Origin of the sequence: Shewanella sp. NKUCC06_TVS, assembly GCF_019345515.1 — a bacterium.
GTDB classification, from domain to species: domain Bacteria; phylum Pseudomonadota; class Gammaproteobacteria; order Enterobacterales; family Shewanellaceae; genus Shewanella; species Shewanella oncorhynchi.
In genome coordinates, this window is sequence record NZ_JAHKQX010000003.1 from 1 (window position 1) to 57,671 (window position 57,671).

At 46.0% G+C, this 57,671-nt stretch carries 49 protein-coding genes and 8 tRNA genes; 34 read left to right on the forward strand and 23 right to left on the reverse strand.

The genetic code is table 11. From position 1 onward, the window contains the following. The 6 genes from KO531_RS03895 to astE all read right to left on the reverse strand — a co-directional run. A partial coding sequence (locus KO531_RS03895; protein ID WP_251068841.1) for an IS4 family transposase occupies positions 1–754 on the reverse strand: 754 nt, incomplete at its 3' end. A gap of 155 nt (positions 755–909) precedes the next feature. After that, positions 910–1,992 carry a quinolinate synthase NadA gene (gene nadA / locus KO531_RS03900; protein WP_028759980.1) on the reverse strand — a complete coding sequence of 361 codons (1,083 nt, stop codon included), beginning with the start codon at positions 1,990–1,992 and terminating at the stop codon, positions 910–912. A 132-nt stretch (positions 1,993–2,124) separates the two neighbouring features. Then, positions 2,125–3,747, reverse strand: coding sequence for a dihydrolipoyllysine-residue acetyltransferase (locus tag KO531_RS03905; protein ID WP_219250442.1), 1,623 nt, complete (start codon positions 3,745–3,747; stop codon positions 2,125–2,127). Positions 3,748–3,756: 9 nt separating this feature from the next. Further along, entirely contained in the window at positions 3,757–4,734 is a 978-nt protein-coding gene (locus tag KO531_RS03910) for an alpha-ketoacid dehydrogenase subunit beta (protein WP_219250443.1), read from the reverse strand. A 3-nt stretch (positions 4,735–4,737) separates the two neighbouring features. After that, complete coding sequence (locus tag KO531_RS03915; RefSeq protein ID WP_113939702.1) at positions 4,738–5,916, reverse strand: thiamine pyrophosphate-dependent dehydrogenase E1 component subunit alpha; 1,179 nt, start codon at positions 5,914–5,916, stop codon at positions 4,738–4,740. A gap of 162 nt (positions 5,917–6,078) precedes the next feature. After that, on the reverse strand, positions 6,079–7,113 hold the full coding sequence (gene astE, locus KO531_RS03920) for a succinylglutamate desuccinylase (protein WP_071939818.1): 1,035 nt from the start codon (positions 7,111–7,113) through the stop codon (positions 6,079–6,081). 342 nt (positions 7,114–7,455) lie between these two features. Between astE and msrA the strand changes: the two genes are divergently transcribed. Continuing rightward, positions 7,456–7,935, forward strand: a complete 480-nt coding sequence (msrA, locus tag KO531_RS03925; RefSeq protein WP_012587710.1) for a peptide-methionine (S)-S-oxide reductase MsrA — start codon at positions 7,456–7,458, stop codon at positions 7,933–7,935. 111 nt (positions 7,936–8,046) lie between these two features. Here msrA and pgm read toward each other — a convergent pair whose 3' ends face one another. Both pgm and seqA read right to left on the reverse strand, forming a co-directional pair. Further along, positions 8,047–9,699 carry a phosphoglucomutase (alpha-D-glucose-1,6-bisphosphate-dependent) gene (gene pgm / locus KO531_RS03930; RefSeq protein ID WP_219250444.1) on the reverse strand — a complete coding sequence of 551 codons (1,653 nt, stop codon included), beginning with the start codon at positions 9,697–9,699 and terminating at the stop codon, positions 8,047–8,049. A gap of 73 nt (positions 9,700–9,772) precedes the next feature. After that, entirely contained in the window at positions 9,773–10,315 is a 543-nt protein-coding gene (gene seqA / locus KO531_RS03935) for a replication initiation negative regulator SeqA (RefSeq protein WP_219250445.1), read from the reverse strand. A gap of 298 nt (positions 10,316–10,613) precedes the next feature. On the opposite strand from seqA, the gene KO531_RS03940 reads away from it, so the two are divergent. From KO531_RS03940 to efp, 6 genes are all read left to right on the forward strand, one after another. After that, positions 10,614–11,390: an alpha/beta fold hydrolase gene (locus tag KO531_RS03940; protein WP_219250446.1), complete on the forward strand. Its 777-nt coding sequence runs from the start codon at positions 10,614–10,616 to the stop codon at positions 11,388–11,390. Between the two features lie 101 nt (positions 11,391–11,491). After that, complete coding sequence (locus KO531_RS03945) at positions 11,492–11,713, forward strand: DUF2788 domain-containing protein (RefSeq protein ID WP_006081578.1); 222 nt, start codon at positions 11,492–11,494, stop codon at positions 11,711–11,713. Positions 11,714–11,723: 10 nt separating this feature from the next. Next, entirely contained in the window at positions 11,724–11,996 is a 273-nt protein-coding gene (ybfE, locus tag KO531_RS03950) for a LexA regulated protein (protein ID WP_006081577.1), read from the forward strand. 54 nt (positions 11,997–12,050) lie between these two features. After that, positions 12,051–12,578, forward strand: a complete 528-nt coding sequence (gene fldA, locus KO531_RS03955) for a flavodoxin FldA (protein ID WP_006081576.1) — start codon at positions 12,051–12,053, stop codon at positions 12,576–12,578. A 96-nt stretch (positions 12,579–12,674) separates the two neighbouring features. Further along, positions 12,675–13,856 carry an elongation factor P maturation arginine rhamnosyltransferase EarP gene (gene earP, locus KO531_RS03960; protein WP_219250447.1) on the forward strand — a complete coding sequence of 394 codons (1,182 nt, stop codon included), beginning with the start codon at positions 12,675–12,677 and terminating at the stop codon, positions 13,854–13,856. A 45-nt stretch (positions 13,857–13,901) separates the two neighbouring features. Then, complete coding sequence (gene efp / locus KO531_RS03965; RefSeq protein WP_105252465.1) at positions 13,902–14,462, forward strand: elongation factor P; 561 nt, start codon at positions 13,902–13,904, stop codon at positions 14,460–14,462. A 146-nt stretch (positions 14,463–14,608) separates the two neighbouring features. Here the strand turns inward: efp and KO531_RS03970 are convergent, their stop codons facing one another. After that, a complete protein-coding gene (locus tag KO531_RS03970) occupies positions 14,609–15,943 on the reverse strand; it encodes a glutamine synthetase family protein (RefSeq protein WP_219250448.1) in 1,335 nt (444 codons plus the stop codon). Positions 15,944–16,228: 285 nt separating this feature from the next. Next, complete coding sequence (locus KO531_RS03975) at positions 16,229–17,611, reverse strand: Na+/H+ antiporter NhaC family protein (RefSeq protein ID WP_028759992.1); 1,383 nt, start codon at positions 17,609–17,611, stop codon at positions 16,229–16,231. A 754-nt stretch (positions 17,612–18,365) separates the two neighbouring features. Between KO531_RS03975 and KO531_RS03980 the strand changes: the two genes are divergently transcribed. The 3 genes from KO531_RS03980 (at position 18,366) to KO531_RS03990 (ending at position 21,752) form a co-directional block, all read left to right on the forward strand. Beyond that, positions 18,366–19,580: a pyridoxal phosphate-dependent aminotransferase gene (locus tag KO531_RS03980; protein ID WP_105252462.1), complete on the forward strand. Its 1,215-nt coding sequence runs from the start codon at positions 18,366–18,368 to the stop codon at positions 19,578–19,580. A gap of 209 nt (positions 19,581–19,789) precedes the next feature. Further along, entirely contained in the window at positions 19,790–20,377 is a 588-nt protein-coding gene (gene yfbR / locus KO531_RS03985; protein ID WP_219250449.1) for a 5'-deoxynucleotidase, read from the forward strand. Positions 20,378–20,402: 25 nt separating this feature from the next. After that, a complete protein-coding gene (locus KO531_RS03990) occupies positions 20,403–21,752 on the forward strand; it encodes an anti-phage deoxyguanosine triphosphatase (protein WP_219250450.1) in 1,350 nt (449 codons plus the stop codon). A 185-nt stretch (positions 21,753–21,937) separates the two neighbouring features. On the opposite strand, the gene KO531_RS03995 is transcribed toward KO531_RS03990, so the two are convergent. The 4 genes from KO531_RS03995 to zwf are packed head-to-tail and all read right to left on the reverse strand — an operon-like array spanning position 21,938 to position 26,631. Next, positions 21,938–22,579, reverse strand: a complete 642-nt coding sequence (locus KO531_RS03995) for a bifunctional 4-hydroxy-2-oxoglutarate aldolase/2-dehydro-3-deoxy-phosphogluconate aldolase (RefSeq protein WP_028759995.1) — start codon at positions 22,577–22,579, stop codon at positions 21,938–21,940. A 20-nt stretch (positions 22,580–22,599) separates the two neighbouring features. Continuing rightward, on the reverse strand, positions 22,600–24,426 hold the full coding sequence (edd, locus tag KO531_RS04000) for a phosphogluconate dehydratase (RefSeq protein WP_219250556.1): 1,827 nt from the start codon (positions 24,424–24,426) through the stop codon (positions 22,600–22,602). A gap of 24 nt (positions 24,427–24,450) precedes the next feature. After that, positions 24,451–25,149: a 6-phosphogluconolactonase gene (gene pgl / locus KO531_RS04005; protein WP_105252460.1), complete on the reverse strand. Its 699-nt coding sequence runs from the start codon at positions 25,147–25,149 to the stop codon at positions 24,451–24,453. 9 nt (positions 25,150–25,158) lie between these two features. Further along, complete coding sequence (zwf, locus tag KO531_RS04010) at positions 25,159–26,631, reverse strand: glucose-6-phosphate dehydrogenase (RefSeq protein ID WP_028759998.1); 1,473 nt, start codon at positions 26,629–26,631, stop codon at positions 25,159–25,161. 312 nt (positions 26,632–26,943) lie between these two features. Here zwf and KO531_RS04015 point away from each other — a divergent pair, with 312 nt between their 5' ends. After that, positions 26,944–27,798, forward strand: a complete 855-nt coding sequence (locus KO531_RS04015) for a MurR/RpiR family transcriptional regulator (protein WP_006081563.1) — start codon at positions 26,944–26,946, stop codon at positions 27,796–27,798. Between the two features lie 187 nt (positions 27,799–27,985). Then, positions 27,986–29,425, forward strand: a complete 1,440-nt coding sequence (gene pyk, locus KO531_RS04020; protein WP_105252459.1) for a pyruvate kinase — start codon at positions 27,986–27,988, stop codon at positions 29,423–29,425. Positions 29,426–29,668: 243 nt separating this feature from the next. On the opposite strand, the gene KO531_RS04025 is transcribed toward pyk, so the two are convergent. After that, positions 29,669–31,948, reverse strand: a complete 2,280-nt coding sequence (locus KO531_RS04025) for an acyl-CoA dehydrogenase (protein WP_028760000.1) — start codon at positions 31,946–31,948, stop codon at positions 29,669–29,671. A gap of 16 nt (positions 31,949–31,964) precedes the next feature. Beyond that, positions 31,965–32,603, reverse strand: a complete 639-nt coding sequence (locus KO531_RS04030) for a TetR/AcrR family transcriptional regulator (RefSeq protein WP_028760001.1) — start codon at positions 32,601–32,603, stop codon at positions 31,965–31,967. Between the two features lie 220 nt (positions 32,604–32,823). Between KO531_RS04030 and KO531_RS04035 the strand changes: the two genes are divergently transcribed. Beyond that, complete coding sequence (locus KO531_RS04035; RefSeq protein ID WP_219250451.1) at positions 32,824–34,689, forward strand: M2 family metallopeptidase; 1,866 nt, start codon at positions 32,824–32,826, stop codon at positions 34,687–34,689. Positions 34,690–34,773: 84 nt separating this feature from the next. Here KO531_RS04035 and smrA read toward each other — a convergent pair whose 3' ends face one another. Beyond that, the gene (gene smrA / locus KO531_RS04040; RefSeq protein ID WP_198573474.1) at positions 34,774–35,364 is read right to left on the reverse strand and encodes a DNA endonuclease SmrA; all 591 of its coding nucleotides are present in this window, start codon (positions 35,362–35,364) and stop codon (positions 34,774–34,776) included. Positions 35,365–35,482: 118 nt separating this feature from the next. Here smrA and KO531_RS04045 point away from each other — a divergent pair, with 118 nt between their 5' ends. Both KO531_RS04045 and KO531_RS04050 read left to right on the forward strand, forming a co-directional pair. Then, complete coding sequence (locus KO531_RS04045; RefSeq protein ID WP_028760004.1) at positions 35,483–36,058, forward strand: DUF4440 domain-containing protein; 576 nt, start codon at positions 35,483–35,485, stop codon at positions 36,056–36,058. Positions 36,059–36,162: 104 nt separating this feature from the next. Continuing rightward, positions 36,163–36,678, forward strand: a complete 516-nt coding sequence (locus KO531_RS04050; RefSeq protein WP_219250452.1) for a YchJ family protein — start codon at positions 36,163–36,165, stop codon at positions 36,676–36,678. Between the two features lie 152 nt (positions 36,679–36,830). On the opposite strand, the gene KO531_RS04055 is transcribed toward KO531_RS04050, so the two are convergent. The 3 genes from KO531_RS04055 to KO531_RS04065 all read right to left on the reverse strand — a co-directional run bounded on the left by KO531_RS04055 (position 36,831) and on the right by KO531_RS04065 (position 40,244). Next, positions 36,831–39,014 carry a GGDEF domain-containing phosphodiesterase gene (locus tag KO531_RS04055; protein ID WP_173244961.1) on the reverse strand — a complete coding sequence of 728 codons (2,184 nt, stop codon included), beginning with the start codon at positions 39,012–39,014 and terminating at the stop codon, positions 36,831–36,833. Between the two features lie 245 nt (positions 39,015–39,259). Further along, positions 39,260–39,547, reverse strand: a complete 288-nt coding sequence (locus KO531_RS04060) for a DUF406 family protein (protein WP_219250453.1) — start codon at positions 39,545–39,547, stop codon at positions 39,260–39,262. 208 nt (positions 39,548–39,755) lie between these two features. Continuing rightward, complete coding sequence (locus KO531_RS04065) at positions 39,756–40,244, reverse strand: VC2046/SO_2500 family protein (RefSeq protein ID WP_131524165.1); 489 nt, start codon at positions 40,242–40,244, stop codon at positions 39,756–39,758. 125 nt (positions 40,245–40,369) lie between these two features. Here KO531_RS04065 and KO531_RS04070 point away from each other — a divergent pair. The 4 genes from KO531_RS04070 to KO531_RS04085 all read left to right on the forward strand — a co-directional run bounded on the left by KO531_RS04070 (position 40,370) and on the right by KO531_RS04085 (position 42,210). Continuing rightward, a tRNA-Tyr gene (locus KO531_RS04070) sits at positions 40,370–40,454 on the forward strand. 71 nt (positions 40,455–40,525) lie between these two features. Next, positions 40,526–40,610 (forward strand) — tRNA-Tyr (locus tag KO531_RS04075). A 142-nt stretch (positions 40,611–40,752) separates the two neighbouring features. Further along, positions 40,753–40,837, forward strand: a tRNA-Tyr gene (locus KO531_RS04080). A 227-nt stretch (positions 40,838–41,064) separates the two neighbouring features. Next, the gene (locus tag KO531_RS04085; protein ID WP_173244964.1) at positions 41,065–42,210 is read left to right on the forward strand and encodes a PLP-dependent cysteine synthase family protein; all 1,146 of its coding nucleotides are present in this window, start codon (positions 41,065–41,067) and stop codon (positions 42,208–42,210) included. A gap of 98 nt (positions 42,211–42,308) precedes the next feature. Here KO531_RS04085 and queE read toward each other — a convergent pair whose 3' ends face one another. Then, a complete protein-coding gene (gene queE, locus KO531_RS04090) occupies positions 42,309–42,977 on the reverse strand; it encodes a 7-carboxy-7-deazaguanine synthase QueE (protein ID WP_173244967.1) in 669 nt (222 codons plus the stop codon). 171 nt (positions 42,978–43,148) lie between these two features. Between queE and queC the strand changes: the two genes are divergently transcribed. Next, the gene (queC, locus tag KO531_RS04095) at positions 43,149–43,871 is read left to right on the forward strand and encodes a 7-cyano-7-deazaguanine synthase QueC (RefSeq protein WP_105252449.1); all 723 of its coding nucleotides are present in this window, start codon (positions 43,149–43,151) and stop codon (positions 43,869–43,871) included. Next, complete coding sequence (gene rrtA, locus KO531_RS04100) at positions 43,868–44,464, forward strand: rhombosortase (RefSeq protein WP_219250454.1); 597 nt, start codon at positions 43,868–43,870, stop codon at positions 44,462–44,464. The genes queC and rrtA overlap by 4 nt, the downstream gene beginning before the upstream one ends. A gap of 76 nt (positions 44,465–44,540) precedes the next feature. On the opposite strand, the gene uvrB is transcribed toward rrtA, so the two are convergent. Continuing rightward, a complete protein-coding gene (uvrB, locus tag KO531_RS04105) occupies positions 44,541–46,547 on the reverse strand; it encodes an excinuclease ABC subunit UvrB (protein WP_219250455.1) in 2,007 nt (668 codons plus the stop codon). Between the two features lie 305 nt (positions 46,548–46,852). Continuing rightward, complete coding sequence (locus tag KO531_RS04110; RefSeq protein WP_158497640.1) at positions 46,853–47,005, reverse strand: hypothetical protein; 153 nt, start codon at positions 47,003–47,005, stop codon at positions 46,853–46,855. Positions 47,006–47,615: 610 nt separating this feature from the next. On the opposite strand from KO531_RS04110, the gene KO531_RS04115 reads away from it, so the two are divergent. From KO531_RS04115 to nth, 13 genes are all read left to right on the forward strand, one after another. Beyond that, positions 47,616–47,691, forward strand: a tRNA-Asn gene (locus KO531_RS04115). Positions 47,692–47,748: 57 nt separating this feature from the next. Beyond that, positions 47,749–47,824 (forward strand) — tRNA-Asn (locus tag KO531_RS04120). 32 nt (positions 47,825–47,856) lie between these two features. Next, positions 47,857–47,932, forward strand: a tRNA-Asn gene (locus tag KO531_RS04125). 43 nt (positions 47,933–47,975) lie between these two features. Then, positions 47,976–48,051 (forward strand) — tRNA-Asn (locus tag KO531_RS04130). A gap of 50 nt (positions 48,052–48,101) precedes the next feature. Further along, a tRNA-Asn gene (locus KO531_RS04135) sits at positions 48,102–48,177 on the forward strand. A 210-nt stretch (positions 48,178–48,387) separates the two neighbouring features. After that, positions 48,388–50,292 (forward strand): GGDEF domain-containing protein, encoded by a 1,905-nt coding sequence (locus KO531_RS04140; RefSeq protein ID WP_219250456.1) that lies wholly within the window; start codon positions 48,388–48,390, stop codon positions 50,290–50,292. Between the two features lie 125 nt (positions 50,293–50,417). Next, positions 50,418–50,996, forward strand: a complete 579-nt coding sequence (gene rsxA / locus KO531_RS04145; protein WP_006081543.1) for an electron transport complex subunit RsxA — start codon at positions 50,418–50,420, stop codon at positions 50,994–50,996. Position 50,997: 1 nt separating this feature from the next. Next, positions 50,998–51,597: an electron transport complex subunit RsxB gene (gene rsxB / locus KO531_RS04150; RefSeq protein ID WP_063884360.1), complete on the forward strand. Its 600-nt coding sequence runs from the start codon at positions 50,998–51,000 to the stop codon at positions 51,595–51,597. Next, positions 51,591–54,164 (forward strand): electron transport complex subunit RsxC, encoded by a 2,574-nt coding sequence (rsxC, locus tag KO531_RS04155; protein ID WP_219250457.1) that lies wholly within the window; start codon positions 51,591–51,593, stop codon positions 54,162–54,164. The genes rsxB and rsxC overlap by 7 nt, the downstream gene beginning before the upstream one ends. Positions 54,165–54,190: 26 nt before the next feature. Then, positions 54,191–55,240: an electron transport complex subunit RsxD gene (gene rsxD / locus KO531_RS04160; RefSeq protein ID WP_219250458.1), complete on the forward strand. Its 1,050-nt coding sequence runs from the start codon at positions 54,191–54,193 to the stop codon at positions 55,238–55,240. A 73-nt stretch (positions 55,241–55,313) separates the two neighbouring features. After that, the gene (rsxG, locus tag KO531_RS04165; RefSeq protein WP_219250459.1) at positions 55,314–55,952 is read left to right on the forward strand and encodes an electron transport complex subunit RsxG; all 639 of its coding nucleotides are present in this window, start codon (positions 55,314–55,316) and stop codon (positions 55,950–55,952) included. Next, entirely contained in the window at positions 55,945–56,643 is a 699-nt protein-coding gene (locus KO531_RS04170; RefSeq protein ID WP_006081538.1) for an electron transport complex subunit E, read from the forward strand. Before rsxG ends, KO531_RS04170 begins: the two co-directional genes overlap by 8 nt. Positions 56,644–56,847: 204 nt before the next feature. Continuing rightward, positions 56,848–57,489, forward strand: coding sequence for an endonuclease III (gene nth / locus KO531_RS04175; RefSeq protein ID WP_168825144.1), 642 nt, complete (start codon positions 56,848–56,850; stop codon positions 57,487–57,489). Positions 57,490–57,671: the final 182 nt, after the last annotated feature.

The following is a 57,671-nucleotide window of genomic DNA, read 5'->3' on the forward strand; positions in this document are numbered from 1 at the left end:
GACCGCCTTTTTGTTGCACCTGTACCATCCGCTCACCGGCACTTTGCAGCGTCTCACTAAACGCATAGAGTTTGTGCTGGTCTTCTTCAATACAGCGGCTTTGCATCGAGCTCACAATAAACCGTTGTTGTGTGTCGGTTTTAAAGCGCAGGTATTCGATGATATCGGCTTCACGGTCACAAACCGAAATCACCTTCTGCATCTGTGGTCCCAAGCGAGTCGCCATCGCTGCTGAAGCCCGTTGCCATTTGTAACTTTCTTTCTGTTCATAATCACGTTTGGCACGTTGTTTTTTCTGGCCATAGGCTTCGCGGTCGCGTGCCCAGCGATGCTGCTCAATCAGTCCAACGACTTGCTGCGCCTTGGGTGCAAACAATAAAACCGTGTGCGCTTCCAGCCCGCTGGAATGTTTGTGGGACGTGGTATGTCCAAGTTCTTCCACGACACTTGGGTGGGTGAACTCCAACGACGTGGTGTCTTCCAGCGCCAGTAGGCAGTCAAATGGTTCGCAGGCTTGCACTGTGGCAGCAAAACCTGCCTCAGCAATCGCTGCCGGACTGATATGCTCGTTACGGACAAAGCGATAAGCGGCTTCAATGTCTGCACTGGATGAAAGAGATTGCACGATAGATTGTCCTGTATGAGCTGCAAGTTGAGCCGCCAACTGTACAAGCCGTTTGGTCCTTCGTACATCCCCTAATTTTGCGCGCTGAAAAATGCTCTGTGCCCAGAGTGATGGTTCACTTAAAAACATGGCATGTGGTATCTGAAACAAAAGGTCAGGATCAGATCAGGTTAATTAAAAATGGTTCAAAAAAATCCCCCGGGGCAAACCGAGGGATTTGTGTAGAAGAGACAGACGCTATGGTAGGGATTTTTATTAGGCTGAAGAGAAGCTAAATAATGCGCTTAGGCATTACCCTTCACTTTCATATTCAGTGTCTTGGCAAAATCCAGCATACGTGTCAGTGGGATCAGCGCTTTAACTCTTAAGTCTTCATCCACAAAAATCTCATGGGTGGTTTTATCGCTGTCGGCGAGTGACGCTTCAATTGCCTGCAAACCGTTCATCGCCATCCAAGGACAGTGGGCACAGCTCTTACAGGTTGCGCCATTTCCGCCCGTTGGCGCTTCAATTAAAATTTTACCTGGCGCCGCCTGCTGCATTTTATAAAAAATGCCGCGATCGGTTGCCACGATAAAACGCTCATTTGGCATGGTCTGCGCTGCTTTAATCAGTTGACTGGTCGAGCCAACTGCATCGGCCATCGCCACCACACTGGCTGGCGACTCAGGATGCACAAGAATAGCCGCATCTGGGTAAACGCTTTTCATATCGCGCAGCGCATTAGATTTAAACTCGTCGTGAACGATACAATCGCCCTGCCACATCAACATGTCGGCGCCCGTCTGCTTGGCAATATAGCTGCCTAAATGACGATCGGGTCCCCAAATGATTTTTTTGCCTTCGCTGTCTAAGTGCTCAACGATTTCAAGGGCAATGCTCGATGTCACCACCCAATCGGCGCGCGCTTTAACCGCAGCCGAGGTATTGGCGTAAACCACCACAGTATGATCTGGGTGCGCGTCGCAGAAAGCGCTGAACTTATCGATTGGGCAACCTAAGTCCAATGAACAAGTGGCTTCTAAGGTCGGCATTAAAATGGTTTTTTCTGGGCTTAAAATCTTAGCGGTTTCGCCCATAAACTTGACCCCAGCAACGATTAAGGTTTTTGCTGGGTGATCGCGGCCAAAGCGCGCCATTTCTAAGGAGTCTGAAACGCAGCCGCCAGTCTCTTCGGCAAGGGCTTGGATTTCAGGATCGGTATAATAGTGGGCAACCAGAACGGCATCTTTTTCAATGAGCAGTTGTTTGATCCGCGCCTTATAATCGGCTTTTTGCGCATCGGACAAAGGCACTGGTTTAGGCGGAAACGGGTAATCAATGGTTTCTATTGTTGGAGCAAATGGGCTGGGGGCTAACTGACTCATAACACATCCATCAGGATAACTACGTCCGGGAATTATACGTAATCGGGATCAAAAGATTAACCCATTTGTGCAAAGCAAATAAAAAAGGACGCTTTTAGCGTCCTTTTAATGTCAGTTATTCGTGCCAGTGGCTTAGCGCATCGCTAATAACATCTCTTGAGGTTGCTCAAGATACTGTTTCCACAGATTACAGAAGCGAGCAATCGTACCGCCATCGATCACTCTATGGTCACCTGACCAGCTCACTTGCATGATTTGGCGAGCTTCGACTTCCCCTTTCGCGTTAAAGCGCGGTAGGGTTTGCAACTTACCTAAGGCCACAATCGCCACCTCAGGTTTGTTGATAATAGGCGTCGCCACTGTGCCACCTAAGGCGCCAATGTTAGAAATAGATATAGTGCCGTCTTTCAGATCCGCTGGCGCCACGCGGCCGCTGCGGGCTGCTTGGGTCAGGCGGGTGATTTCTGCCGCCACTTCTAAAATGCTCTTGTCCTGAACATCTTTGATGTTGGGTACCAAGAGACCGACTTTAGAATCCACCGCCATGCCGATATTGTGACGTGCCTTGTAAGTTAGTTCAGTGCAATCAGCATTCACTTGACTGTTCATCACAGGGAACTGACCTAACGCGAGCGACATTGACTTCATGAAGAAAGGCATCATGGTCAGCTTCACTTCATCAGACGAATACTTCACTTTCATGCTTTCACGCAGTGCAACTAAGTCTGTTAAATCAAACTCTTCGCAATAGGTAAAGTGCGGAATGCTCGATACAGATTCCACCATCATGCGTGCCATCACAGCTTTTACGCCGCGAATCGGCTCAACCGTGTCAGCGCGTTGAGTCACTGTAGATGTTGGAACTTGGGTTTGAGATGTTTGAGTCGCTTGAACTGACGCCTCTTTTACCTGAGTCGCACTTGATGCAGAAACATTGCTCGCGCCTTGTTGGAAGCGAGTGATGTCTTCCTTATACACACGGCCGTGCTTTCCTGTGCCAGATACTTGGCTCAAATCGATATCTAACGACCGCGCCATACGACGAACCGCAGGGCTCGCTAAGGCTTTACCTTGACGAGCAGGTTCTGCATTCACAATCTGGACTGCTGGAGCCGCATTGGCCACAGTATCTGTATTTATTGTCGCCGTAGGTGCAGAAGCCGTCTGTTCAACTTCAATGGCAAATAAAGGCGCATGTACTTTAGCTAGCTGACCTTTGCGATAATGCAGTTTGGCAATTTTACCCGCTTTAATGGCAGGAATTTGCACCAGCGCTTTATCTGTCATCACGTCGGCAATCGGTTGATCTTCCTCAACCCAATCACCTTCACTCACTAACCATTCAACTAGCTCACATTCAACGATGCCTTCGCCGATATCTGGGAGTAAAAACTCTTCAATACTGACTGATGAATGGGATGACGTGGTCGCATTTGTGACTGCCACTGGCTCAGTCACTTTTGCAGTCGTCGCAGCAGGTTCAGCCATAACAGATTCGCCTGCGATTTCAACGGCATCTTCAATTTTTACGGCATAGAGCGGCGCATGCACTTTCGCAATATCGCCCTTCGCATAATACAGCTTAGTGACCACGCCCGCAAAAGGCGCGGGAATTTGCACTAAGGCTTTGTCTGTCATGACATCGGCAATCGGCTGATCTTCAACGACAGTGTCGCCTTCTTTCACCAGCCATTCAACGAGTTCACATTCAACAACGCCTTCACCAATGTCCGGCAAAATAAAATCTTTAATCATACCGGACTCCTAGAAGGTCACTGATGCTTTGATGGCTTCAAACGTTTTGAATGCATCGGGCATATATTCTTTTTCATGGACGAGTGGATACGGGGTATCTAAACCACAAACGCGGCTAATGGGCGACTCTAGATACAAGAAGCATTCTTGCTGAATCGTCGCCGCTATCTCACCAGCAAAACCACCGGTTAATGGCGCTTCATGGTTAACCAGTAAACGTCCGGTCTTTTTGACTGAATCGGCAACGGTATCGATATCCCAGGGTGACAAGGTGCGTAAATCGATAACTTCACAGGAGATCCCTTCTTTAGCGGCCATGTCGGCGGCTTTTTCAAGGATTTCCATTTGCGCGCCCCACGCCACTAAGGTGATGTCTTTACCTTCGCGAACCACTTCAGCCTTACCCAGTTCAATTTCATAATCGCCCGCTGGCACTTCGCCAACCGATGCACGATATAAACGCTTAGGCTCAAAGAAGATCACCGGATTTTTGTCACGGATTGACGCCAACAGCAGGCCTTTGGCTTGCTCAGGGTTGCGTGGTACCACCACTTTTAACCCCGGCGTCTGGGTAAAATAGGCTTCAGGTGATTGTGAGTGATAATGTCCGCCCGCGATGCCGCCGCCATAGGGCGTACGGAACACTAATCCACCGACATCGAACTCATTACCACTACGGTAACGGAACTTAGCCGACTCGTTGACGATTTGATCGAACGCCGGAAAGATATAATCGGCGAATTGGATTTCAGCCACGGCGGTCATGCCATTTGAGGCTAAACCATTGGCAAAACCGGCAATACCTTGCTCTGTCAACGGCGTATTAAAGCAGCGAGCGCGACCGAATTTTTCTTGAAGACCGGAGGTGGCGCGAAATACCCCGCCAAAGTGGCCCACATCTTCACCAAAAACCACCATGCGTTCATCGGCTTGCATGGCAATCGACAAGGCCTCATTGACGGCCTGTAACATATTCATTTCAGCCACGGCTTATAGTCTCCCTGCACTTTTTGGATAGGCTTGCGGATATTTCTTGATATGTTCTTTAAGCTCGGCGAGTTGCTTTTTCAGCACTGGCGTCGGCTTGTCGTACACATCTTCAATAATTTCATCCAGCATAGGCACAGGAATTTTTTCAGCCACTTTTACCGCAGCCAATACTTCTTCACGATATTTTTCATGCAGTTTCACATCATCCGCTTCAGCCAACCAACCTTTGTTGATAAGCCATAATTTGAAGCGTTTAACCGGATCGTGTTGCTGCCACTTGGCTTCTTCATCTTTCGAGCGATAACCTGAGGGATCGTCTGAAGAAGAGTGTGCGCCGAGACGGTAAGTCATGGCTTCAATCAGCACAGGCGCATTATGCTCAATCGCATAGGCACGGGCTTGCTGGGTTGCCGCTAACACGGCCAACATGTCATTGCCGTCTACACGAATGGTGTGCATGCCATAACCCACACCGCGGCTGGCAATACCGTTTCCAGCAAACTGCTCTTCAGTGGGGGTAGAAATCGCGTAGCCATTGTTACGACAGAAGAAAATCACTGGGCATTTCAGTACCGCGGCCATGTTTAGGCCAGCATGAAAATCCCCTTCCGATGCAGCGCCTTCGCCAAAATAACAAACCGCGACTTTGCGCTTACCTTGCATTTTTAAGCTGTAGCCCACACCAGTCGCCTGCGGGATTTGCGTGGCTAACGGTGACGAAATCGTTTGATAATGCAATGCCGCACTGCCGTAATGGATTGGCATTTGGCGACCTTTACCAAGATCTTTCTCGTTACTGAACATCTGATTCATAAACTGTTCAGTGGTAAAGCCGCGATAACGCAGCGCCGCATGCTCACGATATTGTGCGAGGATCACATCTTCTTGATCGAGTGCGGCCACACTGCCGACAATCGCCGCTTCTTCACCCGTACAGGTCATGTAGAAGCTGATGCGTCCTTGACGCTGGGCGCCAAGCATACGTTCATCAAGTACCCGAGTGAATACACAGGTATCGTAAATTTTAGTGGCTAAGGTTTCATCTATCACAGGCAAAACCGCGGTTTCATAAGTGGTGCCGTCGGCTTGTAGAATTCGAAGGATAGGAATGTGTAGCGATGCCTTATCCAAGAAGCCGACACGGTGCACTGTATCAGTGTTGAGTGTTGCTTTGCTCATATTGTGCTCTTGTTATCTCATTACGCACCAAAGCGTTTTGATGCGTCTGTTTATACGAATATGCCCGACGAACATTACGTTAACGTAAACTACCTATCAACCATTGGCATAGCTCAAACCACAAGTTATCCCTGCCTCGCATGTATATATTGCTTTACAAGCCTAACGCACATCCGCATTCACCGCAGGGATCAGGCAAATCACAGTGCGATTGCCAATAGGCACTTTGGCATTAGGGAACACGACAGACTCAAACTCATGTTCCACTTTAATTTCTTGCCCACCTTCCCGCGCTAATACAAAACCTTTCGGGAAAGATCTGAAGTTTTCGACATCGGTTGCGAAGGTAAATTCAAAATCATCGAAATGTTTATTGATGACGCGGCACACTTGATACAAGTTAACCTTATCGGCATCAAATGCATCTAACTCCAACGGCTTAGCGGTGATCAAGCGCATAAACATTTCATGGGTCGCAATAAAACGCGTCATGTCGTTCTGCCCCATGGGATACACTTTGCCAAGCTCAATGGTAAAGGCATCGGCGCCGTAGCGTTCGGAGGAAAAATAGCTAAAGGTCGTGGTCGGTTCGTGGTGAAAAAGTACCGTATCGACGCCGCTTGCGGCTAAAAACATGATTTGCTCGCCGCTAAAGGCACGCCCTGGACGATAGGGATAAATAGCGAACTTTTCATGCTTCGAGGCGCGCATCGCCGTGTGCAGATCATAATGAATGCGCTGACGACCATCGGCAACCGCGGTATAAAAACGGTCGACATAGGCTTCGAGTTTTTTGGCGCGCACTCGCTCAGGATTGACTAATCCCGGAGGATTGGAATGCTCACCACTAAAGAGACGATTCATGTTCTCATCGATAATCCGCGTGCCGTTATTAATCGCTAATGGATTACCAATTAGGAATAAAGTGCGCTGTTTAGCGATGATCTTTTGCTGTAAAAGCTGCTTAATTAAGCCATTGCAGAGTTCAATGGGCGCGGTCTCGTTACCGTGAACACCGCAAGAAAGGACAACATCTTTTCCTTCATTCTGGGCGGGCTCAAAAACGATAACGCCGGTATCCCACACTTCAACTTGGGTATGGTCGCCTAAGCTAAATGAAAACTCGCCATCGAACTGTTCAGGATGGGCTAAGGTGAGCGCTAAAAAATCCTTTGAATCTAACAGAGCTTGTAACACAGAATTCTCCTTATAATGGTGTGTAACAGTAACGGCGCAATAGCATCAGTGCAGATAGCAATAACCACTCAAGCATTCATCTCACCGCGGTTAGGCTGACTCGCACCTTAAAAAGCGGCTTCAATACTAACACATGTTTTTAATGCTGTTCTCAGACATTTATCGCCATAGGACCCAGTTTTGAACGGAATAAGATCAACGCGGCGCTTTGCTATGCCGAGTGTAAATTTCCCATGCCTTTATCGAAAAATCGTCCAGCATAAATATTCCTGCTAGAGGCTTGCTTTTGCGCGCGAGTTTTATCACAATCCTTAGCCATCTAGACTTCTATTGGATTTAATTATGGCGTTAGCAACCTTTGGTGCCGGCTGTTTCTGGGGCGTAGAGTATTTTTTTAGACAAGTGAATGGCGTATCGAATGCCACCTGCGGTTACATGGGCGGCAATAATAGCGCGACCACCTATGAAGAAGTCAAAAAAGGCAAAACGGGCCACGCCGAAGTGGTACAAGTGGAATTTGACCCTGCCCTGGTCAGTTATGAAGACTTGCTCGAGGTATTTTGGAAAAACCACAATCCAACCAGTCTGAACATGCAAGGCGGAGATATAGGCACTCAATACCGCAGCACGATTTTCTTCCATGACAGTGAACAAAAAGCCGCGGCAGAAGCCTCAAAATTAGCTTTTGCCCGCTCAGGTCGTTGGGGATTACGCCATATCGTGACTGAAATTGTGCCATTGCAACAGTTCCATGTGGCAGAGGAATATCATCAAAATTACATCGATAAGAATAACTTACCGAGTTGTCATATCGAGTACTAAATACGGTCAAATCAGCATGAGTTTAATACTCATAGCTTAAATAGACATAAACAAAAACGCACTCAAAACTGAATGCGTTTGTTTTTAATACTTTATAAACCTACTGCTGCGTTAAGCGTTCAGCGCCTTATCAATTAATGCCTGCGCATCTTTGATGATTTCAGCTAAATGCTGCTCACTGATAAAACTTTCGCCGTAGATTTTAAATAACGCTTCCGTGCCCGATGGACGTGCCGCAAACCACCCATTAGCTGTGGTAACTTTGATGCCGCCAATTGCCGCATTATTGCCTGGCGCATGGGTTAACACGTTTTCGATTGTCTCACCTGCAAGCACAGTGGCATTTAAGGTATCGGCATTGAGCAAAGCAAACTTGGCTTTGTTTTCAAGGCTGATTGGGCTATCGATACGCTTATAGAAACTTTGGCCAAATTGTTTTACTAGCTCTTGATGGCGTTGACCTGGGGTTTTACCTGTCACCGCAAGGATCTCTGCCGCAAGTAACCCTAAAATGAAGCCGTCTTTATCTGTGCACCATGTACTGCCATCACGGCGTAAAAATGCCGCGCCAGCACTCTCTTCACCGCCAAAGGCGATTGTGGCTTCGGCTAAACCGTCGACAAACCACTTAAAGCCCACTGGCACTTCGAGTAACTTTTTGCAGTGGAAAGCACAGATTTTATCGATAAGCGCACTCGATACTAAGGTTTTACCTATGGCTAAGGTATCGCTCCAATCTGGTCTGTGTGTCAGTAAATAATCGATAGCGACCGCAAGATAATGATTCGGATCCATCAAACCCGTACCAGGGCAAACGATGCCGTGACGGTCATAGTCAGGATCATTACCAAGGCATAAATCAAAGGATTCTTTATGGGCGAGTAAACCTGCCATCGCATAGGGAGACGAGCAATCCATGCGGATTTTGCCGTCTTTATCCAGCGGCATAAAGCTAAAGCTTGGATCAACCTTATCATTGACTAAGGTGATATCGAGCCCATAACGCGCAGCAATCGGTGCCCAGTAGAAAATCCCTGAACCACCGAGTGGGTCAACACCGATACGCAGCTTAGCGTTGGCAATCGCCTTCATGTCGATAACATTCTCTAAATCAGCCACATAGGGCGTGATCAAATCAATGGCGTTGACATAGCCTGATGCCAGCGCTTCGGCATACGCTAATTTTTGCACGCCAGCTAACACATGGCGCAAGTAATCATTGGCCCGCGACTCAATCCAAGCCGTGATATTACCTTCGGCCGGTCCGCCATGGGGTGGATTGTATTTGATCCCGCCATCTTGAGGCGGATTGTGGGAAGGCGTAATGATCAAACCATCAGAAAGAGGCGCACCTGTGATATTTGCTTCGCGATTGGCGCAAATCACCCCATGGGACACCACTGGCGTTGGCGTAAATCCGTCGTTCTGCTGGATGTGCACTGTGACTTTATTTGCCGCCAGCACTTCAATGGCCGACAAATAGGCCGCATAGGATAACGCATGGGTGTCAATCCCAAGGATCAGCGGCCCATCGATATTTGCCGATTGACGGTAGTCAACCACAGCTTGGGTAATCGCCCAAATGTGTTGTTGGTTAAAACTGCCATTGAAGGCGCAGCCTCTGTGCCCAGAAGTGCCAAAGGTGACGCGTTGTTGTACGTCATCCATATTTGGCGTGATGCTGTAATAATGGCTCATCAGTTTTGGAATATTGACCAGATCCGTCTGATTAGCGATTTGTCCTGCCCTTTGATGTATTGCCACCTATGGCTCTCCTGCACTCAATTACAATTAGAAAAAGTAGAAAAATGTCGTACTAACTTGGCTCATCCGCGGATTAAACGCGCTCGGCGATGCCCGCTGCTACTGTCGCATCACAACCAAATTGCACTAAAACTTCCGATAAAATAGTGCGTTTCTTGGCGGTATTGTTGTTACTCGTTACCCAGAAACCACTTGCACCAATTTCTTTTGGGTTAGCCGAAGCACTCGCTTCGAGCAGTTGCTCCTTAGAGCGAGCAAAATACAAACGATCGCGCCCTTGGATCTGCAAAATTTGTGAGAATTGCTCTGGGGCTAATTGATACAAACTTTCGAGCAAAAACAGAAAACGACCTACTGCGCCTTTTTGCTGCGATAACTGATGTTCATCGACTAAGCGACTAAAATCATTCACTGCTGGCACTGTTTGCGCCGCGACGGGCTGAATAGGTTCAGCTTCAAGGCTCGGTTGGCTAATCGCCAAAGGCTGGGGTTGTTCGACCGCATCGACGGACAGGCCGAGTAATCGACGAAGAATGTCAGAGGCGCTCTCACCAATACGTTCTGTTTTGCTGGCAATATGACGATAGAGCTCTTCATCTACTTCGATATATTTCATAACCTTAATTATCCTTTGTTATTCGACAGGCTTAACCGAAAAAAGTGTACCACAGCGATCGGGGCAGATCATTGCGATCTGTTACCAGTGTATCTATCTCTATCAATCTGATAAAGCGCCATTATTCTAAAAGTGCGGGAAATAGCACAGCAAACTAGCAGTTAATCGACAATTGCCGAAAAAGCACACAAGTTACTGGCCGCACCCACCATAGAAATGGCAACTGACTTGTCAAGCCAACGGCATTAAGGGCACAATTCGCGTCACGCTAAGCTAAAAATCTCCAACAGGAATCACCATGAACTTTGTTTCTACAGGCCAAGGACCCGCAGTGCTCTTGATCCACGGCTTGTTCGGTAATCTAGATAACCTCAAAGGTCTAGGGCAAGTATTAGAAAATCAGTATCAAGTTATTCGTATCGATGTGCCCAATCATGGTTTAAGTGAGCATTGGGATCAAATGGACTACCCTCGACTCGCCACTGCAATGATCAGCTTGCTCGACGAACTGGCTATTGAACGCGCCCATATTGTGGGTCACTCCATGGGCGGTAAAATCGCCATGGCGACGGCGTTAGCCTTTCCAGAGCGCATTATCAGCATGGTGGCAGCCGATATCGCCCCTGTCGCCTATGAGCCAAGACACGATACAGTGTTTGCGGCATTAGAAAGTCTGCCCTTAGAAGGCCATACCGACAGACGCTTTGCCCTAAACCACTTAATTGACAATGGTATTGACGAAGCAACGGCACAATTTTTACTCAAAAATCTACAACGCACTGATACTGGCTTTCGTTGGAAAATGAACTTAAGTGGCCTAAAGGCTTGTTATCCTAATATTATTGGCTGGCAAAATCAGACACTAAATCCAGTACAAAGCTATGCTGGACCAAGTCTGTTTATTCGCGGCGGCGACTCAAATTATGTCACTAGCGAGCACAGAAGCGCTATCATGGCGCAATTCCCCGCGGCACAGGCAAAAACACTTGAAGGATGTGGTCATTGGTTGCATGCGCAAAAACCCGTCATTTTTAACCGGATCGTGTCTGAATTTATTGACAAACATTCAATGTAAATCAGCAGCAAACTCGACCGAAAGCATATGGCAGCCGCCATCTTGTTGTGATATATTCGCGCCTCTTTTGGCCTTAGAACACTCTCAAGGACTAAGAAAGTATGTTATCTCAGTACATGGAACAAATTGAAACCATCGGCCTGAACCTGTTTTTTGCCTCGATATTTTTCTTTATCGGCATGGCCATCCACGATGTGCTTAAACAAGGTAACGTGCCAAAATTTGGTCGATTTATTGTTTGGTTAGTGTTATTTCTCGGCTGCGCCGGGTTTATTGTAAAAGGTATTATCCAGATCACTTGGGAAGGCTCAGGGATCGGTTAACAATAAGAACATGGCAAAAGAAGCAACTGACAGAACCACCATTGACCTTTTTGCCAATGAAAAGCGCCGGGGCCGCCCAAGAAGTAATCCTTTGTCCCGTAGCCAACAGCTTAAGGTCAACAAACGCAATCAAATCCAGCGCGATAAAGCCAACGGATTAAAGCGAATAGAGTTAAAGGTGTCACAAGATTTGTATGACGCCTTGAATGAGCAGGCATTGGCCAGTAACATCAGCCGTAGCCAGTTAATCGAATTAATTCTTCAGCAACAAGTTGAGTGCTGAACGAGTACCAGCAAGATTAACCTAATAAGTGAACTAGACATTAAAGGATAGACAATGGCAACTGTAGGTCTTTTTTTCGGTAGCGACACAGGTAACACCGAAGCTGTAGCCAAGATGATCCAGAAAAAACTGGGTAAAAAAATGGTTGAGGTGAAAGATATCGCCAAAAGTACCAAAGAACAGATTGCAGAGTATGACTTGCTGCTGTTCGGCATCCCGACCTGGTATTACGGTGAAGCGCAATGTGACTGGGATGATTTCTTCCCTGAATTAGAGCAAATTGATTTTACTGACAAACTTGTCGCTATTTTTGGTTGTGGTGATCAAGAAGACTACGCTGAGTATTTCCTTGATGCCATGGGCATGGTTGGCGATATCGTTCAGGCCCGTGGTGGTATCATCATCGGCCATTGGCCAACTGCAAGCTACAATTTTGAAGCCTCTAAAGGTCAAGTCGATGACGACCACTTTATTGGTTTAGGTATCGATGAAGATCGCCAACCAGAGCTGACTGAAGAACGTGTTGATGCTTGGGTTAAGCAAATTTACGAAGAAATGTGTTTAGCTGAATTAGAAGATTAATTCTGTTAACCATTTGATTAAAGCGGCTTAACGCCGCTTTTTTTTATGCATATATTTCTGACTTGTTGTAACTAAGAATAACGACATACCACACTCATGACCAACACACCCCGCTCCAATCACTGGGATATTTTTTGCACCGTCGTTGATAACTACGGCGATATTGGCGTCACTTGGCGTTTAGCAAAACAAATAGCCAATGAGTATCAGATCCCTGTTAATCTGTGGGTCGACGACCTCGCAAGCTTCTCCCATATTTTACCGACACTCGAACCACTAAAAGCCACTCAAACCTTTAATGGTGTGAATATTATTCATTGGAAAGAGCCTTTGCCTGTAGCGTTTTTCGCAGGAGCAGTGCTCATCGAAGCCTTTGCCTGTGAACTCCCCGAACAGGTAAAAGCGCAGCTGGCTTATTTACATCAGAACGCCCCAAAATCTGTACCTGTTTGGCTGAATTTAGAGTATTTAAGCGCAGAGGATTGGGTTGAAGGCTGCCATGGTTTGCCATCGTTACAGGCCAATGGTTTGAAGAAGTATTTCTACTTTCCCGGTTTTAGCGCCAAAACGGGTGGACTCATTTGCGAGCAAAAGTTGTTTACCGAGCGTGATGCTTGGCAAGCTGATACTGCCAATAAATTGCAGCTTTTTACTAATCTAGGTCTTAAGGACATTCAGGCACAAGACACTGTTATTAGCGTTTTTAGCTATGAGACCGAGGCGCTACCTGCATTATGTGAGTTATGGCAGCAATCGGCAGAAAAAATCCATGCGCTGATCCCCAAGGGGCGTAGCTTAAACAGTCTGACGCATTTACTGCCATGTGAAATTGCCGCTCTAGTGCCGGGTCAACAGATAAATCATGGCAATTTAACCCTGCATATTTTACCTATGACTGACCAACAGGGGTTTGATCGCCTGCTCTGGAGCTGTGATTTTAATATCGTGCGCGGTGAAGATTCCTTTTTACGTGCCCAATGGGCCGCAAAACCCTTCATTTGGCACATTTATCCCCAAGAAGATGATTATCACCTCGTAAAATTAGAAGCTTTTCTCAAACTTTACTGCGATAATCTGCCACCTAAAATTGCTTGTTATTGGTCTGAATTGAATCTCGCGTTCAACCAAGCACAGCAATCAGCCGTGAGCCTTCACTGGCAAAACCTTAATCCTGTTAATTTGCCCTTGTTGCATCACCATGCTAAACAATGGCCAATTAATGCATTAAATGCTGCAGATCTCGCTACTCGACTAGTTCAGTTCGTTAAAAACAGCTAAGATACTGCGCGAAAACAGAAAAATCTAAATATAGGAAATAGTGTAATGAAAACTGCTCATGAAATCCGTCCTGGTAACGTGATCATGTTAGATGGCAGCCCATGGGTTGTGCAGAAAACTGAAACAACTCGTTCTGGCCGTAACGCTGCTATCGTTAAGTTAAAGTTGAAAAACTTGCTGCTTAACTCTGGTACTGAAACGACTTTCAAAGGTGAAGATAAGTTAGAAGACATCATCCTAGATCGTCTTGACTGCACATATTCTTACTTTGCAGATCCTATGTTTGTATTCATGGATGCAGAATACAACCAATACGACGTAGAAGCTGAAAACCTAGGTGATGCAGCGGCTTATATCGTTGACGGTATGGAAGAAACTTGCCAAGTGACTTTCTATGATGGCAAAGCTATCTCTGTTGAAATGCCAACCACTATCGTACGTGAAGTGATCTACACTGAGCCTTCAGCTCGTGGCGATACTTCAGGTAAAGTGATGAAGCCAGCGACTATCACTGGCGGTGGCACAGTAAGTGTTGCTGACTTCGTGAAAGTAGGCGACAAAATTGAAATCGACACTCGTACTGGTGAATTCAAGAAGCGCGTTTAATCGCCCTTCTCGTTTCCAGACGAAGAAAAGCCAGTGCTTGCACTGGCTTTTTTGTTGCTGTTTTTTAGTCACTCATTTTTAAGACTCTTGAGTCATTGAAGGGGTTAAAACTTTTATAAGTAATAATTCCCTTATTCATAAAAGCGTTAGCATTGCGGTCCTAAGAAACGTCGCTCCCAAGCCCCTATCTCACTCAAATAACTTTGGAATTCAATTTCCTTCACCGATACAAAGCCAGTGACAAAATCGTCCCCGAGTAAGCGTCGTGCCGAATCACTTTGGCGCATTTGTGTTAATGCAGCTAAAAATGTCTGCGCGAGGTCATGGCTGCTATCGTAGGCGCTCCCGGTTTCTGGTGCACTTGGCGATAATTTTTCTTCCATTCCGGCTAGGCCCGCAGCCAAAGATGCGGCAATCATCAGGTATGGATTAGCATCGGCGCCCGCAATACGATTCTCTACCCGTCTCGCTACTGGAGCACTTAATGGCACACGTAGGCCCGTGGTGCGATTATCAACGCCCCAACTTAAATTAATCGGCGCTTGACTGCCGGAAATGTAACGTCTAAATGAATTGATATTGGGTGCGAATAACAACATTAAATCAGGTAGATACTTTTGTAATCCGCCGATGTAGTGGTGAAAACGGTCAGTGTCGCTACCATCAGCATGGCTGAAAATATTATGACCTTTATCATCGACGACACTTTGATGTAAATGCATAGAACTGCCGGGTTGACCCGCTATGGGTTTTGCCATAAAAATCGCATTCAAACCATGTTTTATGGCGATTTCTTTCGCCGCGTATTTAAACATAAAGGCTTGATCCGCTAAGGCCAGCGGATCGCCATGCACTAAGTTAATTTCATATTGCGATAGCCCCATCTCATGGATCCAAGTATCACCTTTAATCCCAATCGCATCGATGGCGGCATTAAACTCATCCCAAAATGGCGCGAGTTCATTGAGCATATTCATGCTAAACGCAGATTGACCATTTTCAGCTCGGCCACTTTTTGACATGGGTGCCTGATACGGCACACTCGGATCGGTATTGGCTTCAGTCAGATAAAACTCAATCTCAGGGGCCACCACGGGCGTTAACCCAAGGGCTTGGTAACGGGCCAACACATTTTTTAACATAGAGCGCGGCGCAAATGGACATAAATTGCCATCCAGTAATACACAGTCATGGATGGCAAATGCGCGCGGCACTGTGCTCCATGGGATCATCTTGAGGGTGCTGTAATCGGGGACGAGTAAAAGATCAGGATCTGCATCAGGGAAAACTGGATCGTAGGAATACTCACCGGTAATCGCTTGCATCGAAATCGCTTGGGCAATACGTAATTCAGCACCCTGAGCAAAACTTCGGGCTGGCATAAGCTTTCCCCTTGGATAGCCTGAAATATCAGGGAATAAACACTCGACATCACGTATTGTGCCGTGCTCGAAAAACGCAGTAAGAAGAGTTGAGTCCATTTGATTCGTTTGCCACTAATGTTGAAAATAATGCCCTGAAGGATGCAAAGTATAATCAGGCTTTGATTTGAAAAGCTACATGGCGACGATGAAATATGTAAAATATAAATGACAATTCCGTAAAATATAATTTGACATCAGTTGAAAATCTTCATTTAGTAGTGTAATCGTGTTTATTCTAGTTCAAGCCTCATCACTCTTTACTCACCCTAGCCGCCTAACCCCATTACGGCAAACATAAAAAAACCAGCCGTAGCTGGTTTCTTATATTAATCATGACAGAAGTTATGCAATCACAATAAAGCCGATAAATGCTATTACTGCTGCGATAAGTGCATAAGGTAACTGAGTCACAGCATGGCTCACTAAGTTACAACCTGAGCCTTGGGCGGCCAATACGGTTGAATCTGAGTAAAAGCACGCTTGGCTACCAAATGATGATGCAGACAATAAGGCCCCAATGACTAATGGGATGTCCGCCCCAACCGCTTGCGCTAATGGCATTACAATAGGAATCGTCACGGCAAATATACCCCAGCTCGAACCTGTGGCAAACGCGAGTATAGCCATAGATAAGAACACTACCGCAGGCAGCAATTTAGGTGTCATAAATGGGCTTAATGACTCAATGACGTACTGCGGCAGTAATAACTGATCGCACACATCCTTAAACACAAACGCCGCAATCACAGTGCTAATGGCCGGTAGCATGCTTTTAAAGCCATCGATCATTTGGTCCATCATCTCTGAAAATGGCATCAAACGCTGCACTGCATAATAAGGAATCGTGATAACTAAGGTCGCCAGTAAGCCTTTCCACACGTCGATATCAAAGTACACGGTAAAGGCAACTAACAAACCAATAGGCACTAAAAAGTTATGCAGTTTGCCCTGATTATCGGCGTGCTTAAATTCCTCTTCTATGGCTTTAACCGCATATTCATCCGAAGTTTGAACTTGGTCGAAATCCACTTGCGCTTCAGCGGGTTCACCTTGGGCAGCGCGTAGCTGCGCAGCCTTCATTGGACCAATGGCGGGCACAATACCTAATGCGACAAGTAGCACCATAGCCACAGCTAACCAAGCATAAAGCATGTAAGGAATAGCTTGCATATAAACTGCAATGCCTTGACCTTCGGCTGCCACACCGTTATCCACCAGTAATCCACCAAAAAATACCGCCCAAGTCGATAATGGCACTAACACACACACGGGCGCGGCGGTGGAGTCCACGACATAGGCGAGCATTTCACGGGACACTTTAAATTTATCCGTTACACGCTTCATGGTTTCACCCACGGTCAACGCATTGAGATAGTCATCGATAAAAATCACGATCCCAAGGATAAAAGTCATTAATAGGGAAGATTTAGGTCCTTTCGCCAATTTAAGTGCATTGCGGCCAAACGCTAATGCGCCGCCAGTTCGTACTAAAAGTGCGATGAGCGCACCAAAACCACCACACACCAGAATCAACCAACCTATGGTTTCATCGGCCATAACCTTCAATGACACACTAGCAAAATTGTTTAAGACTTGACTGGGATCGAGTAACAGGAAACCGGTTACCGCACCTATGATCAAAGATAAAATAGGACGGCGTAACCAAATAGCTAACACCAATACCACCAAAGGTGGAATGAGACTTAACGCTGTCGGTTCAGACATGCACTTAGGTCCTCTAAATAAATCGCCTAAAAGGCAAATGGTTTTAGAATAACGTCTGAAATCAACACGATTCAGAACGTCAACACAGCTGCTTCATGATGACTAACCCTGAAGATAAAACCCGCGAATTGCTTGCTATCTAAGGTGCCTTGCCAAAAACATCGCGCAGAAAATAAAGCGCATCGAATATTGAGTCAACTATAAATTTAACTTGATAGAAAATAAATTTAATTCCCGCGAGACAATTTTACATAACCATATAATTTAGAAGACTTTTAACGCCATCGCAACTTAAACATTTATGATCTTCTTAGCTTAATAAGCATTCAATAAATATGCCTAATTATCACAAGATAAAATGCCGCTTGCATAAGTTTACCTTATCAAAAATCTGTGATTAAAAATCAACCATTAAGTATCCGCTAAAATACATTTTCTTCTGTCACGATTAATATGGCTAATATAGAAAAATCAAATATGAGTCAGCTAATGAAAACGCATTTTCATCTTTCGAAATGAAAAAACATAAACAAGATTCCTCCACCAACCCAACAGATAAACAATCTTAAAATCATACAAATATCAGAACATAAAACTTGTGCATATTTCTTTAATCGACTGTTAAAGCATATTTAACTGAGGGGTATTTATAAAAAAAGCGCAATTCTGTGCTTATCCCCCCTTTCATCTACAATGAAATTTCGTTATGGTGCGCTAACTTAAGCCAAAACTTTATGCATGTTCCGAGGTGTAAATGCGCCCTATCATCAAATCCAACAAGCTGGATACCGTTTGCTATGACATCCGCGGCCCAGTGCACAAGGAAGCCAGACGTTTAGAAGACGAGGGGCATCGAATCCTCAAACTCAACATTGGTAATCCGGCCCCCTTCGGTTTCGAAGCGCCTGAAGAAATTGTGCGCGATGTGATCCTCAATTTACCCAGTGCCCAAGGCTACTGTGAGTCAAAAGGATTATTCTCTGCCCGTAAGGCCATAGTGCAGCATTATCAAGCCCAAGGGATTTTTGGTGTCGATATCGAAGATATCTATATAGGTAACGGCGTTTCAGAACTCATTATGATGGCAATGCAAGGCCTGCTAAATACCGATGATGAGATCTTAATCCCCTCACCAGATTATCCCCTGTGGACAGCAGCGGCGAATCTCGCGGGCGGCAAGGCTGTGCATTATCGCTGCGATGAAGAAGCGGACTGGTTCCCCGATCTCAACGACATTAAAAGTAAAATTTCATCACGTACTCGCGGCATAGTGCTGATTAACCCGAACAACCCAACCGGAGCGGTATACAGCAGAGAATTACTGCTGCAAGTGGTTGAACTGTGTCGTCAACATGATCTGATCCTTTTTGCCGATGAAATTTACGATAAAATTTTATACGATGAAGCCAAGCATATTCCTGCTGCGGGTCTATCAGATGATATTTTAACTGTTACTTTTAACGGTTTATCAAAGGCTTATCGTGCAGCAGGATTTCGTGTTGGTTGGATGATGTTATCTGGCAATCTTAAGGCTGCTAAAAGTTACATCGAAGGCTTAGAAATGCTGTCCTCGATGCGCCTCTGTGCAAACGTACCCAATCAACATGCAATTCAAACCGCGCTCGGCGGTTATCAGAGTATTAACGAGCTTATTTTGCCTAATGGCCGCCTCACAGTTCAAAGGGATGCCTGTTATGAATTACTTAACCAAATTCCAGGTGTGAGCGTTAAAAAACCAAAGGGCGCACTCTATGCCTTCCCTAAACTGGATATGAAGAAATTCAACCTAAGGGATGATGAGCGTTTAGTGCTGGATTTACTCAGAGAAAAGAAAATCCTGTTAGTGCACGGCACGGCCTTTAACTGGCCTGAGCCTGACCATTTACGAGTGGTTTTCTTGCCCTATAAAGAAGATCTGAAGAAAGCATTTACTGAGTTTGGCGCCTTCCTCGAAAACTATCGACAATAGAATATCCCTTTAACGGTTTGAGTCATAAAGCGATCCTAGTGGTCGCTTTATTTTTAGCTATTTCTTTAAATCCTCTACGCTCATGCTCACGTGTCATCCAAGGCTGTGATAATCTAAGACTTCACTAGCGTCAATACTGCCTACTCACTCGTTTCATGTCTTCCATTGCAGCTTGTCGCCTTCCGATTTCACTCTTTAGCAGGAAAACTATGAGTCATTTATTTGCGCATTTAGCTCGCATGAAACTTATCCAACGCTGGCCTTTGATGTACAACGTTCGCACTGAAAATGTTCAAGAACACTCGCTACAAGTTGCTATGGTGGCCCATGCACTGGTGATCATCAGCAATAAAAAGTTCGGCACGACGCTCGATCCCCATCAAGCCACCAGTTTGGCGATTTTTCACGATGCCAGTGAAATTCTCACGGGTGACTTACCGACGCCAGTGAAATACTTCAATAAAGAAATTGAAGCCGAGTATAAAAAGATTGAGGCGATTGCCGAGCAGCGCATGTTAGATATGGTACCTGAGGAATTTAAAGAAGATTATCGCAATCTGTTCATCAGCGATTACGCCGATCCCGTTTACAAGACCATAGTTAAATCCGCCGATACTCTGTGCGCTTACCTTAAATGCCTTGAAGAAAACCGCGCCGGCAACAGTGAATTCAATACCGCCCGCAAGCGACTTGAAGACATGCTGGCGACGAATCCCGATCCTGCAGTACAGTATTTTATGAACTGCTTTGTACCCAGTTTCACCTTGAATTTAGACGAAATTAACAAGATGCTTTGATTTTCCACTCTCGCTAGGAATGCATATGACTTCAAGTGTTTGGCAAGAACGCCGTCATGGTGAAGATAAACAACGGCGCTTTGATCACCGCAGCCCCTACCAAAGAGACAGGGCGCGTATTCTCCACTCGGCCGCCTTTCGCCGCCTTCAGGCCAAGACCCAAGTGCTCGGCGTTGGCATGAATGACTTCTATCGCACCCGATTAACCCACTCACTCGAAGTCTCGCAAATTGGCACTGGCATAGCCGCGCAGCTCAGACGCAAATATCCACAACATAAACAACTGCTTTGCTCTATGAGCTTATTAGAGTCCTTATGTTTAGCCCACGATATTGGTCATCCTCCCTTCGGCCATGGCGGCGAAGTCGCATTGAATTACATGATGCGCGACCACGGCGGTTTTGAAGGTAACGGCCAAACTTTTCGCATTTTATCTAAGCTTGAGCCCTATACATTAGATTTTGGGATGAACTTGTGTCGGCGTACCATGCTCGGGATTTTAAAATACCCCGCGCCGCACTCGAGGCTATTTGTCGCGGGTGAACATAATGAAATCACCAACCATAGACAGCTCAAGCCGTCACAATGGCCGCCGGTTAAGGGCATTTTCGACGATGATAACGACATCTTCGCTTGGGTGCTTGAGCCTTTGTCTGAGGCGGATAGCCGTCGTTTTACCTCGACACAGCAAGGTTCACACCCCGCCCTGCACCACTATCCACATCTGCGAACCCAGTTTAAATCCTTCGATTGCTCGATTATGGAACTGGCAGATGACATCGCCTATGCGGTGCACGATCTCGAAGATGCGATTGTGATGGGCATAGTCACAGCGTCCCAGTGGCATCAAGATGTGGCGCCGACACTGACCAGCAGCAGTGATGCGTGGATAAAACAAGAGCTGGCAGATATTGGCAACAAGCTGTTTTCCCATGAGCATCACCTGCGTAAAGATGCCATAGGCACACTCGTTAATGGCTTTGTCACCGCTATTGTTATCTCAGAAGATGACGTGTTCGAAGAGCCATTATTGCGCTTTAATGCGACGTTAGAGCCAGAATTTGCCATTGCGCTCAATGTGCTCAAGCAACTGGTTTATAATTACGTGATCCGTAAACCTGAGATCCAAATGCTCGAATATAAGGGCCAGCAGATTGTGATGGGATTATTCGAAGCCTTCGCTTCCGATCCCGAGCGTTTGCTGCCACTGAACACCCAAGAGCGCTGGCGCGAAAGTGAGCAACAAGGCTTAAACAGTCACAGAGTGTTGGCGGACTATATTTCGGGGATGACAGATGAGTTTGCGGGGCGACTGTATCAACAGCTATTTAGCCCCAAAGCGGGCTCAAATATCGAATTGAGTAAGGAAATGTAGCCAAGCTGACATTACGTAGCCCGACTTGCTATAAATCCAGACCGTTTGTAAATGTGCGAGTTACTGTAAAAACCAGACTTTCTACAGAGTCAGCTATCGCAGCCGTTCTTTATCAAAATGCGAAAAATAAAAGACAAAAAACCACCTCGCGGTGGTTTTTATTTTGTCACTATTTCAAACTCGATTTATAAAGCGCCAATGGCATCTTTACAAAGTTGAGTGATACGATCCCAATCGCCGTGTTCCATTGCATCCGTTGGCGCAATCCAACTACCACCAATACAATCGACGTTTTTCAGCGCTAAATAATCTTTATAGCTACTTGGCGTAATGCCACCTGTTGGGCAGAAGCGAATATCCGCTAGCGGACCCGAGAAGGCTTTAAGAGCATCAACACCACCCGAAGCTTCAGCTGGGAAGAATTTAAAGTGGGTGTAACCGAGCGCCATCCCCGTCATCACTTCTGAAATGCTCGCAACCCCTGGAATTAAAGGGATTGGACCATGCATACCCGCTTTGAGCAGTTCAACCGTCGCGCCTGGGGTAATAATAAACTGCGCACCCGCGGCAATCGCAAGATCAAGCTGAGCTTCGTTTAGGATAGTCCCTGCGCCCACTAAGGCCTCAGGCACTTCTTTGGCGATTTTAGTGATAGCTTCGAGTGCACAAGGCGTACGCAAAGTCACTTCTAACACGCTAATGCCGCCGGCAACCAGTGCTCGCGCTAATGGCACCGCATGTTCAATCTTGTTAATCACCATAACAGGAACAATAGGGCTGCGTTTAAAAATATCTTGTGGCTGTAGTGACCAGTTATTCTCAAGCATTGCGTTATTCTTCCTTTGTATTAATAAAGTTCATCGATGGCATTAGTACAACGCGCACCAGTTTCTGGACTACTTAGATTTGAACGTAGCGCACTAAATAACTCGCGGCCCATGCCATAACGTGAGCGATGTAAATCCACTATTCCCGCGGCTCTGGTGGCAAGTTCAGCTTCAGAGACCAGCAGGCTCAGTTCGCCTGTTAACGCATCGACACGGATCAAGTCGCCATCTTGGACTTTGGCAATTAAACCGCCATCTAAGGCTTCTGGCGTTAAATGAATGGCCGCAGGGACTTTACCCGACGCACCAGACATGCGACCGTCGGTCAGCAGCGCGACTTTAAAGCCTTTGTCCTGAAGCGTTCCCAATAATGGGGTTAACTTGTGCAGTTCTGGCATACCATTGGCTTTCGGGCCTTGACCTTTAACCACCACAACACAATCTCTATCCAGAGCACCGGCTTGGAACAAGGCATCGAGTTTGTTTTGATCGTCAATCACCACCGCGGGCGCTTCAACGACACGATGTTGTTCTTGTACTGCTGACACTTTGATCACAGCGCGGCCTAAGTTACCTTTGAGTAATTTTAAGCCACCGTTGCCTTGGAAAGGTGATGCGACTGACGTTAACACTTCAGTATCTAAGCTAGTCGTTGGACCATCGACCCAGCGCAGTTCACCGTCGAGCAGCCTTGGCTCTTGGGTATAACGGCGTAAACCAAAGCCCGCAACGGTATTCACATCTTCATGCAATAGACCCGCATCGAGCAATTCTTTGATTAAGTACGCCATGCCACCGGCTGCATGGAAGTGATTAATATCGGCATGACCGTTTGGATACACGCGCGCCACTAGTGGTACAGCATCGGATAATTCAGAAAAATCATCCCAGTTCACAATAATACCGGCAGCACGAGCCGCGGCGACTATGTGCATCGTCAAGTTAGTTGAACCGCCTGTCGCTAATAGCGCGACTATGCCGTTAACCACAGATTTTTCGCTGACCACTTCACCGATTGGGGTATATTGGGTGCCCATTTCGGTTAAACGACACACTTGCTTAGCTGCCATCTTATTTAACGCTTCGCGCAGTGGATCATCAGGATTCACAAATGACGAGCCAGGTAACTGCAGGCCCATCACTTCAAGCATCAACTGATTCGAGTTTGCCGTGCCGTAGAAAGTACAGGTTCCCGCACTGTGGTAAGACTGGGCTTCAGCTTCTAATAGCTGTGCACGGTCTACTTTACCTTGGGCAAATTGTTGACGAATACGGGCTTTTTCTTTGTTCGGGATACCTGATTTCATCGGCCCTGCCGGCACGAATAACATAGGTAAGTGACCAAAACTTAAGGCGCCGATAAGTAAACCTGGAACGATTTTATCGCAAATGCCGAGCAGTAAAGCGCCATCGAACATGTTGTGAGACAAACCCACAGCCGTTGCCATCGCAATCACTTCACGACTCAGTAAGCTCAATTCCATACCGGGTTGACCTTGAGTCACACCGTCACACATGGCCGGAACACCGCCCGCCACTTGTGCAACACTGCCGACTTCCTGACAGGCTTTTTTAAGCAATTCAGGATAGCTTTCATAGGGTTGGTGCGCAGATAACATATCGTTAAATGCCGTCACTATGCCGATGTTCGCCTTATTTAATTGACGCAATGAATTTTTGTCGTCTGGATTACAGGCGGCAAAACCATGGGCTAAGTTGCCACAGCTCAATGAGCTACGGTGTACACCATGGTTACGAGCATCATTCAATGCGGCGAGATAACCTTCACGTGACGCTTTGCTACGGGCAATAATTCTGTCGGTAACAGCTTGAACTACTGAGTGTATTTCTACTGAGTGCATAGTGACTCCTTAAGCGCTCCAGAACACATCAACGGGCGTTTTACGCTGCGCTAATACGGCTCTGATAGGCATAGCATGGACATCATCACTTTCTAACGCTTGACGATATACGGATAATTTCTGTTCCCCGACCAAGTGCAGATAAATTTGTCTGCTGTTCAGAATCGCACTCTTAGAGAGCGTAATTCTACCATGGGGCGCTGTGGTGGGGTTCGTCGCCACACACAGGGCTTGGGTTGTGAGCGCATTTTCAAGCTCAGCACTGCAGGGAAACCAAGAGCAGGTATGACCATCGTTACCCATGCCTAACACCACCACATCAAAAGGACGTGGGAAGTTAGACAAGGACTCGGCGGCCATATCGGCGCCCGCTTCTGCAGTCGAAAACATGTTTTTTAAACCGCGGAATTTGGCATTCGCCGCACGGTTTTGTAATAAATGTTCACGCACGAGACGCTCATTAGAAGCATCGGCGTCGGCTTCAACCCAGCGCTCATCGGCAAGCGTGATATAAACATCACTCCAATCGATGGATTTCATGCTCAATAGTTGAAATAACTTAAGCGGCGTCGAACCACCGGAAACCACTAAGCTCGCTTTTCCGCGGGCATCGACGGCTTCCTGCAACTGGCTCGCAATTCTATTCGCAAGCTGTTGTTCTAACGCACTTGGCGTATCGAAAGATTTGAATACGGTTTCTTTAATCATCAAAGTCTCCTACTCGTCCCACGAACGGCCATCTTTGGTGATCAAAGCAACTGACGCAACTGGACCCCAAGTACCCGCAGGATAAGGTTTTGGTTTTTCGTTGCTTTGTTCCCACGATTGGATAATGCCATCCACCCAAGTCCATGCCTGCTCGACTTCGTCGCGGCGCACGAACAGCGCTTGATTACCGAGCATAGCTTCGAGTAATAGACGCTCGTAGGCATCAGCGATACGTTCATTTTTAAAGGTATCAGAGAAGCTCAAATCGAGTTTAGTGGTTTGTAGACGTTGTTTTTGCTCCAAACCTGGCACTTTGTTCATCATCTGGATTTCAACCCCTTCATGGGGCTGCAGACGGATCGTCAGCTTGTTCGGTGGCAGATTACGGTAGCTTGAGCGATATAAGTTATGCGGTGGGTTTTTAAAATACACCACAATTTCAGAGCTCTTAAACGGCATACGTTTACCGCTACGTAAATAGAAAGGCACGCCCGCCCAACGCCAGTTGTCGATATCCACACGAATAGCCACGAAGGTTTCTGTGTGTGATTGAAGGTTGGCGCCTTCTTCTTCTAAATAACCCGGTACTGGACTGCCCTTTAAGAAGCCTGCGCTGTACTGACCGCGTACGGTATTTTCATACACATTGTCAGAATTAATCGGACGCAGTGATTTAAGTACTTTAACTTTTTCATCACGGATACTGTCAGCGTCTAAGTTAACAGGTGGGTCCATGGCAACGAGCGTTAACACTTGCAGCAAATGGTTTTGGATCATGTCACGCATTTGACCCGCTTTGTCGAAGTAACCCCAACGGCCTTCGATACCCACTTCTTCTGCGACTGTGATCTGGACGTGGTCAATCGTACGGTTGTCCCACTTAGAGGCAAATAAAGAGTTCGCAAAACGCAGGGCAATCAAGTTCTGTACGGTTTCTTTACCTAAGTAATGGTCGATACGGTAAACCTGACGTTCTTTGAAGTAAGCGGAAACTTGGTCATTGATAACGCGAGAAGAGTCTAAATCTGAGCCGATGGGCTTTTCGAGCACCACGCGTGAATCTGGGTGGATAAGATCTTGTTCATGCAAACAACGGCAAATGTCGCCGAATATTGCAGGTGGCGTAGCAAAGTAACTGACCATAACGCGCTCTTCTGGTTTGAGCAGATCATGGAAGGCACTGTAGCCCGCTGAATCGGTAAAGTTAGTGCCTATATAGTGGCAGCGGGACAGAAAACGTTGGAGAGTCTCTTCGCACAAAGGCTCTTTCACGAAGGTGTTTAATGCAAGCGTGACTAATTCGATAAACTCATCTTGAGTAAACTCGTCTTTCGCGACACCGATCACTTTCGTATCTTTATCGAGAAGTTCAGCTTTATCTAGCTGGTATAAAGAAGGTAACAACTTGCGTCGTGCCAAATCGCCTTTAGTACCAAAGAGTACGAAGTCACAAGCTTTGGCGCCTGATGTTGTTTTGCCCATTGCGTTACGATCTCCTTTGTATGTCGTGTCCCTTCATGTCGATGAAGAAATCCACACTTTTGTTGTAATATAACAACAGAATTTGTTAAATGCATCTATTTTTATAAATATTAACATTCTTGCTAACTAGTCACTTGCTGCATAAATCTGATATGCTTTTTGTGCTTAAATTACTGAAGGTAGTAAAGTCTTATTTCAAAATTGTACTGAAAAGTTACTACATAGAGTCTATTAGTGGGCTGCCAGTCTTGATCTGCTCCCACGAAATAAAAATAAATAAAATTACATTCTCAATTTAGCGGACATACGCGTATGAATACCCTAGAAAAGGTTCAAAAAAGCCTCACCCATTTTAGTAAATCAGAACGCAAAGTTGCAGAGGTGATCTTAGCATCACCACAGACAGCTATACATTCTAGCATCGCCACACTGGCTAAGATGGCAGATGTCAGTGAACCTACTGTGAATCGTTTCTGCCGCCGCTTAGATACTAAAGGTTTCCCTGATTTTAAGTTACATCTAGCGCAAAGTCTTGCGAACGGTACACCTTATGTGAGCCGCCACGTTGAAGAAGATGATTCGACTGAGTCTTATACGACAAAAATATTCGAATCTTCAATGGCTTCGCTCGATACCGCACGTCAAAGCCTAGACATTTCAGCCATTAATAAAGCCGTTGATATTCTCACTCAAGCTAAGACTATTTCCTTTTTTGGCCTAGGCGCATCCGCTTCAGTTGCCCATGACGCGCAAAATAAATTCTTCCGATTTAATGTCCCTGTCATCTGTTTTGACGATGTTCTAATGCAACGCATGAGCTGTATTAACAGTAATGAGGGCGATGTGGTGGTATTGATTTCCCACACTGGCCGTACTAAGTCATTGATTGAAATCGCGCGTTTAGCGAGAGAAAATGGTGCAGCTGTGATTGGTATTACCGCCCGCAACTCGCCTTTATCAATGGAATGTACACTGCCCGTGACAATGGAAGTGCCAGAAGATACTGACATGTATTTACCTATGGCCTCGCGTTTAGCCCAATTAGTCACTATAGATGTATTGGCAACGGGTTTTACCTTACGTAGAGGTCCACGTTTCCGCGATAATTTGAAACGAGTGAAAGAAGTGTTAAAAGAGTCTCGCATCAATAAAGATCCGATACTGTAACTCACTTCCTTTTCTAAAAATGGCTAGTGTTGATCCTTAACCTAGCCATTTATCGTGCAAATATCAGCGATACCTCACAATTTTCATACATAACTTTAGATCAATTTGATTGTAACTTTACTACAAAATTTGGAATTGCATGGTAATATAGTCCCAAGATTTTTTTTAACTTTAACGGAGTATCCTTATGTTCCGCAGAACCAAAATCGTCACCACTCTAGGTCCCGCTACCGATCGTGATGATAACCTACGCCGCATCATCGCGGCAGGTGCAAACGTTGTACGTCTTAATTTCTCCCACGGTTCCCCCGAAGATCATCTAAAACGAGCAACTCAAGCGCGCGAAATCGCTAAAGAGTTAGGCGTTCATGTGGCCATTCTTGGTGACTTACAAGGCCCTAAAATCCGCGTTTCTACTTTCAAAGACAATAAGAAAGTACAACTCGTATTAGGTCAAGCCTATGTACTTGATGCCGAGTTAGCCAAAGGTGAAGGCGACGAGACCCAAGTGGGTATCGATTACAAGCAATTGCCAGACGATGTGACTGTTGGTGATATCCTGATGTTAGATGATGGCCGTGTTCAATTACGCGTTGAGCGTGTTGAAGGCCGTAAAGTGCATACCACAGTGACTGTGGCAGGCCCTTTATCTAACAACAAAGGTATTAACAAACAAGGCGGCGGACTTTCTGCTGCTGCGCTGACCGAAAAAGACAAGGCTGACATTCTCACTGCAGCAATGATCCAAGTGGATTATTTAGCCGTGTCTTTCCCGCGCAGTGGTGCTGACTTGGACTATGCACGCGATCTTGCCCGTCAAGCAGGTTGTAATGCGTTGATCGTTGCTAAAGTTGAACGTGCTGAAGCGGTTGCGACCGATGCCGCTATGGATGATGTTATCTTAGCGTCTGACGTTGTTATGGTTGCCCGTGGTGACTTAGGTGTTGAAATTGGTGATGCAGCACTCGTTGCAGTACAAAAGAAGTTAATCGCCCGTTCACGCCAACTGAATAAAGTCGTCATCACTGCCACCCAGATGATGGAATCGATGATTTCAAGCCCAATGCCAACCCGCGCCGAAGTAATGGACGTGGCGAACGCTGTGCTTGATGGTACCGATGCTGTGATGTTATCTGCTGAAACTGCTGCCGGTGACTTCCCAGAAGAAACCGTTAAGGCAATGGCAAATGTGTGTGTTGGCGCTGAATCTCACCCAAGTGTGATTGTGTCTAAACATAGATTAGATGTGCGTTTCACTTCAGTTGAAGAGACCATTGCGCTATCAACTATGTATGCAGCAAACCACCTAGAAGGCGTTAAGGCGATTATCGCTCTGACTGAATCAGGTGCAACACCACAGTTGATGTCTCGTATCAGTTCTTCACTGCCAATCTTGGGTTTATCACGTCACGCAACAACCCTAGCCAAAATGGCCTTGTACCGCGGCGTGTTACCAATCTACTTCGATTCAACTATCCACCCAGCCGATGAGCTAGCGCAAAAAGCGTTAGAAGCATTAACAGCGGCTGGTTATTTGAATAGCGGTGATATGGTGCTGATGACCAAAGGCGATGCAATGGAAACGATCGGCGGCACTAACACCTGTAAAGTGTTGATCGTAGCTTAAGTTGCTTAAGCTTCCTCTAACAACTCAAGCTCGTTAGAAAACAGCCAATAAAAAACCACCTCATGAAGGTGGTTTTTTTATATTGACTGTTTTCTGTAAGTGCTTATTTCTGTTGATGGAAATTTGTCAGGTTCTCATTGCTGAAGGAAATCTAAGCGGCCCAAACGGCTTAGCTATCGAACTTAACACCGCTTAGACCAAACTGCATTAACATTAAACGCGAACATCAAACACTAGCAATCACTATAACGCTTCGAAATCATTCACATTAATTGCCGCTAAGCGCAGCTTATCAGCATGCTGTAACTTTTGTTCTTCGTCGGCAGTGATAACGCCAGTCTCGAGTGCTTTTGCAAACAAGACTAGATTCGGCACTTTTGCTGGCAACTCACCGGCACGCTGCGCTTTCTTCAGTTTTTTATAGATATCTTTACAGGCATATTGCGCGATAAATGCTTGCTCTACTTCAGCAATACCGCCCTTATCCCCTTCAAATTCAGGACATAAGAAAGTAATACGTTCACGAGCAGGGCCAGGCTTCAACATACCGCTAACTAAATCGGTCGCCATTTTGTCGCTCGGTGCAGTGAAGTGATTACCCAGCGGGAAAATTAAGCCGCGCAGTAACCAGGCCACAGGACGGCTCGGGAAGTTACGAATCGTGTCTTCCAACGCTTTAGCCGCCAAGTGCAAACGATTGGCCATTACATAACGTACCGCAGGCAAATCGTCCTGTTGACGGCCATTATCTTCAAATAACTTCAAGGTCGCTGAGCCTAAATACAACTGGCTGAGCACATCACCCATACGTGCAGACAGCATTTCTTTGCGTTTTAAATCGCCGCCCATGATCAGCATAGATAAATCTGTCATTAAGGCTAATGCAGACGAAATACGCGACATATCTTTATAGTACTGCTTAGTTTCACCGCTCACTGGCGCACTGCCAAAACGGCTACCGCTTAACGCGCTAAACAAAGCACTGAAAGCATTACGCGTGGCATAACCCATGTGACCCATTAATAACGCATCAAAACGCTCTAAGGCTTCATGTTGGTTTTCCATCGCTGCGGCTTCCATTTCGGCGAGCACGTATGGATGGCAGCGAGTCGCACCTTGACCAAAAATCATCAACGAGCGGGTTAGAATATTCGCGCCTTCCACAGTGATCGAAATTGGATTCGACATATAAGGGTGGCCTAAATAGTTTTTAGGTCCTAATTGAATGCCCTTACCCGATTGAATATCCATGGCATCGTTCATCACTGAACGGCCTAATTCAGTCATGTGGTACTTAGCTATCGCGGTCACGACAGAAGGTTTGACTTTAAGATCGATACCCGTGGTTGTTAAACGGCGTGCGGCTTCTAACTGATAAGTGTTGGCAATAATACGCGCCAGCGCTTCTTGCACCCCTTCAAACTGACCAATTGCCATTCCAAACTGGTGACGCACATAGCTGTAAGCCGTTGTCGTCTTCGTCGCCATGTGACCAGAAGCCGTTGCCAATGCTGGCAATGAAATACCGCGGCCCGCTGACAAACACTCAACCAGCATACGCCAGCCTTTACCAGCAAACTCAGGGCCACCGATAATCCAATCGAGCGGAATAAACACTTCTTTACCTTGAGTAGTACCGTTCATAAACGCCATTCCCAGCGGATTATGACGACGACCAATAACCACACCAGGATGATCCGTTGGGATCAACGCACAGGTAATGCCTAAGTTTTTCTTATCGCCAAGCAGACCTTCAGGATCGCGCATTTGGAACGCTAAACCCAGCACTGTTGCTACAGGAGCCAGCGTGATATAACGCTTATCCCATGTAAGTTTAAGCCCAAGCATTTCTTCGCCGTTGAAAATATCACGACACACAATACCTACATCGGGGATAGCGCCGGCATCACTGCCCGCTTCTGGACCAGTTAATGCAAAACAAGGAATTTCATCGCCTTTAGCTAAAGCAGGTAACCAGCGTTCTTTCTGCTCGCTCGTACCATAGTGGGTCAGCAACTCACCTGGGCCTAAAGAGTTCGGCACCATCACAGTCACAGCAGCGCTTACGCTACGGCTGGCTAATTTGCTGACAATGGTCGAGTTTGCATAGGCAGAGAAAGCTTTACCACCAAATTTCTTCGGAATGATCAGTGCGAAGAAACCTTCTTTCTTAAAGTATTCCCACAGCTCTGGCGGTAAATCCTTGCGGTTATGCACTATGTCGAAATCATCGATCATCGTCAGTGCTGTCATTACTTGATTATCAATAAAGTCTTTTTCTTCAGCTGTCAGCGTCGGCTTACCGTAGCTGTGCAAGGTATTCCAGTTAGGATTTCCGCGGAATAACTCCCCTTCCCACCAGACATCACCGGCTTCCATCGCTTCGCGCTCGGTATCTGAAAGTGGCGGCAAGACCTTCTTGAAAAAACTAAAAACTGGGCGGGTAATAAACTGCATCCGGATATTTTTCACCGCAAACAACACGACAATGGCTATCAGGGCAAGAATTATAATCGTCAACATTATCAAGACCTTTTAATTAAGAAGAAACGGGGACTGATACACCAGCCGCCATGTAGGGGATCACTTTACGGATCACGGCTTCGATGTCGTTATGCTCACCAAACTCAGCAGCAGCAATGTCATTTAGGGCATCAGCGGACGCCATAGTGAACACGATAGTGCCTAAGGTAAAGTGTAAGCGCCAAAACATTTCAGCGGGTGGAATATGTGGTGCACTGGCCGAAACGGCTTTAACAAAAGCATCGAGATGCTGGCCGTAATGGGTAGTAATAAACCAACGTAAATGCCCTTGGCTTTCGATATAGCCACGGCCTAAAAGCTGCAGGAAGATCGTGGTACCTTCGGTACGTAGCGCGTTTAAATCCAATAAAGGATCGACCAAAGAAGACAGGATCTCTTCGAGTGTAGCTTGTGCTGGAGCGGCATTTAAACGGTGAATTTGGCTTGAAGCAGCAGGCATAAATACGTCTAAATAGCGGGCTAACACTGCACGGATCAGCTCTTTTTTAGAACCAAAGTGATAATTGACCGATGCTAAATTCACCTCAGCTTTGCTGGTAATGAGTCGCAAGGAAGTCTCAGAAAAGCCCCGTTCGGCGAACAGTTTTTCTGCGGCATCAAGTATTCTAGTTTTTGTATCGGATCGACTTGCCATTCCGTGACCTTGAATTAATTTAAAACACTCGTTTAAATTAAACATTGGCACCACGGATGTCAAACTAAAATTGGACAAATTCACCGCTTTCTAGTCTGTGATACAAGCGGTATGTCGTACATGTCCGAATAAGTGTTAAAAACAAGTCAATTAACCCTTGTGCAATAACCCTGTGGTTTAGGTAAACTGTGTAACACAAAAACAACAAGGACAACTAGACATGGTTATTTCATTGAATCGTCGCAGTAAAATCGCCCTCACAGTGGCACTCGCGCTGGGATTAACGGCCTGTAATGATGCTCAAAGTAAAACAGACAAGACAGCTACTGCAGAAGCAGCTGTCATCAATACCGCCCCAGATAAAGCACAAGCCATTGCTTTTATTAATGATGCTGAAGCCAAGATGGCCGAATTATCGATTGAATCTAATCGCGCCGAGTGGATTTACAGCAACTTTATTACTGATGATACCGCGGCCCTGTCTGCCGCAGTCGGCGAAAAGGTCAGTGCCGCGTCGGTAAAATTTGCAACCGAGGCGGCTAAGTATGCCAATGTGCAACTCGATCCCGTAAATGCCCGCAAGCTCAATATCCTGCGCAGTGCGTTAGTGTTACCCGCGCCGCTCGATCCTGCGAAGAATACCGAGCTGGCGCAAATTAGTTCAGAATTAAATGGCTTGTACGGCAAAGGTAAATACTGTTTTGCCGACGGCAAGTGTATGACTCAGCCTGAGCTATCGAGCTTAATGGCCGAATCACGTGATCCCGTAAAATTACTGGAAGCGTGGAAAGGCTGGCGTGAAATAGCTAAACCCATGCGCCCCTTGTTTCAACGCGAAGTTGAACTGGCCAATGAAGGCGCGAAGGATCTTGGTTATGCCAACCTGTCTGAACTATGGCGCAGTCAATACGATATGAAGCCCGATGACTTTTCACAGGAACTCGACCGTCTTTGGGGCCAAGTTAAGCCACTTTATGAGTCCTTGCACTGCTACGTACGGGGAGAATTGAATAAAGAGTACGGCGATACCGTCGCACCGACCACTGGACCCATCCCGGCACACTTACTTGGCAACATGTGGGCTCAGCAATGGGGTAATGTGTATGATCTCGTCGCCCCTGACAATGCTGATCCGGGTTACGATGTCACTGAGTTACTCGCAAAGAAAGGCTATGACGAGCATAAAATGGTGAAACAAGCCGAAGGCTTCTTCACATCATTAGGGTTCGCACCATTGCCAGAAAGTTTTTGGGCACGTTCTCTATTCGTTCAGCCAAAGGACCGTGATGTGGTTTGTCACGCTTCGGCGTGGGATCTCGATAATCTCGACGATATCCGCATTAAAATGTGTATCCAAAAAACTGCCGAAGATTTTAGCGTTATCCACCACGAACTTGGGCATAACTTCTATCAACGCGCTTATAAGCAACAACCCTTCCTGTTTAAAAACAGCGCTAACGACGGTTTCCATGAAGCAATTGGTGACACAATTGCACTGTCAATCACGCCAAGCTACTTAAAGCAAATCGGCTTATTAGAAGAAGTACCTGATACATCTAAGGATATCGGCCTCTTACTAAAACAAGCCTTAGACAAAATTGCTTTCTTGCCCTTTGGCCTGATGATAGATCAGTGGCGCTGGAAAGTGTTTAGCGGCGAAATCACGCCCGCCCAATATAACCAAGCTTGGTGGGATCTGAGGGAAAAATACCAAGGCGTCAAAGCACCAACTGAACGTAGTGAAGCAGATTTTGATCCGGGTGCTAAATACCATGTACCAGGCAATGTACCCTACACCCGTTACTTCCTAGCGCATATTTTGCAATTCCAATTCCATCAAGCGCTGTGTGAAACTGCAGGCGATAAAGGTCCGGTACACAGATGCAGTATTTATGGCAATCAAGCCGCGGGAGATAAACTCAATAAGATGCTCGAGTTAGGCTTAAGTAAACCTTGGCCAGAAGCATTGAAAGAAGTCACCGGCAAAGAAGCCATGGATGCAAAAGCGGTGCTCGATTACTTCGCACCACTTAAAACATGGTTAGATGAGCAAAATACCACCGCAAACCGCCAGTGTGGTTGGTAAGGGTTCATTAAATCATCACCCAATAACATAAAACAAAATGCCCAATAAAATTGGGCATTTTTATTCAATACTTATCTGTTTAATCTAACGCCATCCCATGCCTTTACGATTGGCTTCACGGTTTTCAAGCTTGAGCTGTTCTGACTTAGTTAACATCACATAAAGTGCCCCAGCACCGCCCTGCTCGGTTTTCGCCGAATGATAGGCAAGCACCATGTCGAGTTGTGATAACCAATAGCACACAGCGGATTTGAGCAATCCCGCAAAGGGTTGACTCTGATAGCCTTTACCGTGGATCAACATGACACAGCGTTCACCATGTGCCTGCGCTGCCAGTAAATAGTTAAGGACGGCATCACGAGCTTGGTTTAACCGATAAGCATGCACATCAAGCTCCATCTTGATGCTGTATTGCCCCATTCGCAGTCGTTTAAAAACGCCGCCTTGTACCCCCTCACGCTTAAAGCTCACAATGTCATCTGGCGCTTGCTGTGGAAACGCTTTTAAATCCAGTGGCATACACGCTAGGAAGGCTTCCCGTTGTAAAGCATCGCGTCTGTGTATTTGCTCAGCCGTCAACGCTTTCGGTGCTAAATTTACCACTGGCATATCGCCTTTTAGTGGCACGACTCCAGCCATTTCCTCAAAAAACAGTGCTGATTCATCATCCAGCATGGCAAGCTCCTTTACTTCACACTCTTGTACAGAAACACACTTTGTAAACATTCAAGGCTTTAGTTCAGCGGGCGCCTCCATTATAGTGACGCCATGATTGCCAGATTAGAATAAAGTAATGAAATTTTTGCCGCTAGTCCTGATGTGCTTATTGTCGCTACCAAGCTTAGCCAATCCAGCTAAAACTCATACAAAATCCACTGATGATCAATTGATCAACGCTAATTACCCTTTGTTTATTAGCGCTTTTAATCAATTGTCTCCTGAGGTGACCCGTGAGATTTACGCTGATGACGCTAGCTACTTATCTGAGAGTCAAAGTAAAGAAATTTACTATGGACGAGACAATATTGTCGCCATTTACAAAAAGTTTTTCGATAAAATCCGCGCCAAAAAAGCCACTATTGACGTGGATTTCCGCATTACTAAACGCAAAATTATCGGTAATGGTGCCATAGATACAGGCTATTATTTGGTTCGATTTTACCCAGCACAAGAAACTGGCGAACCTGTGAGTGAATTTGCGGGCAAATTTGCTATTGGTACAGAAAAAGTCTCATCCACCCAATGGAAAGTGAGCTTAGATACCAATAACCGCGCAGAACCTAGCTATTATCTGAATGCGAAACCGGTACCTAACTTATATTATGGTCGCCAATTTCCGCCTTTACCTGCGGGTAAAAAATTACCCTAATATTAATGCCGATTACGTTTAAATGGACTATCTCACATCTAACGCATTTAGATAGAAATCGAATAAATTTAAACAAATACAATTAAATTAAAGATTTAGCTAACATGACTACAACTAAGCAAGCCTGCCCCTGTGGCAGTGGGATAAGCTATCAAGATTGCTGTGGTCCACTGCATACGCATGTAGACTCTGGGCAAGTGATTGCCCGTACACCTGAACAACTTATGCGCTCACGCTACTGCGCATTTGTATTGAAAAATTTTGATTACATTTTAAAAACACATCATCCAGACTATCTAAATGGCCTTACTCTCACGAGCCTCAATGCTGGTCCTCACCCACATTGGTTAGGATTAGATGTACAGAGCAGCACTGAAACACCAATCCACAATGCTCAAGCGGCGATAGCTGAACAACGACATGGCACTGTTACTTTTAAAGCTTGGTATAAGCTCGATGGTGAAATTGATGCTATCTATGAGCGATCCGAATTTATCTACCAAGCAAGTCGCTGGTATTACAGCCAAGGCCAGCAAATGACGGCTAAATTACCCGGTAGAAATGATCTCTGTATTTGCCATAGTGGCAAAAAATTCAAACAATGCTGCTTAAAATCTTAATAGGTATACAGTGCTGAACTGCACTGGAGAATGACGGTGAAGGTTTATAGTGCTGATTGAACAAGCACAGAGATGAATAATAAAGGCAACCTAGATTACAAACCTAGGTTGCCTTTTTTTATCGTGAGCAGCACATTTGAAATAATTGTGACTTAGTGGGTTATGACCGAAGCACTTTTAGCCGACAAGATAAATTGTGCAAACTCAGGCTCCCGTAATGCAGGGCTATAGAGATAACCCTGCGCCTGATGACAAAAACTTTTCGCTAAAAATGCTTCTTGCTCAAGGGTTTCAACCCCTTCTGCCGTCAAAGATATATTTAATGCATTCGCCATGGCGATAATGGCTGACACAATTTCGCGACTTTCGCGGCTGACGGTAAGATCTGAAATAAACGAACGATCAATCTTAAGTTTACTGATCGGAAACTGCTTCAAATAACGCATAGAGCAGTAACCCGTCCCAAAATCGTCAATCGCGAGCCCTACGCCTAATTCCGCTAATTCTTGGCATAACAAGGTCGCGTGGCGAATATCACCCATCAATTCAGTCTCAGTGATCTCTAAGATTAACGTCTTAGGTTTCAAGCGATAACGCGTCAACAACTGCCACACTTGCTCGAATAAATTACCACTGAAGAACTGGCGGGCCGACACATTCACATGCATTGTCATCTCTGCATTATGATGCTGCCATAGGTTTAACTGTCGACATGCGGCCTCTAAAACCCAACTGCCGATAGAATTTATCATCCCCGACTGCTCAGCAATATCAATAAAGGAAGCTGGAAATAACACGCCTCTTTTAGGGTGATGCCAACGGATTAAGGCTTCGGCGCCAATATAGGTATTCTGCTCAAGATCCCTCAGTGGCTGATAATAAAGCTCAAACTGACGACCACGGATCGCACTGTGTAAATCACGTTCTATCTGCGCATCCTCTTTAAATGCACTCAATAACGTGCTGTTAAATACTTGGATTGCAGTGCCTTTTTTCTTTTTAGCATACTGCACTGCAATATCGGCACAGGTTAATGGGGCAAACAAACTCGCAACAGAGGCAATATCAACCACAGCTAAAGCAGGCTTTGGTTCGACTTGCTCACGGCCGATTAAAATAGGCATAGCAAGATGTTGATACAGGCGCGTACTAAAATAATCGAGATCGTAAACCGCATTATCATCGGTCAATAGCACGGCAAATTCATCGCTGCCGACGCGGGCAATTTCGGTGGCCTTATTAATCTCAGAAAAATGTTTCAAACGGCGGGCAATTTCTATCAACAAACTATCGCCATTTTCATGACCATAGGTATCGTTAAAACGCTTAAATCCCACTAAATCAACTAATAACAACAGTCCCTTCGTGGTACGTTCAAGGACTTGATTAAAATGAGTACGGTTATGTAGTCCCGTTAATCCACAACGCCAAGCAAGCCGTTCAAGCTCTGACTTATAGTTATGCTCGTCGGTATTTTCTTCACACGAGACCAAGGCATAATGATTGCCGCGATCGGTAATGAACTGACTCAGCACGTATGTCAGCCAATAACGACTGCCATCGGCACGACTAAACTGCACTTCGCCTTTGGCAATTTCGCCCCTAAAGATTTGCGCTAGAGTTTGCTCGGCTAATTGGGCATGCTGCTTGAAAAAAGCCAACTCACGGATATTCGCGCCGATAATCTGTTCACGGGGCATGCCAGTGATTTCACTGTGCGCCTGATTCACATACTCGACTTTTTCAGTATGCAGATTAATTAACATACTGATTTGTCGCGATTGTTCAGTGGCACAGCGAAATAAACTCAAGCTTTCTTCTTTATCGTAGCTGTGTTTTGTCGCTAAGGTCAGGGCTAATTGGTCGGCCATCTGGCACGCGAGGTGAATTTCACTGTCATGCCAGTGGGGAGTCAATTGTGCCCGCTCGATGCAGAGCACACCTTCGAGATGGCCATTGATACGAATGGCGATGTCAAGACTCGAGTTGATTTGCCGCGGGATAAAATAGCACTCAGCCAATTCACTTAAACGTGGATCGGTGAGGGCATTGCCTGCATCGATATGGCGCAGAGTTTTGAGCTCGTGTACATACCGGGGACAATCTTGTAATAACTTAGGTCTATGAATGTCTTGCAACATAATAGAACCAAATTGTGCGACGAGTGATTGGGTTTGTTGATCAGATGAAAAAGTCCACACTGATACCAAAGAAACCGCTAAATTCTGGCACAACAACTCTGTGGTTAACTCTGCCGTCTTTGTGAAATCGCCCTGCTGTTTTGCAGTTGACTGTACCAAAGACTCCAATAAATGCTGATGCTGACGTCGCTTCACGCTGGTTCCCTACAAAACTTCGTGTTGGGCTAAAGGTCTTTGCTGTTAGCAAACTTACCTTGAAATTTAGAATTAAGCTGATTGAATTATTCTTATTTGGAGGCAGATTACACTAACTGTTGTAAGCACAGCAACATGTGGCACAATTTATTACAATTTAGTTAACAATAGCAGCATTTTTAGGCAATTAGCGCGATTTCCGTGATATCCATAACCGACTAAAAACTAAAGTGCTGCTTTAAAAATTACAGGCCGTTTTCCAATTGAAAAATCATTTTTTCCGCGCTGACATTGAAGGTCAGCAGTAAGTCGACGCCTCCAGTCTTAGTCACAAATTCAGTTTGCACTTCAGCAAATCGAGTTTGAGCGCGTGTTGCCATGCTTTCGGCATCCGCTTGAGCGCTATCGCCAACAAAATTTAACGTCAATAACGTATCGTGTTCATCAATAACGGCGCCGATATCGACAAAGCTGCCGCAATCGGTGCAAGTGTCATTCACTGTCGGGCTCTGTGCTTCTATTATGCCTTTCATCTGTATTCCTTAATGTATAGAGCGACTGATTAACGGCATCACTAAAATATGCTCGTTAAATTTTTAACGCGGTAAATTTTAACTCGATAGGTTAATACGAATTATAGGTAATTAAGCTTCAAGATAACTGGCTTTAGCTCACGCTTATTTATCGAAATGGATCAGATTGACTTGATGGGTATTGAAGACCACTTGCGGGAAGACGGCCTTAGGCTGAGGCGAGCAAAGGCACAAGATTACGTTGGATTGCCAATTGATCAGCAAAGTGCATGATCTCGACTTTGGGTGCGGTTAATTGGCCCCTTTGCCTCAGCTGAGTCACATGGTCACAGTTACTTAACGCTTCTGCCATTGCGACTGACTCGCCGCCACGGATGACTAAGGCTTCCGGTCGCAATGCTTGTTGTAATTGAAACGCACGTGGACCTTGAGCCATAAAAATACTGCTGTTATCAACCACTGGTTCAGCAGACGATAAATCCGCCATTAAACTTTGCTGCGGTGGCAATTCGAACTGACGTTGTAATTTTTGCGCCATATCAAGTTCATTTTGCCATTGGAATTGCGCCATGTCCCGAGCGTCAACCGACAGTAACGACAGCAACAGGGCGAATTCGCCCCGTCTGTCGTTTTCTATCGCCGCGTTTAAGCGGGTGCCAATTTGGGCTTCGTTGACTAAAGGAACATCAATTTGCATAAAAAAACATCGTCAAAACAATTCGTTGTTAGTTAATCGACCATTTGATACATAACTTTAGGAATATTTTTAAATTGGGTATTTACATGGAAAAGGTTTCTGACTACTATGGCGGCCGCAATTGAGGAGGGGTTCCCGAGTGGCCAAAGGGATCAGACTGTAAATCTGACGGCTCAGCCTTCGAAGGTTCGAATCCTTCTCCCTCCACCATTTGCACTGCAAGTTTTATCGTGTTGTTCGAAAATAATATAGAGTTTTACAAAAGCGTTAAAGGTATTCGTGGAGGGGTTCCCGAGTGGCCAAAGGGATCAGACTGTAAATCTGACGGCTCAGCCTTCGAAGGTTCGAATCCTTCTCCCTCCACCATCTTTATCTCTAACGCAGATAATCATTTTCAAAGACTAAACATGGCCAATGTCTAGTTTTGTCTTGATAAACAAGTCCGTTATTGATGATGTTTTGAAAGACAATTTTAAAAGTCAGTTGTAAAGCTAAAAAGAAAGTTTGTGGAGGGGTTCCCGAGTGGCCAAAGGGATCAGACTGTAAATCTGACGGCTCAGCCTTCGAAGGTTCGAATCCTTCTCCCTCCACCATTTCTTTCACTATCGCATATCCTTCTTGTTCCACTTCCGCTTAGTCTGTTCCAACTTAATCTGACTGTTCCAGCTTGATCTGATTAAATTCTTGGCATATCTATATTAAGTAAACTTTTTGGTGGACGACATTTTTGATTTCAATTACGTCGTGCTCTAATTTAAGTGAATGACTTCAAGGTCATCCAATAAAACCGCTTTGCCCGTCCCTGTGATATGCTCTGAAAATGATCCCTTTCGATGTGACTACTATGATTTCTAACACGATTCAACCACCAGTGGATTCTCACAGCGCTCACAGACTCTGCCCAACATGGGAAGCCCACGCGATAGGCAAGATTGAAGCGGATTTTCAGCGCAGCGCCGATACCCACTTGATTAAGCTTGAATTACCTATGCTCGATGGCATAGATATTTATCTCAAAGATGAAAGTACCCACCCGACAGGGAGTTTGAAGCATCGCCTCGCCCGCTCACTCTTCCTCTATGCCCTGTGTAACGGCTGGATTAAGCAAGGCACGCCAATTATCGAATCCTCATCGGGCAGCACAGCGATTTCTGAAGCCTATTTTGCCCGTTTACTCGGTTTACCTTTTATTGCCGTGATGCCCAAAAGCACGGCTAAAAAGAAGATTGAGCAGATCACTTTCTATGGCGGTCAATGTCATTTTGTCGATCATTCCAGTGAGATTTACGCAGAATCGGCGCGCCTTGCCGCAGAGCTTGGCGGCCATTATATGGATCAATTCACCTACGCCGAGCGTGCTACCGACTGGCGCGGTAATAACAATATCGCTAACTCGATTTTCAATCAGATGGAGCGCGAGCCACACACGATCCCGCGCTGGATAGTGATGAGCCCAGGCACTGGCGGCACATCGGCGACCATAGGCCGTTACATTCGCTATCAGAGGTTGGCAACACAACTTTGCGTGGTCGACCCGCAAAACTCCGTTTTTTTTGATTTCTATCAGAGCGGCGATGCCAGCTTAACCTGTTGCAATGGCAGTAAGATTGAAGGCATAGGTCGACCGAGAGTCGAGCCATCGTTTATTCCTGGTGTTGTCGATACTATGCTGCAAATTCCCGACGCCGCATCAGTGGCGACGATTCATTGGTTAGAACAATTGATTGGCCGTAAAACCGGCGCATCCACAGGAACCAACCTGTACGGCGCATTGCAACTTGCCGTACAAATGCAAGCGCGTGGAGAGCAAGGCTCAATAGTGACCCTCATTTGTGACTCGGGTGAGCGTTACCTTGATACTTATTACGATACAGATTGGATTACAGCTAACATTGGCGATATTGCGCCCTATCAGCGCCAACTTGCAGCATTTAATCATTTCGGCCAGTTAAGTGAGCTTGATTAAGCGACGGTATTAAGTCATTAGGTTTAGAATCCACAAAACATCCACCATAAAAAACGCCCCACAACTGTGAGGCGTTTTTTATGCTTTGCAGATTAGCATTAATCAATATTCAAATACTTATGGGTCTGGATCGATAAGCGCCAATTACGGGCGATACACACTTTAATCGCCAATTCGGTCGCCCGCGGCTTTTGACTAATCGGCTGCAGGCAAATCGTTTTCGCTGAAATATCGATGTCTTGCAGTAACTCATCAAGTTCATCGATGTGATTTTCAGTAGCGATAGGATGCTTAATCTCATTGGCGCGGTTCAGCGCCTGTGCTAATACCTGATAGCCCCCTTTCATGTTCACCTTGGGTGATACTGTCACCCAAGTGTCATCGGCACAGTTGATTTCGAAGGTGCCACTGGTTTCGATTTGAGTCGCAAAGCCTTGGCTGTGCAAGGTCTCGGTTAATTCGCGTAAATCGTACATACAAGGCTCTCCGCCGGTGATCACGATATGCCGCGCAGTAAAACCTTTAGCGTGAAAGGCAGCGATAAGGCTTTGCGCCGTATGATCAGCCCAGCGACCAATGGTGCCGTCCACGGTAATCACTTGCTCTGGCGACACCTTATTGGCTTCAAGCACATCCCATGTCTGTTTCGTATCGCACCAAGCACATCCCACGGGACAACCTTGTAGGCGGACAAATATGGCGGGCACTCCGGTAAAGACACCTTCACCTTGAATGGTTTCAAATACTTCGTTGACAGGGTAATTCATACTGACGTTCCACTTTTCTGGGGCGGCATTTATAGTGGATTTTAGCTTGAGCTGCAAGTTTTTGCGCCGAGAAAGCCTATTTCGACCCTATAGTCAGAGTTTGCAAGCCCTAAGGCCTGAGTTACACTAACGCCCTATTTATACCTGTTCTACGGTGAAGTGAAATCCTTTATGTCAACGAGCTTAGTGTCAAAAACAGTGGTGTCCAAAGCAGTGGTGGTATTCAGTGGCGGACAAGACTCAACAACCTGTCTTATTCAAGCCCTAACCCAGTACGATGAAGTACATGGGATCACTTTTGACTACGGTCAACGTCACCGCGAAGAAATTGAAGTTGCCAAATCCTTAGCAAAACGCCTGAAGATCACCAGCCATAAAGTCATGGATGTCACCTTACTCAATGAGTTAGCTATTTCAGCCCTCACCCGTGATGCGATACCCGTTTCACACGAGTTGATGGAAAATGGCTTACCCAATACCTTCGTGCCCGGCCGTAATATTTTATTTTTAACGCTTGCAGGCATTTATGCCTATCAATTAGGGGCGCAGGCGATTATCACAGGCGTGTGTGAAACCGATTTTTCAGGCTACCCTGATTGTCGTAACGATTTTGTCAAAGCGATGGAATCCGCCTTAGTTCAAGGCATGGATAAACAACTAAAAATCATCACGCCTTTAATGTGGCTCAATAAGGCACAAACCTGGGCACTGGCGGATAAATATCGGCAACTTGATCTGGTTCGCCACCATACTCTCACCTGTTATAACGGCGTGATTGGCGATGGCTGTGGTGATTGCCCTGCCTGTCATCTTCGCAAACGTGGATTAGATGACTATCTACAGAATAAAGCAGCGATCATGGCTGAGCTTGACGCCAGCGAGCCTAAAGCATGACACGCAGTCCCTATTGGGTCGCGCTGATGGTGAGTCTTCTTTGTGCGGGTTTGTATGCAGCAGGCTTAGCAAGCCCCACTGTCGATAACCTACTCGCCTATCGCCGCAGTGCAATTAGTGAGGGTGAATGGTGGCGATTAATCACAGGAAATTTACTGCACACGAATCAATGGCATCTATTGATGAACCTTGCAGGGCTGTGGGTGGTGCTATTTTTGCACCATTTTCATTATCATCTCAAAGGCTTAAGTGCACTATTTTTCGTGTTATGTTTACTTGAAGGTATAGGCTTGTATTTAGGCTATCCGCAATTGCTCGGTTATGTCGGCTTAAGCGGTATGTTGCATGGCTTGTTCGCCTACGGCGCAGTGCAGGATATTGTCCGTAAGCTGCGCTCAGGCTATCTGCTGCTCGTTGGCGTTATCATCAAGATCGGTTACGAACAGCTTTATGGTGCAAGCAGTGATGTCACCGCCATGATAGGTGCGCGCGTAGCAACCGAGGCGCATTTGGTCGGCTTAATCTGCGGGCTGATTTGCGCTTTAGCGGTGTTTATCAAGCTAAAAATGAGCCAATCAAAAGTCCCTGCTTAATCCAAGTCAAGATATTAAAAAGCCGTCGCAGCATGATTGCTGGACGGCTTTTTAAATGCTAAGCGCAAGAATAAATCTAGGCTTTGATCAACAGGTCCCGCAGGTGCTTGACTTCATCACGTATTGCCGCCGCTTGTTCAAACTCTAAGTTGCGCGCATGTTCATGCATCTTCTTCTCAAGCTGATCGATTTGATGGCTTAACTCTGCCGCATCGGCTTTATGGTAATGGGACTTAGGCTCAGCTACTTTGCCATACACAGCTTTACTGTCGCGGCCATCATCCACATCCATCACATCGGTGATCCGTTTAACGACACCCTTAGGCGTGATACCGTGTTTTAAGTTGTGCGCCCGCTGACGTTCACGACGTCGGTCAGTTTCACCTATCGCTTTCTCCATCGAATTGGTGATGCGATCGGCATAGAGGATCACTTTACCATTGACGTTACGCGCCGCGCGGCCAATCGTTTGGATGAGCGAGCGCTCAGAGCGTAAGAAGCCCTCTTTATCGGCATCTAAAATACACACCAATGACACTTCAGGCATATCTAAGCCTTCGCGCAATAAGTTGATCCCAACCAATACATCAAACTTACCTAAACGCAGATCGCGGATGATCTCAACCCGTTCGACAGTGTCTATGTCCGAATGCAGATAACGCACTTTTACGCCATGTTCGTCGAGGTATTCGGTCAAATCCTCCGACATACGCTTAGTCAGCGTCGTCACTAGCACCCGCTCATTGACGGCCACTCGCTTGGCGATTTCAGACAATAAATCGTCCACTTGGGTCCCAACGGGGCGCACTTCTAATTCAGGATCGAGTAATCCCGTTGGCCGCACGACCTGCTCAGCAATCTCGCCTTTGCTCTTTTCCAGCTCGTAGGCACTCGGTGTTGCCGACACATAGATAGTTTGCGGCATCAATTGCTCAAACTCTTCAAACTTGAGCGGCCGGTTATCCAAGGCGGATGGTAAGCGGAAACCGTATTCCACAAGTGTGGTTTTACGGGAACGGTCACCTTTGTACATAGCGCCGATTTGCGGCACAGTCACATGGGATTCATCGATAATTAATAAGCCGTCGGCAGGCAAGTAGTCGAGTAAGGTTGGTGGTCCTTCCCCCGGTGCGCGGCCAGACAAATAGCGCGAGTAGTTTTCGATGCCAGAGCAATAACCCAACTCCACCATCATTTCCACATCGTATTGCACCCGCTCATGGATACGCTGGGCTTCAATTAACTTGTTGTTATCGAGTAGATATTGCTTACGCTCGCGTAGTTCTTCTTTAATAAACTCAGTGGCGGCGATGATTTTTTCCCGCGGCGTGACATAGTGTGTTTTAGGGTAAACCGTCGTACGGGCGATACGTTTAATAATATGGCCCGTTAACGGGTCAAACTCACTTAAGCGTTCAATCTCATCGTCGAACAACTCGACTCGAATGGCATTACGCTCAGAATCGGCGGGGAAAATATCAATCACTTCACCGCGCACACGATAAGTACCACGTTGTAGCTCAATATCATTGCGCTTGTACTGCAATTCACTGAGACGAATTAAGATGTCACGCTGCCCCATCACATCGCCTTGGCGTAGATGCAGCAACATTTTTAAATAGGAATCGGGATCGCCCAAGCCATAAATAGCCGACACCGAAGCAATCAGCACCACATCTTTACGTTCTAACAGCGCCTTAGTGGCGGATAAGCGCATCTGCTCAATGTGAGCATTAACCGAAGCGTCCTTTTCGATAAAGGTATTTGACGCAGGTACATAGGCTTCTGGCTGATAGTAATCGTAGTAAGAAACGAAATACTCGACCGCATTATGGGGAAAGAACTCTTTCATCTCGCCATAAAGCTGCGCCGCCAAGGTTTTATTAGGCGCCATGATAATCGTGGGTCGGCCTAACTTTTGGATCACATTGGCAATCGTGAAGGTTTTACCTGAGCCCGTCACCCCGAGTAAGGTTTGGCAGGCCAGACCCGCTTCGAGTCCATCGACTAATTTGGCAATCGCTGTAGGTTGGTCGCCTGCGGGGGCGAATTGCGATTCAAGCTGAAAAACAGATTCTGACACGCGCACATATCCTTTTAGTGAGTCGCCCCATTCTAATCAAGTCACCGACTAAGCTCCACAGTTATCCTTCCTGTCGTCATATCAATACGATCTAAAACCGCAAGATGACAATTTAAAGGAAGAAACATGAAACTTTTAAACTAAGGCGTTTTCAGCGTTTTTTGCTCACAAAACACCCGCAAACTAAGCAAAAATGCCAATTTAATACACAAGAAATCAATTTCGTTCGATTACAAAATTGCAACCTTGTTTTCACCCTCAATAAAAACCACTTGCTTTTAGTATGCATTTGATAATGCTTAAATTTATTTTTGAACCCCAAAATAGTGCATTTTAAGTCCGCCGCCCATACCCCAAGGCTTTGGCGGCCATTTTTCAGGACAACTCACAGGGTTATCCACAGATTTTGTTGATAAGTCGAAATAACCTAGAAACCACGCGGGATTGGAGGCTGTCATGTGTCTTAACAACCGTCTCTCGGCATTTAGTAATTTAATTACATTTGATAAATGTTGCTACTTGTATCAATTTCACTAACTGTAATTAACACGCGCTGTGGTAGCGCATCTGGTGCCACAACTAATAGTGAAGTGCATCACTTAATTTGAAAAACAGCTCACGCTAATTCGATAAAGCCTCAATTAACACCTCCAGCAACAACAGCAAACTTGTTAAAACAGAAAAACGGACTTTAACGGCGAAAAGATAACCCACGTTTTCTATCGGTATAAAGAACTGAGTAAATTCACATTACCCCACCTGAGATCCTTTTTTGAGCGGTTTGAGTCTTAAGTACTCGACCAAGTACCAAAAACAGTGTCGATTATTTAGCGAATGATTTCAATTTCATAGAATCACCGCTTAAAAACGATGGACTCAATTATGGCTATATTGCGAATTGTTAAGTGGTTTTTCACGAAAAATGTCGAATTCTGCACCACGATGCACATTAGATGAGCACTTAACAGCATAATTACACTTTTTTTAGTAACTCGAGTTGACTCATCCAACATAGCGTTTTACTATGCGCTCCGTTCTCAACGAGTCGCTACGATTGTGTGAAACGATTCCCCTGTAGTTCAGTCGGTAGAACGGCGGACTGTTAATCCGTATGTCACTGGTTCAAGTCCAGTCAGGGGAGCCACTTTAAGCACATGATAAAAATGAGTTAGAACAAGCAGTAAGATAAGTTGTAAACAATTCCCCTGTAGTTCAGTCGGTAGAACGGCGGACTGTTAATCCGTATGTCACTGGTTCAAGTCCAGTCAGGGGAGCCAATTACATTATCAAGCTGAAGCATTAAAATGATTCCCCTGTAGTTCAGTCGGTAGAACGGCGGACTGTTAATCCGTATGTCACTGGTTCAAGTCCAGTCAGGGGAGCCAATTTAAGCAAGCTAAAAAGTCGATAGTAATATCGCATCTCGATTCCCCTGTAGTTCAGTCGGTAGAACGGCGGACTGTTAATCCGTATGTCACTGGTTCAAGTCCAGTCAGGGGAGCCATTTAAAAAGTGTTATTTCTGTAAAGTCGATAGCAATATCGCACCCTCTACTCCCCTGTAGTTCAGTCGGTAGAACGGCGGACTGTTAATCCGTATGTCACTGGTTCAAGTCCAGTCAGGGGAGCCAATTATTCTTCGTTTTGTTCCAGTGCCTTTGCCTCTTCTGGCTTCTAGTTACCCTATTCTTTTCCGTTTTGTTTTTAAGCAAATGCAGTTACACTGTTATCAGCTTATTAATAAAAATTTATGAGTGTCATCACACAGATAGCTGCAGTTAAGTATTCTTGACTTAAACTTATCCTGTTTGAGCTCACCCAAAAAAATAGAGCGGATTTTTATGGCCATGTCAAAATCATATCCAATTTTTTTACTGCTTATTTTCTTAGGTCTTTTTGCTTGGGTTTATCAAAGCGAAAATAGCCAATTACAAATCCAACAACAGCAAGAACTGGATAGCTTTAAAACCAGTTTAACCCGCTACCAACAATGGCAAGGTGATGGCGCCGAACTCTTCAAAAAGCTTTCTGAAAATTACCCATTCCAATTTTTCCAATATATTGATGATACAGATGGCCAACTGAGTTATACCGAAGGTCGTTTAGACAGCCAACATCCTCATCCTTTAGCCCGTTTATTTTCTATTGAGCTCAGTCATACACAAAAATTGGCAACCGGTCGTTTACAAGTCAAACTCAGTGCAAACCAAGCGATTGAAACTTCGATTAGTCATACTCAAAAGCTCGGTGTCATGTTACTGGTGGCTTACCTTATCTTGCTGTTAGTGTTTATTCTGTTAATGTCAAAACATAGGGCGGCGATACGTTATGCTGCTGATTATATTTCAAAAATACCTGAGTTAGGGTTTTCTGCTGTCGCATCATCAAAACTCACAGGTGAGCTCAACCCCATTGGAATATCCCTTGAAGAGTGTCGTCTTCAACTTAAAGCCCAAATCGATAAACTCAATCAAGAGAATGAAAAGCTGCATAAAGCGGCCGATCAAGACACAGTGACGGGTTTTGGTAGTCGCCAGCGCTTTACCCAAAAATTAGAAACCATAAGCAATCCCGATATTCCTCAATTGGGGCTGATGGCAATGGTTAAGGCCACAGAGCTTGCGCAAATCAATCAAAAACAAGGGCGAACTGCGGGGGATGATTATCTTTCAAGGGTGGCAAATTGTATCCGCAAAGCCTGTAGCAAGTATTCAGATGCAGAATGTTTCAGGGTATCGAGCGCTGATTTTGCCATCTTTATTCCTGATGTCATGCTGAAGGATGCGCCAAAATTTTTAGATCAATTAAAAATTTATCTCGATGAATATTTGCAGATGACAAAAGCGGAATCTGTTGCCCATATCGGTTTAGTTCCCTATCACCAAGGTACCGATGCGGTTAATTTGCTGACGATTGCGGATACCGCAGTCAGCATAGCGCAGACCCTTGGACCTAATAGTTATCATATCCAAGAAAAACTCAATGGTGACGAGCAGTTTGGTGATGATCGCTGGAAAATGGCGATCAATGATTTAGTCACTCGCCAAGCATTAAAATTCTACCAACAGCCAATTCAGCCCTGCCGAACTGATGTAGAGGTTTACCGTGAGTTGTTAGCGCGCTTTTACAATAGCGAAGGTAAGTTTTTACCGACCACCACAGTGATCGCTATGGCCGAACGTCACGGTATGAGTTCTGAATTAGATAAACTGGTGGTGATCAGTGCATTAAGAATGCTTAAGGAAAACCCGACCATTTCGGGTAACTTTGGCATCAATATCAGCGCATTTTCTGCGCATCAAGATATGTTTCTCGCTTGGCTAAAGGACATTTTAGGCAAGCAAAAATACATCGCTTCACGCTTAGTATTTGAGATCAATGAGTCCGGTATGCAGTCTAACTTAGGGGCAAGCTATAAGTTCGTTCGCGAAATACATAGCGTTGGATCACGGGTGTCGATAGAGCGTTTTGGCATGAGCTTTACGTCCTTCAAATTCTTCAGTGAAGTGCGCCCAGACTACATAAAGCTTGATGGCAGCTACACATCGAACATTGATGAAGACAGCAATAATAAGTTCTTCGTCCGTATGATGGTGGATGTTGCAAGACGGATAGGCATTCGGGTTATTGCGACCAGCGTCGAACGCCAAGAAGAAAAACTCACCCTCGAAAAACTCTTAGTTGATGGATTGCAAGGCTATTACATAGCACAGCCCCAAGCCATGGCGATTACAGATCAAATTTAATACTTTAACGGGTTAATTCGTCGCCAAAATTTACAGTAAAGATGGTTAACCCTGCATTCTATATGTTGTTTATGCAAACGGAAAAGTCGATAATACGGCCAAGATCCGTTTAGAAAAGTATTGAGATGACTGAATATCTCCTCTTGTTGATCAGTACAGTACTGGTCAACAATTTCGTTTTAGTGAAATTCTTAGGCTTGTGTCCTTTCATGGGGGTCTCCAGTAAACTGGAGTCCGCTATTGGCATGTCTATGGCGACCACTTTTGTGCTGACGTTAGCCTCTATTCTCAGTTACCTCGTCAACCAGTATCTACTATTGCCCTTTGATCTGAGCTACCTGCGAACCATGAGCTTCATTTTAGTGATTGCGGTTGTGGTGCAATTTACTGAAATGGTGGTGCAAAAAACCAGTGCTGCACTGCATCGCGCTTTAGGCATTTACCTGCCGCTGATCACAACTAACTGTGCTGTGTTGGGTGTTGCCCTATTGAACGTTAACGAGAAGCACGATTTTATCCAATCGGCTATCTATGGCTTTGGTGCTGCGTTAGGCTTCTCATTAGTGTTAATTCTCTTCTCGGCGATGCGCGAACGTTTAGCAGCCGCAGATGTCCCCTTACCATTCAAAGGCGGCGCCATAGCGATGATCACCGCAGGTCTTATGTCCCTCGCCTTTATGGGATTCACAGGATTGGTTAAGTAAGATGTCCGGAATTTTAATTGCAGTCATATTGTTGACCCTATTGGCATTAGTCTTTGGACTATTACTCGGTTTTGCCGCCGTTAAATTTAAGGTTGAAGGCAATCCGATTGTCGATGAACTCGAAGCGATTCTGCCACAAACCCAATGTGGTCAATGTGGTTACCCTGGCTGTCGCCCTTACGCTGAAGCGATTGCCAACGGTGATAAAGTCAACAAATGCCCTCCCGGCGGCACAGCCACCATGGAAAAACTGGCGACCCTGATGGGCGTCGAGCCAGAGCCGCTGAATGCTGAAGCACAATCTCAAGTAAAAAAGGTCGCCTACATACGTGAAGACGAATGTATTGGCTGCACTAAGTGTATTCAAGCCTGCCCCGTGGATGCGATTATCGGTGCAGGTAAGCTTATGCATACTGTGTTGACGACCGATTGCACGGGTTGCGATCTCTGTGTTGAGCCTTGTCCCGTCGATTGTATTGATATGATCCCAGTCACCCAGAATCTTAAAAATTGGAACTGGCGCTTAAATGCCATCCCAGTGACTCTCATTCAAGAGATTCAGAACCAAGACCCACAGTTAGAAGAGGAAAAGCGGTGTTAACTTTATTAGATCAATTAGATAAAGGAACCCTTTGGCGCTCACCCGGTGGTATACATCCACCCGAAGTCAAATTCCTCTCGAACGCGACGCCGATTAGCCAACTGCCCTTAGCCACTACGTACTTAGTGCCCATCCCTCAAGTCGGTGAAAACTGCACACTTGCGGTAAACATCGGCGATAGCGTATTAAAAGGCACACCGTTAACTCAAGGTACCTCCATTTGGCATTTACCTGTGCATGCGCCGACATCAGGCACTATCGTTGCCATTGAGCCAAGGGCCAGTAACCATGCTTCAGCATTGCCAGTTAACACTTGCGTTATCCAAGCCGATGGCAAAGACACTTGGTGTGAGCTGGTGCAAAATGAGCTTGAGGATTTAACCCATCAGCAGATGATCGATAAGATCCGTGCTGCTGGCATTGCAGGCATGGGCGGCGCGGCGTTTCCAACTCATATTAAGCTTAATCCGGTCAGTGAAATTGATTTAGTCATCATCAACGGCGTCGAGTGCGAACCTTATATCAGCGCCGATGACAGATTAATGCGCGAATACAGCCAAGATATCCTCGCCGGTATTGGCATTATTCATCGGTTATTAACGCCAAAACGCATTGTTATCGCCATTGAAGATAATAAGCCAGAAGCGGCCAAAGCCATGCAAGCTGCAGTCGTCCAATGTGGGCTCCCAGCGGACAGCATTCGGGTAACGGTCATTCCGACAAAATATCCTTCTGGTGGTGAAAAGCAGTTAATTCAAATCATTACTGGCCGCGAAGTGCCCTCGGGCGCTATTCCCGCCAAACTCGGTATCGTCGTGCATAACGTCGGCACTGCCTTTGCGATTCATCAAGCGGTTACCCAAGGTAAACCGCTGATTGAGCGCGTTGTGACTGTGACGGGCAAAAATGTCGGTAAACCGGGGAACTACTGGTTACCGATAGGCACACCTGTTGAGCATGTGCTTGCTGCGACTGAGTTCACGCCAGAGCCTGAACAAAAGGTGATTATTGGCGGGCCTATGATGGGCCATGCATTGGCGAATATCCAAGTGCCTATTTTAAAAGGTACTAACTGTATTCTGGTGCCAAGCAGCCAAGAAATAGGAACTACGCCAGAAGAAAAAGCCTGTATCCGCTGCGGCGAATGCGCCAATGCCTGCCCTGCTCTCCTATTGCCACAGCAACTCTTTTGGCACGCCAAGGCCGAAGAATATGACAAAGCTGCCAGCTACAATCTAAAGGATTGTATTGAATGCGGTTGCTGTAGTTACGTCTGCCCGAGTGATATTCCCTTAGTCGAGTATTACCGCATTGCCAAATCTGCACTTAAACAAGCCGCCGATGAAAAGCAGCAAGCGGAGCGCGCTAAACAGCGTTTCGATGCCCGTTTAGCGCGTCTTGAAGAAGAAAAGCTTGCCCGTGAAGCTAAGGCCAAAGAAGCCGCAGAGCGCCGACAAGCAACTATGACTGGCACGGATAAAAATGCCGTCGCCGAAGCCATGGCACGGATCGCCGCGAAAAAAGCCGCAGCGGCACAATCAGCAACTGAAGAGTTGTCGACTGAAGAATCATTGAATCATCAATCAAACGTAATAAGCACTGATACGACAGACGCGCCCAAGGGTAAAGCTGCCGTTGCCGCAGCCATCGCCCGCGCTAAGGCGAAGAAAGCCGCTCAAGTGAATGCCAATGGTGCTGATACAAACAATGTGGTGAATGTTGATGCCAGTGATGAATCCTTCTTAGCAACAGATGCAATCGCGCAAGAAGCGCCGTTATCTCAGAAGGACAAAGTCGCCGCGGCCATTGCTCGCGCCAAAGCTAAAAAGGCCGCTCAGCAAGCCGATACCGCGCCGCTTGGGCCTACTGAAACCACTGACAGCACATCAGAGCTCAGCGCTGCCGATGATAAAAAGGCCAAAGTGGCTGCCGCAGTCGCGCGGGCAAAAGCCAAGAAAGCGGCGCAGCAAGCAGAAACCGCCGCTAGTGATATTGAAGTTAGCAATACTGAAATTATCGTTAGTGACGTTAATGATTCAGAAGCGATTAAGAAAGCCAAAGTAGCCGCCGCGGTTGCCCGTGCTAAAGCGAAAAAAGCCGCGCAGCAAGTTGAGACAAATGCTGACAATGATTTAACTCAGACCGCGACTCCAGCAGTTGATTCCGCAGCTAGCGTTCAAGCAGATGTGAATGATGATACAGAAGCAGCCGCTACTGACGTTAACGACGCTGAAGCGATTAAAAAAGCCAAAGTGGCCGCCGCTGTTGCTCGTGCTAAAGCGAAGAAAATAGCTGCGGCATCAGCAGCTGAGTCTGAAATAGAGTCCGTTGACGACATTCAAACTAAAACTAACGTGGCATCGCCGTCGATAGCAGCACTTGACGCCGTCGCAGCTAAACCTCAAGCCGTTTTACCATCCGCAGAACCCATTGAAACGGCAACCTTATCAGGCGATGAGCTTAAAAAAGTGCGGATTGCTGCGACCATCGCCAAAGCGAAAGCCAAAAAAGCGGCACTCGCTCAACAAACCGAAGCTTCGAGCGATTCAAATGTTGCTAATGATTAAGAACAGAATGATAAAAAGGGAACACAATGGCGTTTAAAATAGCCTCATCACCCCATGTCACACGTAATTTGCATACCTCAACTGTGATGCAAAGGGTGATTTTATGTTTACTGCCGGGCCTTGTGGTGCAATGCGCCTTTTTTGGCTGGGGCACGCTTGTTCAAGTGTTGCTTGCGATTCTTGTTGCCCTAAGCTGTGAGGCCGCGGTGATGAAACTTCGCAATCGTGATATCAAAGCCAGCCTTAGCGATAACAGCGCCATGCTGACCGCAATCTTGATTGGTGTCGCCATTCCTCCCCTAGCACCTTGGTGGATGATAGTGATGGGCACCGCCTTTGCGATCGTTATCGTTAAGCACCTTTACGGCGGTTTAGGCCATAACCTGTTTAACCCTGCAATGGCGGCGTATGTATTGCTGTTAATCTCATTCCCAGTGCAAATGACCACTTGGATAGCACCGAGTACCGTTGCGCTGCATTCGCCTAGCCTAGCTGAGAGCTTGCAACTTATCTTCAACATTGGCGCCCACGTTAACTTGGAACAGTTTCGTTTAGGGATAGATGGCATCGCAATGGCGACGCCACTCGATACCCTTAAAACCGATTTATCCCTAGGATTAACCACCACTGAAAGCCTGACTAAAGCCATTTTTGATGGCAGCACAGGCGTAGGTTGGTTCTGGGTGAATTTAGCTTATCTGGCTGGCGGTTTAGTGTTACTTAAACTGAAAGCCATTCGTTGGCACATCAGTACTGGCGTGTTATTGGGGCTTTTTGTCGCATCGAGTATCGGTTTCTTACTGGCGCCCGATACCCAAGGCAGTCCCCTATTACATTTGTTTTCTGGCGCGACCATGTTAGCGGCATTTTTTATCGCAACCGATCCCGTCACAGCAGCAACCAGCCCCCGTGGTCGCATTATCTTCGGCGCGTTAATTGGTGTGTTGGTGTATATCATCCGCATTAAAGGCGGTTACCCTGACGCCTTTGCCTTTGCCGTGTTATTGGCTAACCTCTGCGCTCCCTTTATTGACTACTATGTGCGGCCACGCACCTATGGTCATTCAGCTAGCTAAGGCCATTGGGCGGACTAAGTCATGCTACAAGATAATGTCATTCTGCTAGCAACGAGAGCTTAAGGAAAAAGAGTTGAAAAATCCGATGATTAAAAATGGTTTTTTATTGGCACTGTTTGCCTTGATCTGCACGGGTCTCGTCGCCGCGGTCAATCAACAAACCTTTGACAAGATTAAGCAGCAAGAACAACAGGAATTGATGCGAGTATTGCAACAATTAATCCCTGATGAAATACATGATAACGAGCTTACCGCTCAGTGTACCTTGCTATTAAACAAAGAAGCATTAGGCACGGATAGTCCAATGCCTGCCTATATTGCTACCCATTCAGGCAAACCTGTCGCTATCGCCATGGAAGCCATAGCACCCGATGGCTATAGCGGTAATATCAAATTAATTGTTGGAATTAATATCCAAGGTGAAGTCTTAGGCGTACGTACCTTGTCCCACCAAGAAACCCCTGGGCTGGGTGACAAAATTGAACTACGTAAATCGAATTGGGTCACTCAGTTTGTTGGTAAAGTGTTGGGCTCTGCAGATGATAAGCAATGGTTAGTTAAAAAAGATGGCGGCGATTTTGACCAATTTACCGGTGCAACCATCACCCCGCGCGCTTATGTTAAAGCAGTCAAAAACGCGGTATGGTATTTCAGCACTAACCAAGCACAAATTTTCAGCCAGCCGCTAAATTGTGAGGCCAACCATGACTAATTATCGCGAAATTGCGTGGCAAGGACTGTGGAAAAACAACCCAGGCCTAGTGCAACTGTTAGGTTTATGTCCGCTACTCGCGGTTACTGCAACGATCACTAACGCCCTTGGCCTTGGTCTAGCCACTATGCTGGTGCTGATTGGCTCTAACATTTTAGTGTCACTGGTGCGCGACTATGTGCCCAAAGAAATTCGTATTCCTGTGTTTGTGATGATCATCGCCGCGCTAGTCACCACAGTGCAACTGCTCATCAATGCCTATGCCTACGGCCTGTATTTATCCCTTGGGATCTTCCTGCCATTAATTGTGACGAACTGCATCATCATCGGCCGCGCCGAAGCTTTTGCCTCGCGTAATAATGCGTTTAGTGCCGCCTTCGATGGTCTAATGATGGGCCTTGGTTTTACTTTAGTGCTTACAGTGCTGGGCGCAACGCGGGAAATCTTAGGTCAAGGCACACTGTTTGATGGTGCGGATCAACTGCTCGGCCCATGGGCTAAATCGTTAACCATACATCTATGGCAAGTCGATACCCCATTTCTCCTTGCTATGCTGCCACCCGGCGCATTTATCGTGATGGGATTATTGATTGCATTGAAAAATGTGATTGATAAAAAAGTCAAAGAACGCCAACCTCAAGTCGCCGCAGAGCCGAGTGTTACCCGCGCACGGATCACTAAGGTAGGTTAGGCTTTCAAGTAACGACAGGCATTATGGCGATCAGATATGCCCTAGTGTTAACGCGTTTAATGTGTGCCTAGCACATGATTAGCGGCAAAACTCAAAGTATAAGAAAATCAGCGAACGTGGGTTGTAAACTCATCAATCATCATTAATAAGATAGTGATAATGAACGGTTGAGAGTTGAAACCCACCACAGCGCAGGAATCGTACATGAATCAAGAAAAACGTATCCAGATCCTCACTCGTCTTCGCGATAACAATCCCAAACCTGAAACCGAACTCAATTTTTCAAGTCCCTTCGAACTGCTAGTGGCAGTGACGTTATCGGCCCAAGCAACAGATGTGAGTGTTAACAAGGCAACGGATAAACTCTTTCCTGTGGCGAACACGGCCCACAGCATTTATGCCCTTGGCGTAGAGGGTTTAAAGCAATACATAAAAACCATAGGCTTATATAACAACAAAGCCATCAATGTGATCAAAGCCTGTGAGATCTTAATTGAGAAATACAATGGTGAAGTGCCAGAAAACCGCGAAGCCCTAGAGTCTCTGCCCGGCGTTGGCCGCAAGACGGCTAACGTGGTACTAAACACTGCCTTTGGTTGGCCAACCATAGCCGTCGACACCCATATTTTTCGCCTCGCCAATCGCACTAAATTCGCGCCCGGCAAGAACGTAGTCGAAGTGGAAGAGAAAATGCTAAAAGTCGTGCCGGCGGAATTTAAAGTCGATGTACACCACTGGTTTATCCTGCATGGCCGCTACACTTGCCTTGCGCGCAAACCCCGCTGTGGTAGTTGTATCATTGAAGACTTGTGTGAATTTAAAGAAAAAATATACCCTGAAGAATAAGCTTCGAATCAACTGAGTGGAGCAATTGACGTTTCAGTGTTGTTTTCACATTGATTAGACTGGATTTCAGACAAACAAAAAGCCGCAATAGCGGCTTTTTTGCTTAACTTGGAACTGGGTTAACTCAAACTTGTATTAGTCGTTAAAACATTGAAACAAAGAACGCACTGAAAAATATAGCA

Bases quoted from the DNA above. Each gene is read 5' to 3' on its own strand.
- yfbR (WP_219250449.1), top strand. From the start codon at position 19,790: ATGAGTCATTTATTTGCGCATTTAGCTCGCATGAAACTTATCCAACGC.
- KO531_RS04085 (WP_173244964.1), top strand. From the start codon at position 41,065: ATGATCCCTTTCGATGTGACTACTATGATTTCTAACACGATTCAACCA.
- KO531_RS03980 (WP_105252462.1), top strand. From the start codon at position 18,366: ATGCGCCCTATCATCAAATCCAACAAGCTGGATACCGTTTGCTATGAC.
- rrtA (WP_219250454.1), top strand. From the start codon at position 43,868: ATGACACGCAGTCCCTATTGGGTCGCGCTGATGGTGAGTCTTCTTTGT.
- KO531_RS04110 (WP_158497640.1), bottom strand. From the start codon at position 47,005: ATGACAGCCTCCAATCCCGCGTGGTTTCTAGGTTATTTCGACTTATCA.
- queC (WP_105252449.1), top strand. From the start codon at position 43,149: ATGTCAACGAGCTTAGTGTCAAAAACAGTGGTGTCCAAAGCAGTGGTG.
- KO531_RS04065 (WP_131524165.1), bottom strand. From the start codon at position 40,244: ATGCAAATTGATGTTCCTTTAGTCAACGAAGCCCAAATTGGCACCCGC.
- KO531_RS03970 (WP_219250448.1), bottom strand. From the start codon at position 15,943: ATGGACTCAACTCTTCTTACTGCGTTTTTCGAGCACGGCACAATACGT.
- KO531_RS04170 (WP_006081538.1), top strand. From the start codon at position 55,945: ATGACTAATTATCGCGAAATTGCGTGGCAAGGACTGTGGAAAAACAAC.
- KO531_RS03990 (WP_219250450.1), top strand. From the start codon at position 20,403: ATGACTTCAAGTGTTTGGCAAGAACGCCGTCATGGTGAAGATAAACAA.
- KO531_RS03995 (WP_028759995.1), bottom strand. From the start codon at position 22,579: ATGCTTGAGAATAACTGGTCACTACAGCCACAAGATATTTTTAAACGC.
- rsxD (WP_219250458.1), top strand. From the start codon at position 54,191: ATGGCGTTTAAAATAGCCTCATCACCCCATGTCACACGTAATTTGCAT.
- KO531_RS03905 (WP_219250442.1), bottom strand. From the start codon at position 3,747: ATGATTAAAGATTTTATTTTGCCGGACATTGGTGAAGGCGTTGTTGAA.
- KO531_RS04140 (WP_219250456.1), top strand. From the start codon at position 48,388: ATGGCCATGTCAAAATCATATCCAATTTTTTTACTGCTTATTTTCTTA.
- rsxA (WP_006081543.1), top strand. From the start codon at position 50,418: ATGACTGAATATCTCCTCTTGTTGATCAGTACAGTACTGGTCAACAAT.
- nth (WP_168825144.1), top strand. From the start codon at position 56,848: ATGAATCAAGAAAAACGTATCCAGATCCTCACTCGTCTTCGCGATAAC.
- smrA (WP_198573474.1), bottom strand. From the start codon at position 35,364: ATGCTGGATGATGAATCAGCACTGTTTTTTGAGGAAATGGCTGGAGTC.
- KO531_RS03915 (WP_113939702.1), bottom strand. From the start codon at position 5,916: ATGAGCAAAGCAACACTCAACACTGATACAGTGCACCGTGTCGGCTTC.
- KO531_RS03945 (WP_006081578.1), top strand. From the start codon at position 11,492: ATGTTATCTCAGTACATGGAACAAATTGAAACCATCGGCCTGAACCTG.
- zwf (WP_028759998.1), bottom strand. From the start codon at position 26,631: ATGGGCAAAACAACATCAGGCGCCAAAGCTTGTGACTTCGTACTCTTT.
- KO531_RS04035 (WP_219250451.1), top strand. From the start codon at position 32,824: ATGGTTATTTCATTGAATCGTCGCAGTAAAATCGCCCTCACAGTGGCA.
- KO531_RS04015 (WP_006081563.1), top strand. From the start codon at position 26,944: ATGAATACCCTAGAAAAGGTTCAAAAAAGCCTCACCCATTTTAGTAAA.
- pyk (WP_105252459.1), top strand. From the start codon at position 27,986: ATGTTCCGCAGAACCAAAATCGTCACCACTCTAGGTCCCGCTACCGAT.
- KO531_RS04025 (WP_028760000.1), bottom strand. From the start codon at position 31,948: ATGTTGACGATTATAATTCTTGCCCTGATAGCCATTGTCGTGTTGTTT.
- KO531_RS03940 (WP_219250446.1), top strand. From the start codon at position 10,614: ATGAACTTTGTTTCTACAGGCCAAGGACCCGCAGTGCTCTTGATCCAC.
- ybfE (WP_006081577.1), top strand. From the start codon at position 11,724: ATGGCAAAAGAAGCAACTGACAGAACCACCATTGACCTTTTTGCCAAT.
- KO531_RS04045 (WP_028760004.1), top strand. From the start codon at position 35,483: ATGAAATTTTTGCCGCTAGTCCTGATGTGCTTATTGTCGCTACCAAGC.
- pgl (WP_105252460.1), bottom strand. From the start codon at position 25,149: ATGATTAAAGAAACCGTATTCAAATCTTTCGATACGCCAAGTGCGTTA.
- fldA (WP_006081576.1), top strand. From the start codon at position 12,051: ATGGCAACTGTAGGTCTTTTTTTCGGTAGCGACACAGGTAACACCGAA.
- KO531_RS03975 (WP_028759992.1), bottom strand. From the start codon at position 17,611: ATGTCTGAACCGACAGCGTTAAGTCTCATTCCACCTTTGGTGGTATTG.
- KO531_RS04030 (WP_028760001.1), bottom strand. From the start codon at position 32,603: ATGGCAAGTCGATCCGATACAAAAACTAGAATACTTGATGCCGCAGAA.
- msrA (WP_012587710.1), top strand. From the start codon at position 7,456: ATGGCGTTAGCAACCTTTGGTGCCGGCTGTTTCTGGGGCGTAGAGTAT.
- rsxB (WP_063884360.1), top strand. From the start codon at position 50,998: ATGTCCGGAATTTTAATTGCAGTCATATTGTTGACCCTATTGGCATTA.
- queE (WP_173244967.1), bottom strand. From the start codon at position 42,977: ATGAATTACCCTGTCAACGAAGTATTTGAAACCATTCAAGGTGAAGGT.
- earP (WP_219250447.1), top strand. From the start codon at position 12,675: ATGACCAACACACCCCGCTCCAATCACTGGGATATTTTTTGCACCGTC.
- KO531_RS04060 (WP_219250453.1), bottom strand. From the start codon at position 39,547: ATGAAAGGCATAATAGAAGCACAGAGCCCGACAGTGAATGACACTTGC.
- seqA (WP_219250445.1), bottom strand. From the start codon at position 10,315: ATGAAATATATCGAAGTAGATGAAGAGCTCTATCGTCATATTGCCAGC.
- KO531_RS04050 (WP_219250452.1), top strand. From the start codon at position 36,163: ATGACTACAACTAAGCAAGCCTGCCCCTGTGGCAGTGGGATAAGCTAT.
- nadA (WP_028759980.1), bottom strand. From the start codon at position 1,992: ATGAGTCAGTTAGCCCCCAGCCCATTTGCTCCAACAATAGAAACCATT.
- efp (WP_105252465.1), top strand. From the start codon at position 13,902: ATGAAAACTGCTCATGAAATCCGTCCTGGTAACGTGATCATGTTAGAT.